Below are 54413 nucleotides of genomic sequence, written 5' to 3' on the forward strand. Positions count from 1 at the left end.
CAGCGCGTCCTCGTCGGCGTGCAGCTTGTCTTCGTTGTAGACGTCCTTGCGGGTCAGGAACGAGAGGAAGTTGGAACGCTTGGTCTGGATGACGGCGGCGAGGCGGCCGGCGCTGTAGGCATTGTTGCCGACGAAATTGATGGCAGCGATCTTGGTGCGGTCGCCTTCATTGATGACGAAAGCGAGGTTGACGCGGCCTTCACCGAGCGGAACGACCTGCGTCGTCACTTCGACTTCGCTGCGGCCGGTCGCGGCATAGGCTTCCTTGATCGCGGCGATATCGGCCTGGATCTGCGCATCGCTGTAGGGACCAGCGGCGTGCGTCTTGACGACGGCTGCCAGCTTGTCGTCCTTGACCTTGCGGTTGCCGTTGAAGACGACCTGGTTGACGAGCTGCGCTTCCTGAACATTGACGACGAGGGTGCTGCCGGAAACCGAAATCTTGACGTCGGAGAAATAACCGGTGCCGTAAAGCTGCTTTACGGAGTCGTCGATATCGGTGTTGGAGAAGCTCTTGCCGGGGGTAATGGTGAGGTTCGACCGAACAGCCTCAGCACCGACGCGGCTCGCGCCGCGCACATCGATCCGCTGAATGACGGCAGCTTCCGCAGCCGTAGCCGAAACGAAAGTCAAAGCACCTGCGCCAGAAGCAACAACACCAGCAGACAGCGCAATCGCCGATACTGCGTTCAAAAACCTTGAACCAGCCTTCATTTCACCCATTACCTTTTTTCCCTCGTCTCCGGCCCCGGGAAAGCCTCCCGATTCCGGCCACGTGTGTCGTTTTACCCGCTTTTGACATACAAGCAAGGGAGCTCGTTAATTTCTGTTTACTTCATTTCGAAGCGTGACCCATTCGCCACTACAGCTTTGAAACATCGTAAATAAACAGTAATTTTCCTTTACTCATACGCGCTATCCGATGAGCGCACTAATGTCATTCCAGGTCGCAAAAACCATTAATGTAAGCACCATGGCCAGGCCAATGCGAAACGCAATTTCCTGAGCCGAAGAACCCAGCGGCCTTCCCCTAACCGCTTCCACCGCATAGAACATCAAGTGGCCGCCATCAAGTACCGGAACCGGCATCAAATTCAGCAATCCAATCGAAACTGACAAAACAGCAGCAAGCTGCAGCAGCGCGCCTATTCCAAGCGTAGCCATCTGGCCCGAAGCTTGCGCCACGCGGATCGGACCGCCCAGCTGGTCGGCTTTCATCGCTCCGGTGAGCAGATTGCCGATATATTTGAAGGTCCCGGTCACGATATGCCAGGTCTGGAGCACGCCTTCATGCAGCGCTTCCAGCGGCGTGAACGTCTGCAGACGGAAATGGCCGACCTCTTCGTTCGTAACGATTCCGATCAGGCCGACCTCGATCTTGTTGCCGAACTGGTCGGTAATATCGGTGCGCTGCGGCACCATCGGCAGATCCATCTTTTCGCCGTTCCGCTCGATTGTGACGACGATGTTCTGGTTCGGGCGGATGCTGACATAGCGGCGCACGTCGTCGAAGGTCTGCACCTTGGTGCCGTCGATGGAAACGAGCAGGTCGCCCGGCAGGACGCCGGCTGCGGCAGCCGCGCTATCCGGCTTGACTTCGGCGACGACGGGATCGGACACCGTGCGGCCGTAGATCGAAAACAGGACCGTGAAGATGGCAATGGCGAGGATGAAATTGGCGATCGGGCCGGCTGCGACGGTTGCCGCACGCTTCCACAGCTTTGCGCCGGCGAAGGAACGCTCGCGCTCCTCGTCCGTCATCGACGCCAGTTTGTCCGTATCCGGCTTGCTGGAGGCATCCTCGTCGCCGAAGAAACGGACATAGCCGCCGAGCGGGATTGCCGAGATCTTCCAGCGCGTTCCGTGACGATCGGTGAAACCGGCAATCTCCGGGCCGAAGCCCACGGAAAAGGCGAGGATACGGATCCCGCTCCAGCGCCCGACCAGATAGTGGCCCATCTCATGCACGAAGACGAGCAGCGACAGCACGATGACGAAGGGGACGATATAGCCCGTCAAAAAACCGAATATTCCGGTCACCGCTTCCATGAGTTCCTTCTTCTATCTGGCTTCTATCTGGCCGCAACGATCAAAGGCCGAACAATGCCGCGCCGAGCGACGTCGTTCCACCGCCCTTTATCAGCGAAAAAAGGCCAGCAAGCAAGAACGCCGAAAAACAGGCAAAAATCAGTCCGTCGACACGGTCCATGACGCCGCCATGGCCCGGAATGAGACGGCTGGAGTCCTTCACGCCGAATTTTCGCTTGATGAAGCTCTCGAAAAGATCGCCCGACTGGCTGAAGACGGACAGGACGAGCGCGATCACCGCGGCGCGATCCTGCGCTTCCGGCAGGAAAAAATGGACGATGACGGCCCCGGCGATGACGGCGGAAATGGCGCCGCCGACCGCCCCCGACCATGTCTTGCCGGGCGATATGCGCGGGGCAAGCTTCGGACCGCCGATCGCGCGCCCGACGAAATAGGCGAGAATGTCGGTCGCCCAGACCACGGCGAAAATGAACAGCATCGCATAGAGCCCGAGCGTTCCGTCGCCACGGATGGCGGCAAGCGCCAGTCCCGTGCCGCCGGCATATAAAAGCCCCGGCGCGAACCAGCGGCTGGCGCGATGCAGGAAGACCATGGCGATGCCGAGAGCGGTCAGGGCGATCAGCATTCCGAGCGCATATTCGAACGAACCGGCCAGCACGAGCAGGGCAACCAGCCCCTGCCCCACCCAGCCGAGCACATTCGTGACCGGGTCGCGGGCGATACCCGTGATGGCAGACCATTCGTAATAGATCAGCAGCGCGATGGCCGCGGCCAGGATGCGAAAGACAAAGCCGCCAGACAATGTGGCGGCAAGAACGACGATCGCGAGAAACAGACCTGAAACGATGCGGAGCTTCAGTTCCTGCTTCATCAGGTGTTCACTGCCGCGGCCTGCGCGGAAAGACCGCCGAAGCGGCGATCGCGCGAGGCAAATTTCTCAAGTGCCGACAGAAAGAGCTCGCGGCTGAAATCCGGCCAATATTCCGGCAGGAAGACGAATTCCGAATAGGCGGCCTGCCAGAGCAGGAAGTTGGACAGGCGCTCTTCGCCGCTGGTGCGGATGATGAGATCCGGGTCCGGGATGCCGGCCGTATCGAGCCGGGCGTTGATGAGGGCCGGCGTGATATCCTGCGACCTCAGGCGCCCCTCCTCCACGTCCTTGGCAAGGCTCATCATGGCGCGGGCGATCTCATCGCGCGAGCCGTAGTTGAAGGCGATGACAAGCGTCAGCGCCGTATTGGCCCTGGTGGTCTCCTCGGCTTCCAGCAGAAGCTTGAGGATGTCGCTGCGCAGGTTGACGCGGTCGCCGATCACCCGGATGCGCACGTTCTGCCGGTGCAACTCGGCGAGGTCGCTGCGGATGAAGGCCTTCAGCAGGCCGAGGAGATCAGTGACCTCGGCCTCCGGGCGACGCCAGTTTTCCGACGAGAAGGCAAAAAGCGTCAGATATTTGATGCCAAGATCGCCGGCAGTGCGCACGGTCTGGCGAACGGTCTCGACCGCCCTGCGGTGTCCCATCGTCCGTGGCAGGCCGCGCTGCTTTGCCCAACGGCCGTTGCCATCCATAATGATGGCAACATGTTCTGGCACAGTCAAAAATGAGGTCTCCGACATTTTTCGTCCGGTCTTTCTTGGCGAGGACGCAAGTATACTAGACTTGCATGATTTCCTTTTCTTTCTCGCCAAGCAAGCGGTCGATTTCCAAAATCGTCTCGTCCGTCATTTTCTGGACGCGGTCCGACTGTGCCCGGCTTTCGTCCTGGCCGATTACGCCATCCTTTTCGGCTTTCTTAAGGCCGTCCATGCCGTCGCGGCGAACATGGCGAATCGCAACCTTGCTCTTTTCGGCATAGTCGTGCGCCACTTTGACGAGAGACTTGCGGCGCTCTTCGTTGAGTTCCGGCAGCGGGATGCGGAGGTTCTGGCCGTCGACGATCGGGTTCAGGCCGAGATTCGATTCGCGAATCGAACGGTCCACGGCGCCGACCATGCTCTTGTCCCAGACGGAGACCGTCAGCATGCGCGGCTCGGGCACGGTAATGTTGGCGACCTGGTTCAGCGGCATGCGCGAACCGTAGGCTTCGACCGTCACCGGATCGAGAATGTTGGCCGAAGCACGCCCCGTGCGCAGCGATGCAATATCGCTCTTGAATGCGGAAACGGCGCCATCCATGCGGCGCTTCAGTTCCTTGATGTCGACACCTTCACTCATACCTATTCTCCCGTCTCAGAGGATTTGCACCGGCGGCGGCGCAGCTCCCTATCAGTTGTCGGATACGATGGTCTTGAGACCACCACCCGTCAAGATTTCAGCGAAACGTCCTTTCTCGTGGATCGAGAAAACAACGATCGGAATGGAATTTTCGCGCGCCAGAGCAACAGCAGCAACGTCCATGACCGCGAGGCCCCGGTCGAGAACCTCCTTGTGGGTCAGATGGTCGAAACGGGTCGCGTCCGGATCCTTCTTCGGATCGGCCGTGTAGATGCCGTCCACCTGCGTGCCCTTGAAGATCGCCTCGGCGCCCATTTCGGCGGCGCGAAGGGCTGCGGCAGAATCGGTGGTGAAGAAGGGGTTGCCGGTGCCGCCGGCGAAGATCACCACCCGGCCGAGAGACAGGTGATAGAGTGTCGCGCGCTGCGAGAAGCTCTCGCAGATTTCCGGCATGGAGATTGCCGAGAGAACCACCGTATCGATGTTCAGCTTGCGCAGCGAAGTGGCGAGTGCCAGCGCGTTGATGACCGTACCGAGCATGCCCATGTGGTCGCCGGTGACGCGGTCTCCGCCCTTGGACGCAACCGCCACGCCGCGGAAGATGTTGCCGCCGCCGATGACGACGCCGACTTCAACGCCCATCTGCCTTGCATCGGCGATGTCGGAGGCGATGCGGTCTGCCACCGCAACGTCGATCCCGAAGCCCTGGGCACCCATCATGGCTTCCCCGGAAGCCTTGAGTAGAACACGTTTATAGATTGGTTCCGACGTCATGTTGGCTCCTCGTATATTGCCGCAATTGCCCGATACACGAAGGGCACCGCGTTGTCACGCGATGCCCTTCGGTTTTCCCAAATATGGCTGAAGGATCAACCCTTGGCGACAGCAGCGACTTCGGCCGCGAAGTCGGTTTCTTCCTTCTCGACGCCTTCGCCGAGGAGGAGGCGTGCCATGCCGGTGATTTCGATCGCAGCGCCGGCTTCCTTTTCGGCTGCCTTGATCGCGGCGCCGACCGTCAGGTCCGGATTGATGACGAAAGACTGCGAGAGAAGAGCGACTTCTTCGAAGAACTTGCGCATGCGGCCTTCAACCATCTTTTCGATGATGGCTTCCGGCTTGCCGGATTCGCGCGACTGCTCGATGAAGACGTTGCGCTCGCGCTCGGCGACGGCGGCATCGACTTCTTCGGCACGGATCGCCAGCGGGTTGGTGGCAGCGATGTGCATGGCGATCTGGCGGCCGATCGAGGTCAGGACGGCCTTGTCGCCGACCGACTTCAGCGCGACGAGAACGCCGAGCTTGCCGATGCCGTCGCCGGCAGCGTTGTGGATGTAGGTCGCCACGACGCCGTGCTCGACTTCCAGCTTGGCCGCACGACGAAGCGTCATGTTCTCGCCGATGGTCGCGATCGCTTCCTTGATGGTGTCGGCGACCGGCTTGCCGGATGCCGGATAGGTCGCAGCCGAAATGGCTTCGACCGTGCCGTCGGTGGAGAGCGCAACTTCGGCAATGCCGCGTGCGAGGTCCTGGAAGGCGTCGTTACGGGCGACGAAGTCGGTTTCGGAGTTGAGCTCGACGACGACAGCCTTGTGACCTGCGCCGGCGATGGCAACCAGGCCTTCAGCGGCGGCACGGCCGGACTTCTTGTCGGCCTTGGAAATGCCCTTGGCGCGCAGCCAGTCGATCGCGGCTTCGATGTCGCCGTTGGTTTCGGTCAGCGCCTTCTTGCAGTCCATCATGCCTGCGCCAGACTTTTCGCGCAGTTCCTTCACCAGTGCAGCCGTAATCTCGGTCATAAGCTTCCTCTTGTCGGTTCATACGGTGGCCCGCGGAAGGCGGTGCGGCACCGGATTGAGGCACGAAATGTACCTGTATGTATGACAGCGTTATGAAGACGCGCCATACAGAATTCGTGGAGGCGAAAGCAGTCGCGGCTTCCGCCTGAAACGGGCAAGGCCGCCGAACTTCCGAGAGTCGCGAGCGGCCTTTCCCAATCTTTGCAAGCTTGGGCAGAGCTTTTGCTCCACCCGCTTTTATCAGGCTTCGCTCGCCTCATCGAGCGCCGGCTCGAACGGAACTTCGGTCGAAGCGCCGAGGTCGCGGCCCGATCCGCTCTGCTGACGGGCGATACCGTCGATGGCCGCGCGGGCGATCAGGTCGCAGTAGAGAGCGATGGCGCGCGAGGCGTCGTCGTTACCCGGGATCGGATAGTCGATCAGGTCCGGATCGCAGTTCGAGTCGATGATGGCGACGACCGGGATGCCGAGGCGCTTGGCTTCGTCGATCGCGATCTTTTCCTTGTTGGTATCGATGATGAACATCAGGTCCGGCGTGCCGCCCATGTCCTTGATACCGCCGAGGGCCTTGTCGAGCTTTTCGCGCTCGCGCTCGAGGTTCAGGCGCTCCTTCTTGGAGTAGCCGGACTGCTCGGCGGCGAGGATTTCGTCGAGCTTGCGCAGGCGCTGGATCGAGTTGGAGATCGTCTTCCAGTTCGTCATCATGCCGCCGAGCCAACGCGAGTTGACATAGTACTGGGCGGAACGCTTGGCCGAGTCGGCGATCAGTTCGGAAGCCTGACGCTTGGTGCCGACGAAGAGAACACGGCCGCCGCGAGCGACGGTGTCGGACACGACCTGCAGGGCGCGCGACAGCATCGGAACGGTCTGGGCCAGGTCGATGATGTGGATATTGTTACGATCGCCGAAAATATACGGCTTCATCTTCGGGTTCCAGCGATGCGTCTGGTGGCCGAAGTGGACGCCTGCTTCGAGAAGCTGACGCATGGAAAAATCAGGCAATGCCATGCCTTGTTACTCCTTTTCCGGTTGAACCTCCGCAAGGCGAACAGCATCCTCTTTAAGGACGCCACCGGGCGGAAAAGCCGGATTTCTCCCGGACGATCCCATGCCTTACGTGTGGAATGCGGGTGCCCTTACATTCGATTCTCCGTAAAAGCAAGGCTTTCGCTGAAAAATCTGCCTGCGGTCGCGTGGCAATGACATGGATGCGGGCTGCGCAACCCGCCGGCAACAGGCCAGCCTCTAACCATGCCGCCTTACTGGCAGGTCGGCGCGGCCTTCTTGTCCAGCAGTTCGAGCTTGGTGAGCTTGCCGGTCAGAACGAAATCGCCGTAGTCCATCGTCAGGTCGCGGGTAATGCCGTTCTCATAGAGCTTGAACGACATGCGGTAGACCGGCAGCGTGTCGGATTTGGCATTCTCGTTGAAATAGGAGATCGTCACCGGCCAGAAAGCGGCCCTGGCGAACTGGCCGGCATTGCCGGCATCGGCCTCGTCCGTGACCGGGGTCTCCTGCTTGCCGACGATGGTCGTCGTCACCAGGGACTTGTCGCCGTCGTCGGAACCGTCGAAGACGCGGGCCTCGAAGAAGCGCTTGCCGTCCTTGGCGTTCCGGATGACGTCGAGCATGTGCTCGGTGGGGAAGCGGCTTTCTTCAAGCTGCAACTCGCGGCTTGCCGGCTGGGTGAGGTCGACCTTCACGCCTTCCGGCTTGTCTTCCGCCGCGCCGTTGACTTCCTTATCAAGCTGGTCATCGGTGAAGGACTTAGTGTCGAAGGTGAACTTGCCGTCCTTCAGGCTTTCGTAGGTCCTGGTCTGCTGGTCGCTGACACGCACGTTGTCGCCCGTGTCGATCTGGGTGACGAAGCGGAAATTGGTGGTGAACCCTTCGCAATAATTGCCGTCGAACTCATAGACCATGCGGCCGTACATGGAGGCGATGCCGGAACGTTCCGAAGCGTCCTTCAGTTCCAGATCGTAAACGGCGCGGTGAGCGACGAGCCCGGTCGCGATCGCAGCGCTCGTCGCCGGCGCAGCCGCCACAGCACTGGCGGAAACGCTCGCGAGGAGAAGAGCGGCAAGTAACGATCGGAACATTCATTAACTCCTGTTGGACTCGTCCGCGATGTTATAAGAACGCTTTCGGCCAAATCGAGGCGGCCAAATCGAGGCTCGAAACTGTCACATTAAAGATTCTAGTCTTGATGCATAATTTTTGAAGAATTGACAACAAAAGCGGAGACGAAAATGTCCGATCAAATCGCCGCGCGTCTGTCGGAAATGGGGATAACCCTGCCCGAAGCTGCCGCACCTGCCGCCAACTATGTCCCGTATGTCATCAGCGGCAATCTGCTCACCATCTCCGGCCAGCTGCCGCTCGAAAGCGGCAAGGTCGCGGTGTCGGGCCATCTCGGCAGGAACGTCGATGTCGCCGCTGGCCAGCGCGCGGCAGAGCTTTGCGCCATCAACATTCTCGCGCAGGCGAAGGCCGCACTCGGCGGCGATCTCGGCCGCATCCGCCGCGTCATCAAGCTCAACGGCTTCGTTGCCTCGACACCGGAATTCGTCGAGCAGCACCTTGTCATCAACGGCGCCTCGAACCTGATCGCCAACGTGCTCGGCGAAGCCGGCAAACATGCCCGCGCCGCCGTCGGCATGGCGGCCCTGCCGCTCGGTGCCGCCGTCGAAATCGATGCTATCATGGAAATCGCCTAATGACGAATGCCGCCTGGATCAAAGAGCTGCCGGTTGCGCATCGCGGCTATCACGACCTCAACAAAGCCATCTGGGAAAACACGCTTTCGGCCTTCTCCCGCGCCGTCGAAGCGGGCTTCGCCATCGAATGCGACCTGCATTACGCATCCGACGGCGTCCCGGTCATCTTCCATGACGAAGATATGGAACGTCTCTGCAACCTCAAAGGCGACGTGCGGGAACGGACCTCCAGGGAGCTCGGGCTGATCGCCGTCGGCGGCACCGCGGACAAGGTGCCGACGCTGAAGCAGCTTCTCGACCTCGTGCAGGGCAAAGTGCCGCTGGTGCTGGAACTCAAGGGCCGCGAAGCTGACGACGAAGGCTTTGCGGAAGCGGTTCTGGACGTGCTGGAAGGCTATGCGGGCAAGGTCGCACTGATGAGCTTCGACCACTGGCTGCTGAAAGATCTCAAGGACCTGAACGCGCCCTATCCGGTCGGCCTGACAGCCAACGGCAATACGCCGGAAGACTATGCCACGCATGAGAAGGCGATGGCCTTCGGCCCCGACTTCATCTCCTACTACTATGCCGACCTGCCTAACTCCTTTATCAGCGGCCAGCGCGGCAAGGGCATTCCTGTCATCACCTGGACGGTGCGCGACGAAGAGGCCCGCAAGCATACTTTCGAGAATGCCGATCAGATGACTTTCGAAGGCTTCGATCCGCGCGCGGCGGTTTGACGCTCGCTTTTTGAACAAGATCGTGCGCAGACTGGGAGGGAGCCCGCTCCCTCCCCCCAACGGCTTCGCATTTGCTTCATGACAGACCAATCGTCAGACGAACTTTCCATTCGCATCGAGCGATCATTCACCGCCATTTCCCCCGAGCGCTGGTCCAGGCTTTCGGGGGCGTCGAAGGATTGCGGCACCGTCGCCTACAATCCTTTCGTCTCGCATGCCTTTCTCTCGTCGCTGGAAGAATCCGGCTCGGCCACGGCACAGACCGGCTGGCTTGGCCATCACATGCTACTGGAGACCGACAAGGGCGAACTGGTCGGCGCCCTGCCCGGCTATCTCAAGAACCACAGCCAGGGCGAATATGTCTTCGACCATGGCTGGGCCGACGCTTTCGAGCGGGCCGGCGGCAGCTACTATCCGAAGCTGCAATGTTCGATCCCCTTCACGCCAGCCACCGGGCCTCGCCTGCTCGTCGCCGAGGGTTTCGAACGGCATCCGATCCAGAATGCGATGGCGGAAAGCTTGAAAGAGGTCGTGCGCCGCCTCGATGTTTCCTCGGCCCATATTACCTTCGTGCCGGAGGACGAAATGTCGGTCTTCGAGACCGACGGCTATCTGCACCGCACCGACAAGCAGTTCCATTTCATCAACGAAGGTTATGCCAATCACGATGAATTCCTGGAGACGCTCGCCTCCCGCAAGCGCAAGGCATTGCGCAAGGAGCGGCGGACGGCGGTCGAGAACGGCATTACCATCGACTGGCTGACCGGACGGGACCTGACCGAAAGCATCTGGGACCAGTTCTTCGCCTTCTATATGGATACGGGCGGCCGTAAATGGGGCCGGCCCTATCTGACGCGCAAGTTCTATTCGCTGATCGGCGAGCGCATGGCCGACGACATCCTGCTCGTCATGGCAAAACGCGACGGCCGGTATGTTGCGGGCGCCATCAACTTCATCGGCGGCGATACGCTCTACGGACGGCACTGGGGTTGCATCGAGGACCATCCCTTCCTGCATTTCGAGGTCTGCTACCACCAGGCCATCGACTTCGCGCTGGAAAAGGGCCTGAAGAAGGTGGAGGCCGGTGCGCAGGGCGAACACAAGCTCGCCCGCGGCTATCTGCCGGTGACAACGCATTCCGCCCATTATATCGCCCATGCGGGATTGCGGCGCGCGGTCGCCAACTATCTCGAGCGCGAACGGGAGGATGTCGAATATATGAATGAGATGCTTGCCGAACACACGCCCTTCCGCAAGGGCGAACGGCTGCAGGAGGATTGACGCACTTGGCCCCGCCGCGCTACGCGATCCAAGAAAACATGAGGAGATTTCGCCATGACCAGCGCCGCCTATGACGACAACAATATCTTCGCCAAGATCCTGCGCGGCGAAATCCCGTCACATCGCGTCTACGAAGACGACATGACCGTCGTGCTGATGGATGTGATGCCGCAGGCGCCCGGCCATGTGCTGGTCTTGCCGAAAGCGCCTTCCCGCAATATTTTCGATGCCGATCCGGCCTCGCTTTCCCATACGATCACGGTCGTGCAGAAAATGGCCAATGCGGTCAAGGAAGCGTTCGACGCAGATGGCGTGTTCATCGCCCAGTTCAACGAACCGGCCGCCGGCCAGACCGTTTTCCACCTGCATTTCCACGTCATCCCGCGGCATGCCGGCGTGGCACTCAAGCCGCATTCCGGCAAGATGGAGGATGGCGCGGTGCTCGCCGCCCACGCAGAGAAGATCAAGGCGGAACTCGCGTAAGGGCAGGCCGCCCCGCTTTAAAATATACTGAATTACTTCATCGATTTAGGAGGAAATCATGATCCGCCACACAGTTGCGTTCCGCCTGAAGCATGCCGCGGGCTCTGCCGAGGAGAAGGCTTTCCTTGACGAGGCTTTGACGCTCAAGCAGATCCCAAGCGTGCGAAATTTCGAGCAACTCCGCCAGACGAGCCCGAAGAACGATTTCACCTTCGGCTTCTCGATGGAATTCGAGGATCAGGCCGGTTACGACGCCTACAACATCCACCCGCTGCATGTGGCCTTCGTGCGCGACCGCTGGGTGCCCGAAGTCGCGGACCTCCTGGAGATCGACTACGCCAGGCTCTGACGTTCCGGAGCGTGCCGGGCCGCGCTTCAAGCCGTTTCCTGCGCAAATAAAAAGGCCGCCTCGCAGTGGCCTTTCGCATTCGTCTTATTCAAAGCCTACTTCTTGCGCGGCACCTTCGGAACCGTCGAGCCCTTCTTGGGGGCGTCGCGGACCTCGGGCTCCGGCTGCGGCACGGTCTTGGCCCTGGTCTTCTTGACCGGCTTGGTCTTCAGCTCGCCATCATCCTCGTCGATCGCTTCCTGATGAACCAGCTCGGCCTCCGGCTTCGGCTTGATGGGCGCCGTTTCCGGAATGGCTTCCAGAATAAGGCCGGACTTGCCGTCCTCCTTCGGGCCGACGGTGACGTTGACGACGCCGCCCTTCTTCAGCTTGCCAAACAGGATTTCGTTCGCCAGCGGCTTCTTGATGTTTTCCTGGATCACGCGGGCCAGCGGGCGGGCGCCCATCTTCTCGTCGTAACCCTTTTCGGACAGCCAGGCGATCGCATCCTCGTGCAGGTCGAAGGTGACGTTGCGTTCGGAAAGCTGGGCTTCCAGCTGCATGATGAACTTCTGCACGACCTTGTGGATGACGGCCGTCGGCAGCGGCGCGAACGGGATGATCGCGTCGAGACGGTTGCGGAATTCCGGCGTGAACAGGCGGGTCAGGGCCTCTTCGTCCTCGCCGGTACGCTTGGACGAACCGAAGCCGATGGCGGCCTTGGCCATTTCCGAAGCGCCCGCATTGGTCGTCATGATCAGAACGACGTTGCGGAAGTCGATCTTCTTGCCGTTATGATCGGTCAGCGTGCCATGGTCCATGACCTGCAGCAGGATATTGTAGATATCCGGATGCGCCTTCTCGATTTCGTCGAGCAGAACCACGCAATGCGGATGCTGGTCGACGCCATCGGTCAGGAGACCGCCCTGATCGAAGCCGACATAGCCGGGAGGGGCACCGAGCAGACGGGAAACCGTATGCCGCTCCATGTATTCCGACATGTCGAAGCGCAGCATCTCGACACCGAGCGAGGCGGCAAGCTGCTTGGCGACTTCCGTCTTGCCCACGCCCGTGGGGCCGGAGAAGACATAGGCGCCGATCGGCTTGTTCGGCTCGCGCAGGCCGGCACGCGCCAGCTTGATCGAGGTGGACAGGGCTTCGATCGCCGTATCCTGGCCGTAGACCACCGAGCGCAATTCCTGCTCGAGATTGGCAAGAACGGCTTCGTCGTCCTTCGAGACGGTCTTGGCCGGAATGCGGGCCATCGTCGCAATCGTCGCTTCGATCTCCTTTTCGGTGATCAGCTTGCGGCGCCTGGAGGGCGGCAGCAGCATCTGGGCCGCACCGGTCTCGTCGATGACGTCGATCGCCTTGTCCGGCAGCTTGCGGTCCGAAATGTAGCGGGCCGAGAGCTCGACGGCGGTCTTGATCGCCTCGTTGGAGTAACGCAGGTGGTGATACTCTTCGAAATAGGGCTTCAGGCCCTTCATGATCTCGATCGCATCGTCGATCGACGGTTCGTTGACGTCGATCTTCTGGAAGCGGCGGACCAGAGCCCGATCCTTTTCGAAGAACTGGCGATATTCCTTGTAGGTGGTCGAACCGATGCAGCGGATCGCGCCCGAAGACAGAGCCGGCTTCAGGAGGTTCGAGGCATCCATGGCCCCGCCCGACGTCGCACCCGCACCGATGACGGTGTGGATTTCGTCGATGAAGAGCACGGCGCCCGGATATTCTTCCAGTTCCTTGACGACCTGCTTCAGGCGCTCTTCGAAATCGCCGCGATAGCGGGTGCCGGCCAGCAGCGTGCCCATGTCGAGCGAGAAGATCGTGGCGTCAGCCAAGGCTTCCGGCACCTTGCCTTCGACGATACGCTTTGCCAGACCTTCGGCAATCGCGGTCTTGCCGACGCCGGGATCGCCGACATAAAGCGGGTTGTTCTTGGAGCGACGGCACAGAATCTGGATGGTCCGGTTCACCTCGGCGTGACGGCCGATCAACGGGTCGATCTTGCCGCCCTTGGCCTTCTCGTTGAGGTTGACGCAGTAAGCCTTCAGCGCATCCTGCTGCTTCTTCGGGCCGCCCTCTTCCTCGTTGCCGCGTGCGGTCGGCTTGGATTCGGATTCTTCTTCGGCGCCGCGCGGGGGGCGGCTTTCCGACGAGCCCGGACGCTTGCCGATGCCGTGGGAGATGTAGTTGACGGCGTCGTAGCGGGTCATTTCCTGCTCCTGCAGGAAATAGGCAGCATGGCTCTCGCGCTCGGCGAAGATCGCGACAAGCACGTTGGCGCCGGTCACTTCCTCGCGGCCCGAAGACTGGACATGGATCACCGCGCGCTGGATGACACGCTGGAAGCCCGATGTGGGCTTGGAGTCCTCGTCATAGCCGGTGACCAGGTTGGAGAGTTCGTTATCGACATATTCCAGGAGCGTTTTACGGAGCGCGTCGAGGTCGACATTGCAGGCACCCATGACCGCTGCCGCATCGGCATCGTCGATCAGGGCGAGCAACAGATGCTCGAGCGTCGCATATTCATGGTGCCGCTCGTTGGCAAAGGTCAGTGCCTGATGGAGCGCCTTCTCAAGACTAGGCGAAAATGTTGGCACGTTCAGTTCCTCACTTCTTTTCCATGACGCATTGCAGCGGATGCTGGTGCTGCCGGGCAAAGTCCATCACCTGGCTCACCTTGGTTTCCGCCACCTCGTATGTGAATATTCCGCATTCGCCGACGCCGTGGTTATGGACATGCAGCATGATGCGGGTGGCACTTTCCCGATCCTTCTGAAAAAAACGCTCCAGGATATGGATGACGAATTCCATTGGGGTGTAGTCGTCATTCAAAAGCAGTACGCGATAGAGATTAGGTTTCTTGGTCTTCGGCTTGGTGCGCGTAATGACCGAGGTTCCGCGATTTCCGTTGTCCCCGTTCCTTTCGCTGTCATTCTGCATCCGGATCGGTCTGGCGATCATTGTCATTCATTCCTCAATCAATCCGGCAGGCAGCATGGGAGGGGTGCTTTCCCGTCGAATATCTGAAACACTAACGTAGTTCATAATAGAGCGATTTTAAGCCCCTTGTTTCCGACTGCAATCACAATTCCGCAGGACTTGACGCAAAGGCCAAAAAAGTCTGCGTAAAAACCGGGCGTGCTTCGGGAAACAAAAAAGACCGGCCGCAGATGCGGTGCCGGTCCTTGATTTTCAATAGGCGGCGCGCAGCGCGCCACAAGATTTATGCGGCTGCGGGGGCGACCGGAGCGGCTTTCGAAACCTTGGCGGCAGCCGCAGCCATCGGTGCTTCGTAGGGCTTATAAGCATTCTTGGCGATGTCGGCATACATTTCGCCGAGCTTGGTCGCCTCGGCGATGAAGGCCTCGTAGGAAGACTTCGCATAATTGGTCTGCAATTCGAAGGCCGCCTCGAAGCTCTTTACGCCCGACAGCGTTTCGAAATGGGTGACGGCATCCTGGAAGGACTTCTTGGAATATTCGGCCGCCTCAGAGGCGATCGCCTGGAAACCCTTGGCGGTATCGGAATAGCTCTTGAGCATCGAATCCACCGCTTCCTTGCTCTTCCGGTTTGCATCGTCGAAATTGAACATGACCATCCTCCAATTGGCTGTTGCAGGCAGAGGGTAGCTGCAACGCACAAAGAGTCAAGTAGTCTTGTGCATCGCAAAACATCCAAAGGTTGCGGCGACGACCGGCGCTAAAGGCCGGATTTCCGGGCACGTTCGTCTTTTATTGATTTTGCTAAAATATATCACGCCACTGCAACCAGAGGGTTATCGGAAATTTCGGCAGACCGGCGTATCCGGCGACGGGCGCAAACAAAAAGCCGTGCATCGGTTGGCGACGCACGGCTTTCGATCGAAGTGACGAACAATCAGAGATCGACGTCGAGAATTGCCATCGAGAAATTGTAGGAACGGTCGCCGTCCTCGTCATCGATGTAGATGACACCCAGAAATTCTTCGCCGATATAGACTTCCGCGGAATCGTTCTTACGCGGACGCGCCTTCACCACGATCTGCGGGTTCAGCGTGCGTTTGAAATAGGCGTCGAGCTTCTTGATTTCTTCGGGCTTCACTCTTTCATCTCCGTAATCGATCTCGGTTGGCCGCTTCTTGCACAGGTAAAGCGGCGCTGTAAAGGTCGCGAGATCGAGTTAGCAATGTCTGTCCCTGCCGGGATTTAGGCGCTTTCCCGCTTTTTTCCAATGAAAGTTCAGATATCGGCGCCGATGACCTGATCCATGATGCGCGCAGGCTCGGAACAGCCTGCCTCGCCGACGACCTTGGCCGGCACGCCCGCCACCGTCGTCTTCGGGGGCACGGGCTTCAGCACGACGGAACCGGCGGCGACGCGGGAGCAGAAGCCGATCTCGATATTGCCGAGGATCTTGGCGCCGGCGCCGATCAATACGCCCGTGCCGATCTTCGGATGGCGGTCCGCACCTTCCTTGCCGGTACCGCCGAGGGTTACGCCATGCAGGATGGAAACATTGTCGCCGATGACGGCGGTTTCGCCGACGACCAGGCCCGTCGCGTGGTCAAGGAAGATGCCCTTGCCGATCCGCGCGGCCGGGTTGATATCCGTCTGGAAGACGCTGGACGAGCGGCTCTGCAAGTAGAGCGCGAAGTCGCGGCGGCCGCGGTTCAGCAGCCAATGGGCCAGCCGGTGGGTCTGCAGGGCATGGAAGCCCTTGAAGTAGAGAACGGCTTCCATGAAGCGCAGGCAGGCGGGATCGCGATCATAGACCGCCTGGATATCAACGCGCAGGATCGAGCCCCATTCCGGCCAGTCCTCCAGCATTTCCTCGAAGGTCTGGCGCAGGAGGTTTGCCTGCATGTCCGGGTGGTCCAGGCGCTCGCAGATGCGGTGTATGACGCATTCTTCCAGCGAGCGATGATTGATAACCGTCGAATAGAGGAAAGCGGCCAGCACCGGATCGCCTTCGGCGGCAAGACGTGCCTCCTCGCGCAGGCTGTCCCAGATCGGGTCCATCACCTTCAGCGGATGGGCTGCGTCCAGCGTGCGGATATCCGTCTTAGCGACCATTACAGGTCTCCTCGTTTCCCGTTGGAATGCGATTATATAGAGGAAAACGCCGATAACATAAATGGGTGCCGGCGCCACGCATTTTCAGTACGTTTTTCGCGATATCACGCATATGTCACCCACCGGCGACATCAGCCGGCGGCAACCCTTTCGTAGAATTCCAGAACGGCCTTCTTGAAGACCCTGTCGCCCACGGCCAGCATGTGGTCGCGGCCTGGAATATCCAGCGCTTCGGCATTCTGCATCAGCGCCGCAAGCTCCTGGGGAGAGCCGGCAATATCGTCCTTCGTTCCAACCCCGATCAAGGTCGGCGCCTCGATCCTGCCCATATCGGCGCGGGCAACCAGATCGCGCGATCCCTTGATGCAGGCGGCAAGCGCCTCGCGGTCGCTCTTCGTCTGCTCGGCAAAGGCGCGGAACATCTGACCGCGCTGATGGGTGACATCGGCGAGCGACGGCGCCAGCAGCGCATCGGCGATCGGATCCCAGTCGCCGACGCCGTCGGTCATGCCGATGCCGAGGCCGCCGAGCACCAGCGAGCGGACCCGGTGCGGATGGGCAAGTGCCGCAAAGACGGAGATGCGGGCGCCCATCGAATAACCCATCAGGTTGGCTTCGGGAATGCCGAGATGATCGAGCAGCGCAATCGCATCGCCTGCCATGAACCAGGGCCTGTAAGCCTCGGCATCACGCGGCTTGTCGCTGGCGCCATGACCGCGGTTGTCGATGGCGATGACCCGGTAGCCGGCGTCACCCAGCGTCTTCAGCCACCCCGGATGAACCCAGTTGACATTGGCCGAGGAAGCAAAACCGTGGATCAGCAGCACCGGCGCGCCGGACGGATCGCCCTCGTCGAAATAGGCGAGTTTCAGTCCATCATGCGTGAAGCTTGAAAATGCAGGCGTATTCAGGTTCATCGGGTCGTCCTTGTTTGGCGCGACCATAATCGAGCGGTCTTTCAGCGTGAAGCCAAAAACTCGCAGGGGAGCCATGCTTTGGCACTACACTTTTCCTGCGAAGGCCTATAAGGTCCGCGCAGAATTTCAAAGCATTCGGAGACAGACATGGCCGGCCACAGCATTCCCCACTTCCAGAACGACGGCGGTCACCGCGTTATCGAAGTCGGTGTCAAGGAATTCATGTGCACCGGCGCGTCCGTTCCCTTCGACCATCCGCACATCTTCATCGATATGGGCGACGATAACGAGAAGGTCTGCTCCTACTGCTCGACGCTTTATCGCTTCAACGCATCGCTGAAGTCCAACCAGACCAACCCGCCCGGCTGCGTCTTCCACGTCAAGGCGGCGTAATTTCCCTCTTTAGATCGGATATCCCATGCCGGTCGAACATGCCGCCATTATCGGCGCCGGAATTGCAGGCCTGGCGGCCGCTCTGGCGCTGGCGCGACGCGGCATCAGTTCCGATATTTTCGAACAGGCGCCCGAGCTTGCAGAGGTCGGCGCCGGCCTGCAGATCTCTCCCAACGCATCGCGCGTGCTTGCCGAACTCGGTGTGCTCGACGGGCTTGCCAGTCTCTGGCTCGAGCCGCAATCCATCCGGCTGATCGCGGGCAGTTCGTTGCGCGAACTCGCCGCCGTTCCTGCCGGGAGTTTCGCCAGGAACCGCTGGGGCGCACCCTATGGCGTCCTGCACCGCAAGACGCTGCAAAAGGCCCTTCTGGATGCGGTCAGCGCCAATCCGCTCTGTGCGCTCCATCTGGGAACGCGCTTCGAATCGGGTCTGCCGCAGGCCTCGCGTCCTGCCGATGTCGTCATCGGCGCCGACGGCGTCTGGTCCAGGCTGCGCCAGGCAATACCGGGCGCCCCTGCCCCGCGCTTCTCCGGAAATATCGCCTTCCGCTTCACCATCGCAGAAGCGGAGGCGCCGGGCTTTCTCGATCGCAGCAGCGTTTCGGCCCTGCTCGGCTCGTCGGCGCATATGGTCTGCTATCCGCTGAAGGAAACCGGCGGCTTCAACATGGTGGCGATTACCGCCGGCAATATTGCGCCGCAGGCCTGGCATGGCGAACCGACCAAGGCGCAGCAGCAGCTTCTGCAGTCACGCTTCCGCCGCTGGCATCCTGCCGTTGCCGCCTTGCTCGCGCGGCACAGCGATATCACCTTCTGGCCGCTTTTCGAGGCAACGCCAGGCAGATGGCAGGACGGCGGCAGGACCGTGCTGATCGGCGATGCGGCGCATGCCATGATGCCCTTTGCCGCCCAGGGCGCAGCGATGGCGATCGAGGATGCGTTTGAGCTTGCCGCCTTCCTGGCCACCCGGCCGGTTGCGGAAGCCATTTCGCTCTTCGAACGGCATCGCACGCCGCGCATCGCCAGGCTGCGCCAGCGCGGCGCCTTCAACCGCTTCGCCTATCATGCAAGCGGACCGATCCGCCTCGGCCGGGATATCGTGCTGTCGCTGAAACCGCCGCAAAGCCTCGCGGCGGATCTCGACTGGATTTACGGCTACCGCCCGGTTGGCTGACCGGACAAGGGCCGCTCAGACGGCATTTGCCGCAGCAAAGCCGCGCTCGATATCGGCCTTGAGATCAACAATATCTTCAAGGCCGATCTGCAGGCGAATGACCGGACCTTCGGCCGGCGCCGTGGCGATCTTGCGGTCGGAAAGATTGACGAGCACGGCAAGGCTCTCATAGCCGCCCCAGGAATAACCCAGCCCGAAATAGGAAAGCGCATCGAGGAAGGCATGGGCCTTCTGTTTGGCTTTCTGCGGATCGTCGGCCCGCAGCACGAAGGAAAAGATGCCGCTCGCGCCCTTGAAGTCGCGCTTCCAGATGTGATGCGAGGGGAAGCTCGGCAGGGCCGGATGAAGCACGCGGGCAACCTCTTCCCGGTTTTCAAGCCATGAGGCAATCTTCAGCGCGCTTTCGTAGTGACGCTCGAGCCGGATGCCCATGGTGCGCAGGCCGCGCAGGATCTGGTAGGAATCATCCGGCGCGCCGCAGAGGCCAAGCGTGCCGTGCGTTTCGATCAGCCGCGGCCAGTGTGCGGCATTGGCGGAAATCGTTCCCATCAGTATGTCGGAGTGCCCGGAAGGATATTTGGTGGAAGCATGGATCGATACGTCGACGCCATGGTCCAGCGGGCGGAAATAGAGGGGCGTGGCCCAGGTATTGTCCATCAGCACGACGGCGCCGTGTTTGTGCGCGACGGCGGCGATGGCCGGAATATCCTGCATTTCGAACGTATTGGAACCGGGTGCCTCGGTCAGCACGACCGTGGTGTTCGGCTTGATCATCGTCTCGATGCCCGCACCGGCGGCCGGATCGAAATAATCGACCGCAATGCCCATCCGCTTCAGGATCGTATCGCAGAAATGGCGCGTCGGGCCGTAGACGGAATCGACGATCAGCGCATGATCGCCCGCTGCGACATAGGCCAGAATGGCGACGGTGACGGCAGCGAGCCCGGAAGGCACCAGCACGGTTCCGGCGGAGCCTTCAAGCGCGTTGATCGCTTCGGCGAGGGCGTCGGTGGTCGGCGTGCCGCGCGTGCCGTAGGTATATTTCTTGGTGCGCGTCTCCATCGATTTGGCATCGGGAAAAAGCACGGTCGATGCGCGCACGACCGGCGGATTGACGAAGCCGTGGTAGTCGCTGGGGTCGTAGCCGATATGGGAAAGACGGGTATTGACGCCGGCATCCGGCAGGAGACTGTCTAGATCTTTCATATGGAGAATGGCCTTCTGGCAAGCGTATGCGGAGGCGCAAACTTTTGAACCCCGTGCCCTTTCCGGTCAACCCCTACAACTTGACGTGATCGGCCAGGCCAACGGCGCCTGCGGCCTTTACATCGTGATTTCAGCGCTATTTTTCGTCAGTGCGACGCTCAATTTCTAACCAAGTGCCTATGGACGCGGCGCAATCTGCCAAAATGCTGAAATTTGCCGCAATTATCGGCCGCGACACTTGACCATGGTGACATTTGCGACTGTGATAGAACCACTCGCGCCGGGAGGGTTGCGGGAAACGGGGAGGCAAACGGGCAATTTCAAACCGGCCAGTCCCCGAATAGATAAAGATAAGACAACGGAAAAGGTTGGGAAAAATGAAGTACAAGCTCCTGTCCGCCGCAGCAGTCGGCGCAGCAGTTTTCGCTTTTGGCGCTTCGGCCGCTTCGGCCACCACACTTGAAGATGTAAAAGCAAAAGGTTTCGTGCAGTGCGGCGTCAATACCGGCCTTGCCGGCTTTGCCGCCCCTGACGCGTCCGGCAACTGGTCCGGCTTCGACGTCGATTTCTGCCGCGCAGTTTCTGCTGCGATCTTCGGCGACGCCAACAAGGTAAAGTTCACCCCCCTCAGCGCCGCCAACCGCTTCCCGGCCCTGCAGTCCGGCGAAGTCGACGTGCTGGCCCGCAACACGACCTGGACGATCAACCGCGATACGGCTCTCGGCCTGAACTTCCGCTTCATCAACTATTATGACGGCCAGGGCTTCATGGTTCGCAAGAGCCTGAACGTGAAGTCGGCGCTCGAGCTTTCCGGCGCATCCGTCTGCGTGCAGTCCGGCACCACGACCGAGCTCAACCTCGCCGACTATTTCAAGGCCAACAACCTCCAGTACAATCCGGTGGTCTTCGAGAAGCTGGATGAAGTCAACGCCGCCTACGATTCCGGCCGTTGCGACGTCTACACGACCGACCAATCCGGCCTCTACTCGCTGCGCCTGACGCTGAAGAACCCCGACGAACACATGATCCTTCCGGAAATCATCTCCAAGGAGCCGCTGGCTCCGGCCGTGCGCCAGGGTGACGACCAGTGGTTCGATATCGTCAGCTGGGTCGGCTATGCGATGATCAACGCCGAAGAATTCGGCATCACGCAGGCCAATGTCGACGAGATGAAGAACTCGCCGAACCCGGATATCAAACGCTTCCTCGGCGTTGAGGCCGATACGAAGATCGGTACCGACCTCGGCCTGACCAACGACTGGGCCTACAACGTCGTCAAGAACGTCGGCAATTATGGCGAAGTCTTCGAAAAGAACATCGGCCAGGGCAGCCCGCTGAAGATCGCACGCGGCCTTAACGCGCTCTGGAACAAGGGTGGCATTCAGTACGCTCCGCCGGTTCGCTGACCGGCATTACGCATGAAAAGCCGGAAAGGCGGGCGACCGCCTTTCCTCCTCCTATAAAAAAGCTCCGAAAAGGGGCGCATAACGTGGGGAATTGGCCAGGAATGACGCATCAGGTTGCGGAATCTACACCCATATCCAGGAGCGGATGGACCTTCCAGTCCGCCCTTTACGACCCCAAAATCCGGGGCATCTTCTTTCAAGCTCTTACCATCATACTGCTGGTCGCCTTCATCTGGTCGGTTGCTCACAACACGGCCGTGAATCTGGCCCGCGCCAACATCGCATCGGGTTTCGGCTTTTTGAACGGCCGCGCCGGCTTCGAAGTCGGCCAGTCGCTGATCGCCTATTCGAGCGATTCGACCTATGGCCGCGCCCTGCTCGTCGGCTTCCTCAACACGCTGCTGATCGCCGTGACCGGCATCATCACCGCAACGATCATCGGCTTTGTCATCGGCATTGGCCGCCTTTCACGCAACTGGCTGATCGCCAAGCTCTGCACGGTCTATGTGGAAGTCTTCCGCAACATTCCGCCGCTGCTCGTCATCTTCTTCTGGTATTCCGGCGTGCTTGCCGTTCTGCCAAACGCGCGTGAATCGCTGCACCTGCCCTTCGGCTCCTATCTCAACAATCGCGGCCTTTCTTTCCCGAAGCCGATCTTCGGAGAAGGCTTCTGGTTCGTCGGCGTCGCGTTGCTGGTTGCGGTGGTCGCGGTGATCGTGACCGCCCGCTGGGCACATAACCGGCAGGCGAGAACCGGTCAGCCGTTCCACACGATCTGGGTTTCCATCGGCCTGATCGTCGGCCTGCCGCTGATCGCCTTCCTGCTTGCGGGCGCACCGCTTTCCTTCGACTTTCCGGTCGCGGGCAAGTTCAACCTGAGCGGCGGTTCCGTGATCGGCCCGGAATTCATGTCGCTTTTCCTGGCGCTTTCCTTCTACACGGCGGCATTCATCGCCGAGATCGTCCGTTCGGGCATCCGCGGCGTGCCGAAGGGACAGACGGAGGCGGCAGCCGCACTTGGCCTGCATCCGTCGTCGATCACCCGTCTGGTGGTCATTCCCCAGGCGTTCCGCATCATCATTCCGCCGCTCAGCAGCCAATATCTGAACCTCACCAAGAACTCGTCGCTGGCGATCGCCATCGGCTTTGCCGATCTCGTGGCCGTCGGCAGCACGACGCTCAACCAGACTGGCCAGTCCGTCGAGGTGATTCTCATCTGGATGGTCATCTATCTCGCCATCAGCATCGTGACCTCGCTGCTGATGAACTGGTTCAACGCCAAGATGGCATTGGTGGAGAGATAAGATGAGCGACAGTTTCGTCAGAACCAACATGCTGGCGCAGGAACCGCCGCCGCCCGGGGAAAAGGGCGCCGGAGCCTGGATTCGCCGCAACTTGCTTGCAACGCCCAAGGATATCGTCTTCACCGTGCTGGCCCTGGCCTTTCTCGGCTGGGCGCTGCCGCAGGCCATCAACTGGCTGTTCGTGCAGGCGGTCTGGACGGGTCCGGACCGCACGTTCTGCGCCACGACTGTTCAGGGCGGCATCCAGCCCGACGGCTGGAGCGGAGCCTGCTGGGCCTTCGTCAACGCCAAGTTCGACCAGTTCATCTATGGACGCTATCCGCTCGACGAGCGCTGGCGGCCGACCCTCGTCGGCATTCTCTTCGTGCTCCTGCTCGTGCCGATGCTCATTCCTTCGGTGCCGCGCAAGGGCCTGAACGCGATCCTTCTTTTCATCGTGCTGCCGATCATCTCCTTCGTCCTGCTCTATGGCGGCTTCGGTCTCGAGACGGTCGAAACGCCGCTCTGGGGCGGGTTGATGGTGACGCTGGTTCTCTCCTTCGTCGGCATCGCGGTTTCCTTCCCGGTCGGCATTATCCTGGCGCTCGGAAGACGCTCGCATATGCCTGTCATCCGCATGGTCTGCATCGTCTTCATCGAAGTGGTCCGCGGCGTTCCGCTGATCACGGTGCTGTTCATGGCAAGCGTCGTGCTGCCGCTTTTCCTGCCGGCGGGCTGGACGGTGGACAAGCTGCTGCGCGCGATCGTCGGCGTATCGATCTTCGCCTCCGCCTATATGGCCGAGGTCATTCGCGGCGGTTTGCAGGCTATCCCGAAGGGTCAGTTCGAAGGGGCGGATTCGCTCGGCCTCGGCTATTGGCAGAAGATGCGGCTGATCATCCTGCCGCAGGCGATCAAGCTGGTGATCCCCGGCATCGTCAACACCTTCATCGGCATGTTCAAGGATACGTCGCTGGTGTCGATCATCAGCATGTTCGACCTGCTCGGCATCGTCCGCCTGAACTTCACCGACGCCAATTGGGCAACTGCCGTGACGCCGTTGTCCGGGCTGATTTTCGCCGGCTTTACCTTCTGGCTTTTCTGCTTCGGCATGTCGCGCTATTCAGCATTCATGGAACGTCATCTCGATACCGGCCACAAACGATAAAAAGAGGAACAAGCAATGGCAGAAGCCCAAACGAAAAAGATGACCGTGTCGGCAACCGACGTTGCCGTCGAGATCATCAACATGAACAAGTGGTACGGTGACTTCCACGTGCTCCGCGACATCAACCTGAAGGTCATGCGCGGCGAGCGCATCGTCATCGCCGGCCCGTCCGGTTCCGGCAAGTCGACGATGATCCGCTGCATCAACCGTCTGGAGGAGCATCAGAAGGGCAAGATCATCGTCGATGGCACGGAACTGACCAACGACCTCAAGAAGATCGATGAAGTGCGCCGCGAAGTCGGCATGGTGTTCCAGCACTTCAACCTCTTCCCGCATCTGACCATCCTGGAAAACTGCACGCTGGCGCCGATCTGGGTGCGCAAGATGCCGAAGAAGCAGGCGGAAGAAATCGCCATGCATTTCCTCAAGCGCGTTAAGATCCCCGAGCAGGCCAACAAATATCCGGGTCAGCTGTCGGGCGGCCAGCAGCAGCGCGTGGCGATTGCCCGCTCGCTCTGCATGAACCCGAAAATCATGCTGTTCGATGAGCCGACCTCGGCTCTCGACCCGGAAATGATCAAGGAAGTTCTGGACACGATGGTGGGCCTTGCCGAAGAAGGCATGACCATGCTGTGCGTCACGCACGAAATGGGCTTTGCCCGGCAGGTGGCGAACCGCGTGATCTTCATGGACCAGGGCCAGATCGTCGAGCAGAATTCGCCGGCCGAATTCTTCGACAATCCGCAGCATGAGCGCACCAAGCTGTTCCTCAGCCAGATCCTGCACTGATCGGCAATCTCCGCTTCAAAACCCGCCGGCGGGCTGCCGGCGGGTTTTTCGTGTGCTTCAGCGCGATGCCGTCGAACGCAGCAGGCCGCACAGTCCGGCAAGGCCGGAATCGTAGCCGCCGCCGGCGGTGATATCCCGGCCGAAAATTATCAGTGCCTGCCTCGGAATGAGCGCTTAATCCCAAGAATGAGAACAGCCGGCCTCGTATTTTACAGCAACCCGCTTCAGATCAGTTGCGGCCGTCGTTCGGCCGCGACATTCGCGCCTCCGCGCTGCTGGAAGAGGCGGTCTTGCCGTCGGGCCGGCCGAAACAGGTTGCGCCGAGATGTCCGCCGGCACTGGTCTTCTCTACCTGCCGCTCTGCTTTCCCGCGGATCTCGTCTGAATCGGTCTTGCCCGTTCAGATCTCCCTCGTTGGAACAATGGACGATCGCACAACCTGTGCAGCCCGATAGGGTTCCTTAAACGGCGGCCGCGGCAGGTTGGCACAGGCAACGGCCGGAACCAAAATGAGAGCAAAGACTTTCCTGCCTTGGTTATGACAAAGCCGACGCTATATCCTTCCTGCGATATCCAAAGGAGATTGAAATGAAAAAGATACTCGCAACCACAATCGCCGCAGCCTCGCTGCTTCAGGCCTTCGTCATGGGTGCCAGCGCTGCTGACATGGTACGGGCGGCGCCGCCGGCTGCTCCCGACGTCAGCGGGGGCGTGAAGATCGGCTACCTTAGCTGCGATATCGGCGGCGGCGTCGGCTATGTGCTTGGCTCCTCCAAGCAGATCGATTGCGTCTTCCAGCCGACGAGCAATGCAGAAGCGCCCGAACATTACAGCGGCGCGCTGCGCAAGTTCGGCGTCGATCTTGGCTTCACCACGCGCGGTCGCCTCCTTTGGGCCGTCTTCGCACCGACTGCCGGCTATCATCGCGGCTCCCTGGCCGGCCTCTATCAGGGTGCAACCGCTGAAGCGACGCTGGTCGGCGGCATCGGCACGAACGTGCTCTTTGGCGGCACGTCCGGCTCGATCCATCTGCAGACGATCAGCGTGACCGGCCAGCTTGGCCTCAACCTGGCCGCCACCGGCACGTCGATGACGCTGACGCCCGAGGGCTAAACGGGCAAGGGCCGGCGGCGCCTCGTCATACCGGGTGCGCCGCCGGCCGAACTTTTGCTGCCGATGCAAAGCAGCATTTGACCGCGAACAGCGGCTCACGGTCAGTCACGGCCTCCAGAAAAGTCTGAAAAGATGGCGACCCCTGCAGGACTCGAACCTGCGACCTGCTGCTTAGAAGGCAGCTGCTCTATCCAGTTGAGCTAAGGGGCCGTCTCAATGCCGCGATGGCGCGACACCAGGCATTTCGGCATGCGAGCCGCAAACGGATCAATGCGTCCAGGGCTGCGTGCGGGTATAGCGGAAATTGTCCGGATAAGCGACGACCTGGCGGGCCGGGTCCTTCGGAGCGATGACGCGGTATTCGATGCCGTTGCGCTTGGCATAGGCTTCGGCAAGTTCCTGCGTTTCGAAAGTCAGCTTCAGCTGCTGGCGCATATCGCCAGACGACGTGTAGCCCATGATCGGATCGATCTTGCGCGGCTGCTCCTGATCGAACTCCAGCACCCAGAGATGGGTCTTGGCCTTGCCCGACTGCATTGCGGTCTTGGCCGGACGATAGATCTTAGCAGACATGACTGCGACGCCTCCGATATGCGGGCAAGGCCCGCCTTTCATGACTTAGCCCGTGACAGGGCGCTTCCACACCCAGCATGGCAGGAAGAAGTGAATTTTGCTTATCCGCGAATCCCCGTTTTTTCAAGGGAAAAGCGCCGTTGCCACGGGACCGGCGAATCGGTGAAACCGAATGGCTCGCAGCGCGTTATTGTTGCAGAGCGCACAAGCGCAGCCCTCATTCGCAGCCGGGTGTGGATAAGCGGGCAATCCTGTCAGCCGATCCGAAATGTTTCGGATTGTTGCATGTTTTGATCGCTTTCTAATTGTTATGGCCGGGATAGGCGACTAGGGTGTCTACCAACCGTTGTGACACGGGTGCGAGCTATGAGAACCTCAGCGGAATTTCATGCCATCATGATTGGAGCAAGCATCACTGCGTTTTTCTATGCGGCGATCAGCTATGCCCAATATGTCGGCCTGCTTGCTCAAGGCTGATTGACGGCACGCCTCAGCAGGCGTGCCCTGCCATTTGAACGGCATCGTCACCATCTTGCAGATCGGGGAAACCATTCTGGCCGAGGGATTTCCTGAACGCGAACCGGCCCAGCGGCCCGCATGTCGACGGACCGCGAAACCAGCTTAAATCACGGAAAATATTGGGAAAACAATGGTCGGAGTGGAGAGATTCGAACTCCCGACCCTCTGGTCCCAAACCAGATGCGCTACCAGACTGCGCTACACTCCGAGCCTTTGATGGCAGCGGAAATACACGCTTCCCCCTGCCCTCGCAACCCCATAAATCGGCCTTTGCCGCCAGATTTAACAGGCTTACTTTGCCTTTCTCGTCGTCGTGGCGCTGACGAGACGATCGCCGGGGCGGATGTTGAGCTTGCGGGCGATGCCGGCATTCAACTCGACCACATAGCGGACCTCACCCATCGAATCGATTATGTCGCGGGAAAAAGGTGTGGCGTCTTCCTTGATATGGGTGATGATGCCCCTGTCGTCCGCAAAGAGCATGTCGAGCGGCAGCACGGTATTTTCCATCCACATGGTGACGCGCCGCGATACGCCGAAATCGAAGATCATGCCGGCATCCTCGGCCATCGCCTTGCGGAACATCAGCCCGTAAGCGCGCTGGTCGCCGGTGGCGGCGATCTCGACGGTGAAATGCAGCATCTTGCCGGCAGCCGTCTGGATGATCAGCGGCTCCTTGTCGAAGTGCATGTCCTGCTGCGCAAATGCCGGCAGGGCGATCATGAAAAAAAGCGCCATGAAGGCGCTTCTCATCATCTCCACAGAGAACAGGCTGCGCATCAGTGAGACCGGCCGACCGGGCTCGGAACGTCAGGATGGATTTCCGCGGCCATCAGGCCCTTCTCGCCGTCGCCGAAGCGCACCAGCACCACCTGGCCGGGCCGCAGTTCCGTGAGGCCGAAGCGGCGCAGCGTTTCCATATGCACGAAAATGTCTTCCGTGCCTTCGCCGCGCGTCAGGAACCCGAAGCCCTTGGTGCGGTTGAACCACTTTACAAGCGCGCGTTCGAGGCCGCTCGTTGCCGTGACCTGCACGTGGGTGCGAACCGGCGGCATCTGCGAGGGGTGGACCGCAGTCGACTGATCCATGGAAAGGATCTTGAAGGCCTGGAAGCCGCGCTCGCGGCGCTGGATTAGAGCGACGATGCGTGTGCCCTCGAGGATGGTCTGGTAGCCGTCGCGGCGAAGGCAGGTCACGTGCAGCAGCACATCCTGCATGCCATTATCGGGAACGATGAAGCCAAAGCCCTTGGCCACGTCGAACCATTTCACCACGCCGGTGATTTCAACGAGGTCAACCGGTTCCCCCGACAACTCTTCAAGGTCGGTAAAGCCATTCGGTGAAATCCTGTCAGCCATGTCGCCAGCCCCTCAATACGCGTCACACTGTTACGGTTAACTGATTCTTGAAATCAAGATTAACATCTTGGTAACGGATAAGCGCAAGTCCTAGTTTTCGGTTATTCCCAACTGTACATTTTATCGCGATGACTTGCCCGAAACTGGCGTCTGTTACTCCAGATGGGCTAGCCTAAATAGAGAGAGGAAACACAATGCGTTATCTCCACACCATGGTTCGCGTCAAAGACCTCGACGCTTCCCTCCATTTCTACACCACACTCTTCGGACTCGAGGAAATCCGCCGCCATGAGAACGAGAAGGGCCGCTTTACGCTCGTTTTCCTGGCTGCTCGCGATGATCTCGACCGCGCCCGCAGCGAAAAAGCCCCCTGCCTGGAGCTCACTTATAACTGGGACACGGAAGATTATACCGGAGGACGCAATTTCGGTCACCTCGCCTATGAGGTGGATGATATCTACGCGATCTGCCAGAAGCTGATGGATAACGGCATAATCATCAATCGCCCGCCGCGTGACGGCAATATGGCCTTCGTCCGTTCGCCCGACGGCATCTCGATCGAGATCCTGCAGAAGGGCGAAAGACTGGCCCCGGCCGAGCCGTGGCTGTCCATGGGCAATACCGGCACCTGGTAAGCCAAGCTGCAGGCAAGCTTCACGAGGCATTCTCCGGCTCCATCGTAACGGAAGCGCGCTTTCGGGCGCCTTCCGCATTCACCGGAGACTTCTCGGTTGACCAGAAACAACAAGCGCATTGCCCCTCCGAGCCGGCAGGCCGTCGGTGCTTTGCTGATCGCCAGCTCCATCCTGGCGCTTTCCGGCTGCGTCTCCGACAAGAAGGCGCTTGATTCGGCCGCCGTCTCCACACCGGCTGCGGAAGGGCAGCCGGCACCGCGGCTGGCGGCGGCAATGCCCGCCGCATCGTCGAGCGCGCCGAAACAGCCCTATCGCGATCCGATGCTGACCAATGTCTCCGGCGTCGATCCGCAGGTGGCGGCGCAGGATGCAAATGCGGCAGCGGTCGCTCCGCCCGCCGATCCGGCGATGCAACAGCAGCAGCCGGCCAATATTGGCGGCCTCGTCATGCAGTCGACGCGAATCAATGCGCAGGCGATGAGCATCTTTTCCGATCATCAGCCGCAGGCGCAGAACAATTCGACCTCGACGATCATCCAGCCGCAGGGCGCGAACGCCTACGCGCCGCAGAATGCCGGCCCGCGATCGAGCGTGTTCAGCGCGCCGCCCGAGCCGCAGCAGGGCGAGATGCTGCCGCAGCAATCGTCGCAGAATACCAGCACGAAGCTCGCGCCCGTGCAGACCGCCTCGCTTACCGGCAGCAGCATTCCGGGATCGACGATGAATGCCCTCTACAGCGCGCCGAAGCAGAACCTGCTCGGCAGCCTTTCCGGGCTCCTGCAGAAAGCGTCGCTGCCTGGCATGACGCGCATCGCGCCGAACGGCCTGCATGTGCAGAACGATGGCGTCCAGGTCGGCTGCTTCAAGCCCGATCTCATGCGGGTCATCAAGACGGTGGAGACGCATTTCGGCAAGCCGGTCGTCGTCACCTCGGGCTACCGCGATCCACAGCACAACCGCGAAGTGGGCGGGGCCGAGGAATCGATGCACAAGAGCTGCGAAGCCGCCGATATCCAGATCGACGGCGTCAGCAAATGGGATGTCGCCGAATATATCCGGTCGCTCCCGAACCGCGGCGGCGTCGGCACCTATTGCCACACAGACTCGGTCCATCTGGACACGGGCAATGCCCGCGACTGGAACTGGGGCTGCGGCCGCAAGCGCGCGCCGATTGCTTCGGCGAGAGCGATCTGACCTCGAAGGCATGCAAACCTGACGCTGCGCAAGCGGTCTGCGCCCGGTTTTCGGCGGCCGCCGCAGCCCTTTGATTCGGCTGCAATAATCCTCATTTTCCACAGACGGAAACCGTCTGTCATTTTTTTGAAAAATTTCGATTTTGCCGCTTGCGGGATCGGAAGTGCCTGACTATAAGGGCGCCACCACAGCACGCGCCCTTCGTCTATCGGTTAGGACGACAGATTTTCATTCTGTAAAGAGGGGTTCGACTCCCCTAGGGCGTGCCACTTCCTTCTTTCAATTTCGCATCTCCTTACCGCTTGCCGAACGCGTTGTGCTTTCCTATTTGAGCTGAAAGCCTGCGCCCTTCGTCTATCGGTTAGGACGACAGATTCTCATTCTGTAAAGAGGGGTTCGACTCCCCTAGGGCGTACCAGCATCAGCCGACATTTTCCCTAGAGCAAGATTGTCCGGCTCACGGTCGGCGAGCAGTGAACGGATCCGTGACGGCACCGAATACGGGCAATGAAGCCGCCATTTCCGGCTTTTCCACAAGCCCAGAAAAAAACTGCATAATCCTATAAAATTTTCTCATTTTGCCGCTTGCGGTGTACAAAAGTGCTGACTATAAGGGCGCCACCACAGAGCACGCGCCCTTCGTCTATCGGTTAGGACGACAGATTTTCATTCTGTAAAGAGGGGTTCGACTCCCCTAGGGCGTGCCACTCTCCTTCATTATCCTCATGTTTTTCATAGAGTTGCGTTTGCAGATCCCGACGGGCAAAAATCGTCGGCAAGAGAAGCGCGCGCCCGTTTCCTCTGCCGCCGGCCATCGGCACGATCGCGGGCGGCGTATCGCCAGCCCCTGCCTGCCTTCACGGAAAATCAGCGCTTTCCCGACCGCAGCCTCGCCTTCGGCCGGTCACTTGGCCGGCGCGGCATCGCTGATGCGTAGCTGGATCCTGCGCGAGCCCTGATAATGCTCTGCGCCGAGCGAGCCTGCGACATGCAGGTTGGCGCCGCGGGAATTGAGCAGCAGGTTGCCGAGCGGGGTCTCGGCAGCCCTGAAGGCGATGCCGTCGAGGCGCGCGCCGTCCATGGCCTCCAAGGTCACTTTCACATGGCGCTCGCCGACCAGGCGCGAATCGCGCACCCGGTGCGCCGGGACGGCAAAGACCGGCTGGGAATGTCCCGAACCATACGGTCCTGCCGTTTCCAGACGGTCGATGAGATCGATCGTCGCGCCGCTTGCCGCAATCGCGCCATCGATCTTCAGCGTTTCATTGGCGACAAGGGCCGACACCGTCTTCTGCGCCTTCTCGGTGAAGAAAGCTCTGAGAAGGCCGAGCTTGCCGCGCTCGACGGTCAGACCGGCTGCCATGGCGTGGCCGCCGCCTTTCACCAGCAGCCCTTCGTCGACCGCCGCGCGCACCATCCGGCCCATGTCGAAGCCGTTGATCGACCGGCCCGAGCCGGTCCCCCGGCCCGACGGGTCGAAGGCGATGGCGAAGGCGGGCCGCTTGAACCTCTCCTTCAGGCGCGCGGCAATAAGGCCGACAATACCGGGGTGCCATTTCTCATGCGCGGTGACGATGACGGAAGCCCCCTCGCCGTCTCCATACTCCGCGAACGCTTCGGCCTCGGCCTCCTGCAGCATGGCCGCTTCCATGGCCTGCCGCTCGCGGTTGAGTTCGTCCAGCCTTTGGGCGATGGCTTCGGCCTCTACGGGATCATCCAGCGTCAGCAGGCGGCTTCCGAGCGCCGCGTCGCCGATCCGCCCGCCGGCATTGATGCGCGGGCCGATCAGGAAACCGAAATGGTAGGGCGTCACCGGCCCTGCCAGGCCCGCCTTGCGGAACAGCGCCGCAAGGCCGGCATTGCTCTGGTGGCGCGCGGCAACCAGTCCCTTGACCACGTAGGCGCGGTTGAGCCCCTTGAGGGGCACCACGTCGCAGACGGTCGCGAGCGCCACGATGTCCAGCCACTGCAGGAGGTCGATCGCGAGAATGCGCTTGTCTCCCGCCTCGCGCAGCAGGCGCAGCGTTGCCACCAGCACCATGAAGACGACGCCGGCCGCACAGAGATGCCCCAGCCCGGACAGGTCGTCCTCACGATTCGGATTGACAAGAGAATGGCAGGGCGGCAGCTCGTGCGTTACCTGATGGTGGTCGATGACCACGACATCGATGTTGCGGTCGGCGGCGGCCGCCAGCGCCTCATGACTGGTGGAGCCGCAATCGACGGTTACGATCAGGCGCGCGCCGTTGTCGATCAGCTGATTGATGGCGGTCGGATTGGGGCCGTAACCTTCGAAGATGCGATCGGGAATATAGATATGCGCCTTGACACCGAAATGGGTCAGGAAGCGATACATCAGCGCGGAAGAGGCCGCACCATCGACGTCGTAATCGCCGAAGATCGCGACCGGCTCACCCTTGCGGATCGCTTCCGCCAGGCGCCTGGCGGCCTTCTCGCAGTCGGTCAGCCTGTAGGGATCAGGCATGAGGCTGCGGATCGTCGGATCGAGAAATTCGACAGCTTCATCCACCGTCACCCCGCGTCCGGCAAGCACGCGGGCGATGAGATCCGGCAGGCCGTGCATCTGCGACATGGCAAGGGCGCGGTTCTGCCCCGCCTGATCGAGGCGCGAAACCCAGCGATTGTCGAGAACGGATCTTTCGACGCCCAGAAAGGCGCGCGGTACCGGATCGACCTGATCTGCCATGCCAAACTCCGCTTTCATCATCTGCCCTTTTTACAGATGCGGAACGGATAGCAAAGCGCTTGATTTCAGGCCTGTGGATTACCAGAAAATTGCCCAGATAACCAAGCCGATAAGCAGCAGCTGGACGAAGAGGACCGAGAGCAGGATCAGCAGCGTGGCCCAATTTCGCCCCTGTCGCGGCTCGCATTCAAGGGCGGCTCCAGGCGCCGTCGGTTCAGATTTCGGCGAACTCGCCCGAGGGTTCTCGAGCTCGATCACTACGTCCTGCGTCTGCTCGATCTTCCTCAACCCGCGACTCCAACGGCTCCCGGATTGATTATATCGATATCCGCATATCTGTTAATATGAATTTTGGTGAAGTGCTTTGATTAATAACAGAAAACCCGCCCGAGAGGCCCCGGGCGGGCTGATCTGTTCCAATCTGGAACAAATGTCAGGATTCTTCCTTGGGACGCTCGATGCGGATCACCTGCGGTTCACCAACCAGATAGCCCTCTTCCTTGATCGCGGCGACGGCCTTGCGCACTGAGTCTTCCATCGTCGCGTGGGTAACGAGGATGATCGTCTGGTGATGCGAGGGCGCCAGATGCTGCTTGGAGCGCTGGACGATCGATTCGAGAGAAATGTGGTTTTCGGCCATGCGGGTTGCGACGCTGGCGAAGACGCCGGTGCGGTCGAGAACGGTCAGGCGGATGAAATAGCCGCCCTCATGGCTCTGGATCTGCGCCTTGCGATAGGGTTCCAGCGATTTTGCCGGATGGCCGAGAACCGGAACGCGCTGGGCGCCCGGCTGGCTCTTGGCAATGTCGGCGATATCGCCAAGCACCGAAGAGGCCGTAGCGTTGCCGCCGGCACCGGGGCCGACCATCAGGAGTTCGCCGAGAATATCGGATTCGATCGCGACCGCGTTGGTGACGCCATCGACCTGGGCGATGACGGAATCGACCGGCACCATGGTCGGATGCACGCGCTGTTCGATGCCCGTATCCGTGCGCTGGGCAACGCCGAGCAGCTTGATGCGGTAGCCGAGATCGGCGGCAGCGCGGATATCCTCGATCGAGATATTGGTGATGCCTTCGAGATAGATATCGTCGGCAGCGATCCTGTTGCCGAAGGCAAGCGTCGTCAGGATCGACAGCTTGTGGGCCGTGTCGTTGCCTTCGATGTCGAAAGCCGGATCGGCTTCGGCATAACCGAGGCGCTGGGCTTCCTTCAGGCAATCGGCAAAGGACAGGCCTTCCTTCTCCATCTTGGTCAAGATGTAGTTGCAGGTGCCGTTCATGATGCCGTAGACGCGCGAGATCGTGTTGCCCGTCAGGGATTCGCGCAGCGCCTTGATGACCGGGATGCCGCCGGCAACGGCCGCTTCGAAGTTGAGCAGCGAGCCTTTTTCCTCGGCGATCGCCGCAAGCTCGACACCGTGATAGGCAAGCAGCGCCTTGTTGGCTGTCACCACATGGAGACCGCGCGAAAGAGCGGCGCGAACGGCCTTGTTGGCGGCTCCCTCGGCGCCGCCGATCAGCTCGACGAAGACGTCGATATCGGCCTTTTCGGCCAGTTCGTCCGGGCGTTCGTACCAGGCGATGCCGGCCAGATCGATGCCGCGGTCCTTCGTTCGGTCGCGGGCCGAAACTGCCGTAATCGTAATCGGGCGTCCGCAGGTGACTGCAAGTTCGTTGCTCTTCTGCCTGATGATGCGAACAAGCGAGGCACCGACGGTACCCAAGCCCGCAATGCCGATTTTAAGGGCATCTGCCATGGATCGATCCTGAAATGTCTGGTGAAAGACAGCCGCAGATCTTGCGGCTGTCTTCGCGGTTGGAATTAACGGTGGGCGTTGAGCGAGATGACGTTGTGCATCGTCTCGTCTGCCGTCGACATGAACTTCTTGATGTTGCGCGCAGCCTGGCGGATGCGGTGTTCGTTCTCGACCAGCGCCAGACGAACGTAGTCATCGCCCTGTTCTCCGAAGCCGATGCCCGGGGCAACGGCAACGTCTGCCTTCTCGACCAGGAGCTTGGAAAATTCCAGCGAACCGAGATGACGGAACTTTTCCGGGATCTTCGCCCAGGCAAACATGGTTGCGGCCGGCGGCGGCACTTCGAAGCCGGCCTTGCCGAAGCTTTCGACCATGACGTCGCGGCGGCGCTTGTAGACGTTGCGGACTTCCGCGATGTCGGAACCATCGCCATTCAGCGCATGGGTCGCCGCGACCTGGATCGGCGTGAAGGCACCATAATCCAGGTAGGACTTCACACGCGTCAGGGCCGCAATCAGCCGTTCGTTGCCGACTGCAAAGCCCATGCGCCAGCCCGGCATGGAGAAGGTCTTGGACATGGAGGTGAATTCGACCGTCACATCCATTGCGCCCGGAACCTGCAGGACCGACGGTGGCGGCTCGCCATCGAAATAGATTTCCGAATAGGCAAGGTCGGAAAGCACGATGATGTCGTGCTTCTTCGCAAAGGCCACGACCTCCTTATAGAAGTCGAGGGTTGCCACGAAGGCCGTCGGGTTCGACGGATAGTTCAGGATCAGCGCCAGCGGCTTCGGGATCGAATGGCGCACGGCGCGCTCGAGCGGCGGGAAGAAGCTGTCGTCCGGCTCGACCGACATGGAGCGGATCACGCCGCCGGCCATCAGGAAGCCGAAGGCATGGATCGGGTAGGTCGGGTTCGGGCAGAGGATGACGTCGCCCGGCGCGGTGATGGCCTGCGCCATATTGGCGAAGCCTTCCTTGGAGCCGAGGGTGGCGACCACCTGCGTGTCGGGGTTCAGCTTCACGCCGAATCGGCGGGCGTAATAGGCAGCCTGGGCGCGGCGCAGGCCGGGAATGCCCTTGGAGGACGAGTAGCGGTGGGTGCGCGGGTCCTGGACGACTTCGCAAAGCTTGTCGACGATCGCCTGGGGGGTCGGAAGGTCAGGGTTTCCCATGCCGAGATCGATGATGTCGGCCCCGCCCGCTCGCGCGCTCGCTTTCAAACGGTTGACCTGTTCGAAAACGTAGGGCGGCAAACGCCGGACTTTGTGAAACTCTTCCATCTCTTTCCCCATGGAAATGCGGCCAACCTGACCGCTGTCGAAGCTCGTTCCGTCTCCCGGCATCTGCGATACGAGCTTCAGACTCGCAGCGCCGTATTCCTCTTGAACTCAAGCTGCGCGGCAAATCTTTGACGGAGAGGCCGCGCATGAAGCGCATTATCGGGAAAATTGCATCTTCCGATCCATCCGGAAGGCTTTGCGTCCAAATCGCCTGAAAGGCAAGGCTTATTTGGAGATTTCGGAGAGCGTTTCGGCCCCGTGTTCGGCGGCCAGTTTCCGCATCTCGGCAACGCGGCGCTGATACTCCGCCTCCGTGATCGCGCCGGCCTGGCGCTTGGCGGTCAGGGCCGTCAGCTGATGCTGCAGTTCGGCCGCCTGTTCGTCGCTCATCTGCACGTTGGCGGCCGTCAGCGGCGCGCCGAAGGACGGGTAGCCGTCCTTGCTCTTGGCCAGGCCGCCTTCGACGGGCTCGCCCTTGGAGGCCGGCATTACAACGGCTGTCGGCGCGGCCATGCGCCGGGCGAAGGCCTGCTTCTCCTCGGCGGTCTTGTTGCATCCGGCAAGGGCGATGGCCATGGCCGCAGCCGCCGCGCAGAGTGCTGCCGTGCGGGTGAAGGTCGCGATATGCCCAATGCCTGTCGTCGTCATGCCTGATGATCCAATCCTGCCTGCTTCGACTGTTAAATTCGTCGCAGCGACAAAGCAATAGCATGAGAGCGAACGTGCGGAACTTGTTTTCTTCATCGACGCAGATGTACAACGAACAAACAATGGATGCTGCCGCCGGAGGAAATGCGTGACCGACAGCAAACAGGAGAATGGTGCCAAGCTGGGTTTCGACGCCAAGGATCTCGATCCCTATCTCCTGAAGGATCCCGAGGCCATGGCGATGAACTTCGCGCGTGCGCTCGAAAATCTCGGCAAGGCGGCGTCTGCATGGCTTGGCCCGCGCGAGCGCGGCGAAATCTCCGATACGGTCGTCGAACCCGTCACCGACATGGTGAAGACGCTTTCCAGGGTCACGGAATACTGGATTTCCGATCCGCGCCGGACGTTTGAGGCGCAAACCCAGCTGATGACCTCCTTCTTCGGCATCTGGATGCGCTCGATGCAGCGTATGCAGGGCGAGACGATCGAGCAGGAGGCCGAGCGCAAGGACAAGCGCTTCGCAGACGCGGACTGGCAGAGGAACCCCTTCTTCGAATTTCTAAAGCAGGTCTATTTCGTGACCGCCGACTGGGCCGAAAAGCTCGTGGCCGAGACCGAGGGACTGGACGAGCACACGAAACACAAGGCCGGCTTCTATGTGAAGCAGATCACGGCCGCGCTTTCGCCCACCAATTTCGTCGTCACCAATCCGCAGATCTACCGCGAGACGATCGCGACCAGCGGCGAAAACCTCGTGCGCGGCATGAAAATGCTCGCCGAGGACATCATCGCCGGGCGCGGCGAACTCAGGCTGCGCCAGACCGACATGACCAAATTCGCAGTCGGCCGCGACATGGCGCTGACGCTGGGCAAGGTGATCGCCCAGAACGAGATCTGCCAGATCATCCAGTACGAAGCTTCCACGGAAACCGTGCTGAAACGGCCGCTGCTGATCTGCCCGCCCTGGATCAACAAATTCTACATTCTCGACCTCAACCCGCAGAAATCCTTCATCAAATGGTGCGTGGACCAGGGGCACACGGTTTTCGTCATTTCCTGGGTCAACCCGGACAGCCGCCACGCATCGAAGGACTGGACGGCTTACGCAAGGGAAGGCGTTGATTTCGCGCTGGAAACCGTCGAGAAGGCGACCGGCGAGAAGGAGGTCAACGCCATCGGCTATTGCGTGGGCGGCACGCTGCTGGCGGCAACCCTTGCCCTGCACGCCAAGGAGAAGAACAAGCGCATCAAGAGCGCGACGCTCTTCACTACCCAGGTGGATTTCACTCATGCCGGCGACCTGAAGGTCTTTGTCGACGAGGAGCAGCTGCAGGCGCTGGAAGCGCATATGCAGGAGCTTGGCTATCTCGACGGTTCGCGCATGTCGACGGCCTTCAACATGCTGCGGGCGAGCGAGCTCATCTGGCCCTATTTCGTCAACAACTACCTGAAGGGCCAGGAGCCCCTGCCCTTCGACCTGTTGTTCTGGAACGCCGATTCGACCCGCATGGCGGCGGCCAACCATGCCTTCTACCTGCGCAACTGCTATCTCAGGAACGCCCTGACCAAGGATGAGATGATCCTCGACGGCAAGACCCTGTCGCTGAAGGACATCAAGATCCCGATCTATAATCTTGCAACCCGCGAGGATCACATCGCGCCGGCGAAATCCGTTTTCCTCGGCAGCCGGTTTTTCGGCGGCAAGGTACAGTTCGTCGTTGCCGGCTCCGGCCATATTGCCGGGGTCGTCAATCCGCCCGACAAGCACAAGTACCAGTTCTGGACCGGCGGACCGGCCAAGGGCGACTATGATGCATGGCTTGCCAAGGCAAAGGAGACGGCCGGCTCCTGGTGGCCGCACTGGCACGCCTGGATCGAGGCGCAGAACGGCGAGCGCGTGGCTGCCCGCAAGGTGGGCGGGGCAGCCCTCAACGCGATCGAAGAAGCTCCCGGCAGTTACGTCATGGCCCGCAGCTGACGGCAGGAAACCCTGCCGGCAAGCCATGTCGCACCGGACGGCGACACGCAGACGAGGCGAGCCTTCGAAAAACAGCTGCCCCTAAAATATTGCGTCTCTTTTCGCGACAATCGAAGCAGAGCCCCGCATCCGTAAACCAATTGGAAACCATAGTTCGTCATCCTTAAGAAACGGTCGCATGTCGCGGACAGGCCAAAATTCGGCCTTTTTGGGCAGTTAGCGGCTCCGGCAAAGATCAAGTAGCCAGTGCTGCCGGCCTGCGTAGCGTGTTTGGAAGACGAGTAGAGTATGGCGTTTGCGGTAGGGACGTTCAATAACGTCGCCCCTTTTGGCGGATCCCCTGTTCGTTCGGGAAGATCTCGCGGTTTTCTTGCCGGCATCGCAATCGCCGGGCTCCTGACCTCCACCTGGCTGATCGGTACTGTCGCGACGATGCAATCCGTGTCGATGCCGTTTTCCTCGCAGAAGGAAATGGCCGAAGTCACGGCAGCGCCAAGGCCAGCACCTGTTGCCGCCACGCGTGAGCGTCTCATCCATGTGAACAAGGCTTCACGCCTTGCGGCATTCGATGCCAAGCCGGTTGTGCCTTTGACGGCGCAGTTGATCCAGTCGCATGCAGAGAAGACATCGGCGGCCTCGAATGCGGTCCTGGCGCTTGCGAAGACCAATCGTCTTGCCGTTGCCGTCGCACAGGTTCAGCCGGTTGCCGTCTCCGACAATCCGCGCTTCAGCAAGGAAGATGCCATCAAGGCGACACCGCCGGCCGTCGAAACCGCTTCCGCCGTCTCCGACGAGGACGATGCCGACCGGATCATCATTCCGTCGAAGGAGGTTGTCGCTGCCGCCGAGATGCCGGCGATGCTCGCCCTGGCCGATGCCGGGGCACGCGTGACACCTGCTCCGATCGAACCGGCGCCGGTCAACCGCGCCACCGCTCCTGTCGCCGATCAGCCCGTCGACGTTGCCGAGGTGGACGATGGCTCCCAGCCTTTCGATCTGGTTCTCGCGCCCGATGAGGATTCCATACCGCTGCCGATGGCGCGGCCCGACGGGCTCGTCGGCAAACCTGCCCCGGCCTCCAAGGGGGCGCCTCGCGCTGCCGAGCCGGTGCTTGCCTATGCCAAGCCGAACTCGCCGATCGAGGATGACGACGACGATGCCGTGCCGCGCTATGACAAGCCGGTCTTTACGCCGCGCCTGCGGGCCGGCGTCGCCATCTACGATATCGAAAACAGCACGGTCTATCTGCCGAATGGCGAACGCCTGGAGGCCCATTCCGGCCTCGGCAAGATGCGTGACAATCCGCGTTTCGTGAACCAGAAGATGCGCGGACCGACGCCGCCGCACACCTATAACCTGACGATGCGCGAGGCGCTGTTCCACGGCGTGGAAGCCATTCGCCTGACGCCGGTACAAGGCTCGGAAGCGATCTTCAACCGTGTCGGCCTGCTGGCGCATACCTATATGCTCGGCCGGAACGGCGATTCCAACGGTTGCGTTTCCTTCAAGGATTACAAGCGCTTCCTCGCCGCCTACAAACGCGGCGATATCAGGCAGCTCGTCGTCGTGCCGCGGCTGAACAACAAGCCGTCATCGACGCTCGCCTCGCTCTTCTCCTCACGCACCTAAAGATTGGCCGCAAGGAAATCGGCAAGCGAGCGGCTCTCCGCCGAGAGCCGCGGCCTTCCCCCGACAAGGGCAAGTTCGGAGGCTGGCTGCGGATCGAAGCCGTCCGCCGCTCCAAGCCGGCGATGTTCAGGCAGGACGGCATCCGACGGAAGCAGGCTGATGCCGAGGCCTGACGCGACCGCCGCCTGGACACCCATCAGGCCTTGGCTCGTATAGGCGATGCGCCAGCGCCATCCGCTGCGTTCGACAAAGCGGATGGCCCTCTCCCTGTAGATGCAGCCGACGGGAAAAACCGCGAGCGGGACAGGCTCGCCCCGAACCGGCCGGCTCATGCTCTCGACCCAGACCAGTTCCTCCTTCCAGCTCGCCAGACAGCCGCCGTCGCCCGGCTCGCGCTTGATCAGCGCAAGGTCGATCTCGCCGGCGTCCAGAAGGCGGCGAAGCTCGACGCTCCAGCCGCTGACCGTATCGAGCCTTATATGCGGAGAGGCGGCCGCAAAGCCCGACAGCAGATCGATAAGCCTGCGGCCGGCAAAATCCTCGGGAACACCGAGCCTGACGGTCTTGGGTGCAGCCGGCTTGCGCATGATTTCCATCGCCTCTTCGGCCGTTGCCAACAGGCGCCGCGCATAGCTGAGCAGAACCTCGCCCTCCTCCGTCGTCTGGACGCTGCCCGTCGATTTCTCCCGCAGAAGCAGGCTGTGGCCGATATTGGCTTCGAGTTTTTTGATCTGCTGGCTGACGGTGGACTGGGTGAGATGAATGCGCTCGGCCGCGCGCGTGAAACCGCCGGTGTCGATGACGGCCGCGAAAGTCCGGAGAAGATCGAGATCGAAGGCGAAGCTCATTCGATTTTCCAATGCTGATGATTTCGACATTTAATTTTTCAATGGCCCGTTTCTTTGTCAACATGCGGCAAATCATGGAGACGAGAGATGACGCTTCCCGGAAACCGGCCGACCTGGCTGACCTTCGATTGTTACGGCACGCTGATCCAATGGGACGAAGGCCTGCTGGCCGCCATGGATGCGATCCTGTCGGCCAAGGGCGGCGACATCGACCAGCCCGCCTTCATTGCCGTTTACGACCGATACGAACATCAGCTGGAAGGACAGCGGCCGCACCGTTCCTTCAAGCAGGTGACGGCGCTCGCGCTGGAACTGGCGATGAAGGAATTCGGCCTGAATTTCGACAGCGCCGATGGCGACCTCCTGACCTCCTCGATCGGCCGGATGCCGCCCTTCCCGGAAGTCGTCGAAACGCTCGGCAGGCTCAAGGCCGCCGGCTTCAAGCTGGCCGTCATCTCCAATACTGACGATGCGATCATCGCCGGCAATATCGCGCAGCTTGGCGGTTTCGTCGACCGGGTGATAACCGCCGAGCAGGCACAAGCCTACAAGCCGTCCGCACAGATCTTCCGGCATGCCTGGAAAACGCTCGGCATCGGCATGGATGATCTCATGCATATCTGCGCCAGCCCGCATCTCGACCTTGCCGCCGCCCGCGAACTCGGTTTTCGTGCGATCTGGGTGGATCGCGGCACCGGGCGCAAACCGCTCAGCGACTACCGCCCAAACGAGATCGTGCCGACGCTGGACAGGGTCCCCGGCCTGTTTGCGGCGAAGGGCTGGATATAATTCATTGGAGGCGAGACATGGCTCATGAACTGAACCTGGCGAAGGGACAGCCGGCGATATTGCGCAATCTGCCGCTCGATACGGACGAGATCCGGCAGGCCCGCGTCGATCTGGCCGCATGCCTGAGAATGGCGGCACGGCTCGGCCTCGAAGAAGGCATCTGCAACCATTTTTCCGCGGTCGTGCCCGGCCATCCCGATCTCTTTCTCGTCAACAGGCTTGGCTGGGCATTTCAGGAAGCCACGGCCTCATCGCTGCTGATCTGCGATTTCGAGGGAAATGTCGTGGCCGGCGATGGCGTGCCCGAGGCCACCGCCTTCTTCATCCATGCCCGTCTGCACAGGATGTCGCCGCGCGTCGGAGCCGCCTTTCACACCCATATGCCGAACGCGACGGCGCTCAGCATGATCGAAGGCGATCCTTTCGTCTGGGCCGGGCAGACGGCCCTGAAATTCTACGGGCGCGTCGCCGTCGACGAGAATTATAACGGTCTGGCGCTCGATGAGCGCGAGGGCGACAGGATTGCCGCCGTGCTCGGCGACAAGGACATCCTGTTCATGAAGAACCACGGCGTCATGGTCTGCGCGCCCAATATCGCGGAAGCCTGGGACGATCTCTATTACCTGGAACGTGCGGCAGAGGTTCAGCTGAAGGCGATGAGCAGCGGACGTCCGCTGATCCCCGTTCCCGCCGACATCGCCGCACAAGCGGCCAGACAGATGCGCGAAGGCGATCCGGAAAGCGCACGGCTGCATCTGGAAAGCGTCCGGCGTGTCCTCGACCGGCAGGCGCCGGAATACAAGAACTAGGAACCTCTATTTCAGCCAGGCGCCGATGCGCTCCAGCGCTTCGGTGATTTCGGCTTCCGAACCGGCATAGGACATGCGCAGGGTGCGCGGTCCCTCCACCGGATCGAAATCGAGGCCGGGAGTTGCCGCGACATTGATCTGCGCCAGCATGCGGCGGGCAAAATCCATGCTGTCGTTGGTGAAGCGCGAGACATCGACATAGGCGTAGAAGGCGCCATCCATGGGCGACGCCGGCTCAAGGCCGATCTTCGGCAGCCGGTCGAGCAGCAGCTCGCGATTGGCGGCATAACTTGCCTTGACGCGATCCAGCTCCTCGCTCGCGCCGAGCGCTGCGGTCGCTGCGATCTGGGAAAGTTCCGGCGGAGAGATGTAGAGGCTCTGGGCAACACGCTCGATCGGGCGCACCAGCCGTTCGGGCAGCACCATCCAGCCGATCCGCCAGCCGGTCATGCAGTAATATTTGGAGAAGGAGTTGATGACGATCGCCTCGTCCGTCAGTTCCAGTGCGCTGGTCTCTTCGCCCGCGAAGGTCAGGCCGTGATAGATCTCGTCGGAAATGAAGGCGATGTCGTTGGCGTCGCAATAGGCAGCCAGCGCTTTCAGGCCCTCGCGGCCGGTTACGGTACCGGTCGGATTTGCCGGACTTGCAAGCAGCACGCCCTTCAGCTTCACGCGTTTTTCCTGCTGGATTGCTTCAAGGCTTTCGGGCGTCAGAGTGAAATGGGTCTCGGCCGTAACCGGCACTTCGACGACATTGAGGCCAAGCGCGCCGAGGATGTTGCGGTAGGCGGGATAGCCCGGCCGGGCAATGGCAACCGCATCGCCGGCATCGAAGAGCGACAGGAAGGCGAGATTGAAGGCGGCCGACGAGCCCGTGGTGATGGCGATGCGGGCGGGATCGATCTCCAGACCGTGGCGGTCGCGATAATGCCAGGCAAGCGCATGTTTCAGCCGCGCCGTGCCCAAGGCATCGGTATAGCCGATGCGCCCTTCGGCGAGCGCCGTGCGGGCGGCTTCGAGAGCCGCCTGCGGCGCGGGGTGCGAGGGCTGGCCGACAGCCATGGAGATGACGGGGTGGCCGCCCGCACGCCGTTTCGTCGCTTCAGCCAGAACGTCCATGGCGTGGAACGGCTCGACTTCGCTGCGTTTGGAGATGGAAAACACGATCACTTCCTGCCTGACTTCAACTGACGGCCAGACAATTGCCGCAATAATCCGCTCATCACAATCCCGCGAGGGCCTGGATCGGGGGAAATTTCCTGTTTGATGGCGGCCCGAGGCGCCGTAATTTGATACGACGCTCCAAGCCCATTTACCCGGCGATGCTATTTTCCGCTTCGAAAATCCATCAGCCGACGACGAGGATATCATGGCCTTCTTCCCCAAAACGCTTACTGCGCTGGCGCTTGCAGCCTCCATCACCCTTCCGGTTCAGGCATTTGCGCTCGACGACCAGCAGAAGAAGGAACTGGGTGAGTTCATCAAACAGTATCTGATCGAAAATCCGGAGATCATGCTCGACGTGCAGGACGCGCTGCAGAAGAAGCAGCAGATGGCCCAGCAGGTGAAGGCCACCATGGCCATCGAAAACAACAATGGCGGCATCTTCGATTCCAAGGATGACGTGACCCTCGGCAACCCCAAGGGCGACGTCACCGTCGTCGAGTTCTTCGACTACAACTGCACCTATTGCCGCCACGCCCTGCCCGACATGCAGGCGCTCCTGAAAAAGGACCGGAACGTCCGCTTCGTGCTGAAGGAATTCCCGATCCTTGGGCCGGATTCGGTTGCGGCGCACCGCGTTGCCGATGCCTTCCGGCGGCTTGCGCCTGAAAAATATGGCGATTTCCACGTCGCGATGCTGAGCAGCGATGGCCGCGCCTCGGAGGACACGGCAATGCAGGTCGCCGCCGCCCTCGGCGTCAGCGAAGACAAGATCCGGGCGGAGATGAAAAAGAGCCCGAACGACGATATCGTGCAGGCGACCTATCAGCTCGCCGCCAATCTCGGCATCAGCGGTACGCCGTCCTATGTGATCGGCAACGAAATGGTGCCCGGCGCCGTCGGCATCGACGATCTCGAAGCCAAGGTGAAGAATATGCGGGCCTGCGGCAAGACAAGCTGCTGAATACACGCTCATCAAATAGCCTGAATCAAAGCGTTTCAGCCATGTGGACAAACATGGCGCGACGTCCCCTGCCGATTCTGTAAGGGCTTTCAATAAGCCCGCGTGGAGTCTATAGGTGGCGCTCGCGCATTCCCGTGCCTTGTGGCCAAAAGGCTGGCGCAGGACGTGATGAATACAATGAACCGCGTAACGGTTGCCCGGTCCAGAGAGGATCGGGAGCCGAAGCGCCAAACGGAACATTCGATGACGCAAACGATTTTTGTCCTGAACGGACCCAACCTGAATATGCTGGGCAAGCGAGAGCCTGGCATCTATGGCGGCAAGACGCTCAAGGACATAGAGGCGGACTGCAAGGCTGCAGGCCGCGAACTCGGGTTCGACATCGATTTCCGCCAAAGCAATCACGAAGGCACGCTGGTGGACTGGTTCCACGAAGCGGATGAAAAGGCCGCCGGCGTTGCCATCAATGCAGGCGCCTATACGCATACGTCGGTCGCTCTGCATGATGCGATCCGCGCCATTTCCATTCCCGTCATCGAACTCCACATATCCAACGTGCATGCACGGGAAGAATTCCGCCACAAGTCGATGATCGCGCCGGCATGCAAGGGCGTGATCTGCGGCTTCGGGCCTCACAGCTACATCCTGGCGCTGCAAGCGCTGAAGAACATCACAGCATAAGAAGAAGACAGGGTAACACTCATGGCTGAAAAGAAATCCGGTATCGATCAGGCTCTGATCCGCGATCTCGCCAACATTCTCAAGGACACGGATCTGACCGAGATCGAGGTCGAACAGGAAGACCTGCGCATCCGCGTTTCGCGCGCCGGCACGACCCAGTACATCCAGGCGCCGATCGCAGCTCCTGCCTATGCGGCACCTGCCGCTGCAGCCGCAGCCCCGGTCGCGGCCGCCGCCGCCCCGGCTGCCGTTGCCGGCCGCAACCCGGCCAATACGGTCAACGCGCCGATGGTGGGCACCGCCTACATGGCGCCGGCACCGGGCGCGCGCGCCTTCATCGAAATCGGCGCGACCGTCAAGGAAGGCCAGACGCTGCTCATCATCGAAGCGATGAAGACGATGAACCAGATTCCTTCGCCGAAGTCCGGCAAGGTCACGGAAATCCTCGTCGAAGACGGCATGCCCGTCGAATACGGTCAGGCGCTCGTCGTCATCGAATAAGGCTTCAGCCATGATCTCGAAGATCCTCATAGCCAATCGCGGCGAGATCGCCCTTCGCGTGCTGCGCGCCTGCAAGGAACTCGGCATCGCCAGCGTTGCCGTGCATTCGACGGCCGACGCCGACGCCATGCATGTGCGCCTTGCCGACGAGAGCGTGTGCATCGGTCCGCCGCCGTCGCGCGAAAGCTATCTCAACATCCACCAGATCGTCGCGGCCTGCGAGATCACCGGCGCCGACGCGGTGCATCCGGGTTACGGCTTCCTGTCGGAGAACGCCAAGTTCGCCGATATTCTCGAAGCGCACGGCATTACCTTCATCGGCCCGACGGCGGAACATATCCGCATCATGGGCGACAAGATCACCGCCAAGACGACGGCGCAGGAACTCGGCATTCCCGTCGTTCCCGGTTCCGACGGCGAAGTGAAGACCGAAGAGGACGCGCTGAAGACGGCGGCCTATATCGGCTATCCGGTGCTCATCAAGGCAACGGCCGGCGGCGGCGGACGCGGCATGAAGGTCGCCAAGACCGAAGCCGATCTGATCGAAGCCTGGTCGACGGCCCGCACCGAGGCGGCCGCGGCCTTCGGCAACGATGCCGTCTACATGGAAAAATACCTCGAAAAGCCGCGCCACATCGAAATCCAGGTGTTTGGCGATGGCGAGGGCAATGCGATCCATCTCGGCGAACGCGACTGCTCGCTGCAGCGCCGTCACCAGAAGGTCTGGGAAGAGGCCAATTCGCCTGCCCTCAATGTCGAACAGCGCATGAAGATCGGCCAGATCTGCGCCGACGCCATGAAGAAGCTGAAATATCGCGGCGCCGGCACGATCGAGTTCCTCTACGAAAACGGCGAGTTCTATTTCATCGAAATGAACACCCGCCTGCAGGTGGAGCATCCGGTCACCGAAGCGATCACCGGCATCGACCTCGTGCATGAGCAGATCCGCGTCGCCTCCGGCGGCGGCCTCTCGGTCACGCAGGACGAGGTGCATTTCCAGGGCCATGCCATCGAATGCCGCATCAATGCCGAGGACGCGCGCACCTTCGTGCCCTCGCCCGGCACGATCACGCATTTCCATGCGCCCGGCGGTCTTGGCGTGCGCATCGATTCCGGTGCCTATCAGGGCTACAAGATCCCGCCCTATTACGACAGCCTCATCGGCAAGCTGATCGTCCATGGCCGCACGCGTGTCGAATGCATGATGCGCCTGCGCCGTGCGCTCGATGAATTTGTCGTTGACGGGATCAAGACCACGCTGCCACTGTTCCAGGATCTCGTTTCCAACCAGGATATCGCCAATGGCGACTATGATATCCACTGGCTGGAAAAGTATCTCGCCAACAGCAAATCGGCAGCATAGGACGGGAATGGCAGGAGCGCGCAGGAAATCACCGGGCATTACCCCTGAGATCCTCCTGCGCGCCTATTCGATCGGCCTCTTTCCCATGGCCGAATCCGCCGACGACCCGGAAATATTCTGGGTCGAACCTGACGTTCGCGGCGTCTTGCCGCTCGACAATCGCTTCCACGTTTCCAAAAGCCTCCGAAAGACGATCAAGCGGAAGCCTTTCGACATTCGCTTCAACAGCAATTTCGCCGGCGTTATTGCCGCCTGCGCGCAGGAAACATCCGACCGCCCGAGCACCTGGATCAACGAAACGATCAAATCGCTCTACACGGCCCTGCACCATATGGGCCATGCCCATTCCGTCGAGGCCTGGGATGGCGACGAACTCGTCGGCGGCCTTTACGGTGTATCGCTCGGTTCCGCCTTCTTCGGGGAGAGCATGTTCTCGCGGCGTACCGACGCTTCCAAAATCTGCCTCGTGCATCTGGTGGCGCGTTTGCGGCAGCAGCATTTCACGCTGCTCGACACGCAATTCACGACGGAGCACCTGAAGACCTTCGGGGCGATCGACGTGCCCAAGGCGGACTATGCGCTGCTGCTCGCCGCAGCAATGGAATCGCCACACCTGAAGTTTTAAGGTTGAATTTTTCATCTTCACGTTGATTTTCCAGCCAGCCGGTTTAAGGTCGGAGCGCAACGGAGGGTGAAATCTTGAAGCGATATTTTGCGGCAGCGATCCTGCTCGCCATGGCTGCCGGCGCAGCCGATGCCCGTCCTTACCAGGACATGTTTCCAAACAGAACGGATTTCTCCGATCAAGAGAAGCCGCTCCTGGAGAAGCTCGACTTCCAGCAGGGGGCGATCAGGCTGCCGGCTGCGAAGGCGACGCTGAACGTGCCGGAGGGGTTCTATTATCTCAGCCCCGAGGATACGAAGACCGTGCTCGTCGACATATGGGGGAACCCTCCGACGTCGGCGACTGATGCGCTCGGCATGTTGTTTCCCGCACAATATTCCCCGACCGATGTCGGATCATGGGGGTCGGTCGTCGAATTCAGCGCCGACGGCTATGTCTCCGATGCCGACGCGGCGACGATCGACTACGATGAGCTGTTGCAGTCCATCAAGGACTCGATTGCGGAGAGCAATGCCGAGCGACAGAAGCAGGGCTTTCCGACGGTGACGCTCGTTGGCTGGGCCTCTTCCCCGCATTACGACCAAGCCGCACATGCCTTGCACTGGGCGCGCGATCTGGTGTTCAACGAAAACGGAAACACGCAGCATACCCTGAACTATTCCGTGCGCACGCTGGGCCGCGAGGGCGTCTTGCAGTTCGACTTCGTTGCCGGCCTCGAGCAGCTGAAGGAAATCGAAACCGCAGTCCCGACGGTGACCAAGCTCGTGCAATTCGACAAGGGAATGGCCTACAGCGATTACGTGGATGGCGACAAGGTTGCGGCCTACGGGATGGCGGGCATGATCGCTGCCGGTGCCGGCGCCAAGGTGGCCGCGAAGGTCGGCCTGCTGGCTATCGCCGCCGCTTTCCTGAAGAAGGCCTGGATTCTTGTCTTCGTGGTATTTGGCGGAGCGGTCAGCCTTGTAAAGAAGCTCTTCACCGGCAACAAGACGCCCAGCGCATAGTTCTTACATGCGGGCAGTGTCGCGTCGGAAGTCTTTCGCACGACATTGCCCGGCGTCCTCGCGGCAACAGCTGATATCGCGAACGCGGCGAATACGCCATGCGCCTTTACTTCGCGCCGGCGCTATCGGGCGGCGGCACGTCGGAATTCTGTTTGCAGTCCTTCAGCCAGACGTCATAAATCGGGTGTTCGACGGCGTTGAGACCGGGGCTGTCGGCAAACATCCAGCCGGTGAAGATGCGGCGGATCTTGCGGTCCAGCGTGATCTCGTCAACTTCGACGAAACCGTCGATCTTCTGGGCTTCCGACTGGTCGCGCGAATAACAGGCCTTCGGTGTGACCTGCAGGGCGCCGAACTGGACCGTTTCGTTGACATATACGTCAAAGGTCGTGATACGCCCGGTGATCTTGTCGAGGCCGGAGAAGACGGCAACCGGATTGTCGATGCGGGCAGCCTGTGCCGGATTGGAAAGAAGCCCGGCGGACAGCGCCAATAGCGATACAGCTCCCGCCGCCGGCAGAACCGTGTTTCGCAGGGAAAGCTTCATATCTACCCGTCTCCAGCACATATCAGGTTCACGGCCGCAGCGATTGCGGCCAACCTGCGGGTAAAGGTCAATTGTGGCCAAAGCGCGGGGCAGAACCCGCCATCGGGCGCCCGATGCTCAGTTGCCCGGTGTCCATGCGTCGTAGTCGCCGGTCACGCGCGGACGTTCGCCGGCTACCGAAAGCGAGCCCGGCGGGCGGTATGCCTGCGGCGAGCCCGTGGGGTTGGCGCGATGCGGCTTCTGCCATTCCTTGGCAACGTAATTTTCCTTGGACGGCGGAACGTCGGTGCGGTGATGCATCCAGCCGTGCCAGCCCGGAGGAATAGCCGAAGCTTCGGCATAACCCTTGTAAATCACCCAGCGCTTCGGCAGGCCGTAGGAGGAAAGACCGCCTTCGTAATAGACATTGCCAAACTCGTCTTCACCAACGCGCTTGAAGCCGCGAAGGGCAAACAGCGTGCCGAAAGTGTAATTGTTCCACCAGGTGAAGGTGTGAAGCAGGAACTTGATCATGTCTTTTCCTCGTGGCCGCAGGACGCGGACGAAAGCAGATAGGATTTTTCGCTTATGCCGCCGCCAAGCCGAATTGTCCAGTGATTCCCGCCGAAACCGCGGTCATTTCAGCGCCATCTTGAAACCGAGATGCGACGGCTTGAAACCCAGTCTCTCATAGAAACGATGGGCATCCTTGCGCACCGCATTCGATGTCAGCTGGACAAGCCGCACGCCGCGACTTTTCGCCTCGGCAACGGCAAATTCGATCATCCGGGCGCCGATGCCCTGCCCGCGCAGGTCGGCACGCGTCTGCACCGCCTCAATGATCATGGCGGATGAGCCGCGGGCGTTCAGCGAGGTGGTAATCATCGTCTGGAAGGTACCGACAACGTCAGCGTCCCGCTCCGCGACATAAAGCGTCTGGCCGGACGAAGCCGCAATCGTCGCAAAGGCGCTGAGATAATCCGGATAGGCTTCAGGATCGACAGTATCCCCGTGGCCGCCGAGCGGATCGGCGGCAAACATCGCGATCAGGGCCGGCAGGTCGGCTTCACGCGCCTCGCGGATGATGATGTTGCCCGATTTCATGTCAGTGAAGCTCGAGCGCCTTTTCGAAAACCAGCGTCGGGACGCCGGACTGGCCCGGGCCGCTGTTTTCATTGCGGCCGGCTTCGAGAAAGCCGAGCCGCTCATAGAAACGGATGGCTTCCCGGTTCTGAACCTCGACTTCCAGCCGCATGATCTCGGCATCCGGAAAACAGGTCTCGAGCTCGGCGAAAATATCGCGGCCGATACCCTGCCGCTGCAGATCCGGCTTCACGTAGAGGAGATGCAGCATGACGGTTTTCGTCATCTCGGACGACATTGCCGCATAACCCATGCCGCCGATATGCCGGCCGTCGTCGGCGACGAGGAATTCGGCATTCTTCTTCGCCAGCCGCGCTTTCAGCGCAGCCGGCGAAAACAGATGGGCGATCAGTTCGTTGACCTTCGCAGTGCCGTGGCTTGCGTCATAGGCCGCATGAAAGCTCTCGACCAGCAGGGTGCGGACCTTCTCCAGATCGCGTTCGCTCGCCGTTCGGACGAAATAAACCAAGACCTTCTCCTTGCGGCATCGGCCCCCGAAAACCGCTTCGCGCTGTTGGCCGAGACCGCTGGCTTATTCTTCCTCGATGCCGAGCTTGGCCTTGACGAGGGCCTGAACGGCCTGCGGGTTGGCCTTGCCGCCGGTTGCCTTCATGACCTGGCCGACGAACCAGCCGGCCAACGTCGGCTTGGCCTTGACCTTGGCGACCTGATCCGGGTTGGCGGCGATGATCTCGTCAACGGCCTTTTCGATGGCGCCGGTATCCGTCACCTGCTTCAGGCCGCGGCTCTCGACGATCTCGGCCGGATCGCCGCCTTCGTTGAGGATGATCTCGAAGACGTCCTTGGCGATCTTGCCGGAGATGGTTTCGGCCTTGATGAGGTCGATGATGCCGCCGAGCTGGGCCGGGGAAACCGGTGTTTCCTCGATACCCTTGCCGGTGCGGTTCAGGGCACCGAGCAGATCGTTGATAACCCAGTTGGCGGCCATCTTGCCGTCACGGCCTTCGGCGACGGCTTCAAAATAGTCGGCAATCGCCTTTTCCGAGACGAGCACGGAAGCGTCGTAAATCGACAGGCCCAGCTCTCGAACGAAACGCTCCTTCTTGTCGTCGGGCAGTTCCGGCAGATGGTCGGCCAGTTCCTTGACGAAAGCGTCGTCGAATTCGAGCGGCAGCAGGTCCGGATCGGGGAAATAGCGATAGTCATGCGCATCTTCCTTGGTGCGCATGGACCGCGTCTCGCCCTTGTTCGGATCGAACAGGCGGGTCTCCTGATCGATAGTGCCGCCGTCCTCCAGAATGCCGATCTGGCGCCGAGCTTCGTATTCGATCGCCTGGCCGATGAAACGGATGGAGTTGACGTTCTTGATTTCGCAGCGCGTGCCGAAGGGCTCGCCCGGGCGACGCACGGAAACGTTGACGTCGGCGCGCATCGAGCCTTCGTCCATGTTGCCGTCGCAGGTGCCGAGGTAGCGCACGATCGAGCGCAGCTTCGTCATGTAGGCCTTGGCCTCATCGGCGGAGCGCATGTCGGGCTTGGAGACGATTTCCATCAGCGCCACGCCGGAGCGGTTGAGATCCACGTAGGACATGGTCGGATGCTGGTCGTGCATCGACTTGCCGGCGTCCTGTTCCAGGTGCAGGCGCTCGATGCCGATCTCGATATCCTCGAACTGGCCCTGGCGATCCGGGCCGAGGGAGATGACGATCTTGCCCTCGCCGACGATCGGGTCCTTGTACTGGGAGATCTGATAGCCCTGCGGCAGGTCCGGATAGAAGTAGTTCTTGCGGTCGAAGAGCGAGCGCTTGTTGATCTGAGCCTTCAGGCCGAGACCGGTGCGCACCGCCTGCTTGACGCATTCCTCGTTGATGACGGGCAGCATGCCGGGCATGGCGGCATCGACGAGCGAGACGTTCGAATTCTGCGGCTTGCCGAATTCCGTCGACGCGCCGGAGAACAGCTTGGAATTGGAGAGCACCTGGGCATGGACTTCCATGCCGATGATGACTTCCCAATCGCCGGTGGCGCCGGGGATATAACGTTTCGGATCAGGCGTGCGAACGTCGACAATGGTCATGAGATGCTCTTCGAAGGCTGTTCTTTTCAACTGGTGAGGTAAAGGAAATGGCCTGCCGGTGCAAGGCTTTCGGCAGCCTAGAAACCCGGACCGTAGCCTTCCGGCTCCTGCGGGCCGAGATGCTTGCTGAGGCCGACGGACGGCAGGTCGCGATCGAGCTTCGGATTATAGGCGACCGAAAGCCAGTGGATCGCATAACCGTGCTTCTGGAAGAAGGAGATCGCCTCCGTATTTCCGGAATGGGTCTGCATCGCCGCCTCCTCGAATCCCTGCTCGAAAATATCGGCCTCGATATGTTCCAGCAGCGCGCTGCCCAGCCCCTGGCGGTTGAAGCTCGGATCGATCCAGAAGTCGGAAATGGTCTCGTCCAGCCCCTCGCGCGCAGCCCAGCCGGCAACCTGTCCGTTCTGTTCGATGATGGTGATGGTCAGCCAGTTATTGTCCACGAAGGTTCGGAAAGCGTTGCGGGCTGCATCCGTCATGGCATCCGATTCGCCGATCAACGCCATCGCCCGTTGCCAGGCGCGCAAGCCGATTTCGCCCAAGAGCTCCGTTTCGCCTTCGCGGGCATTGCGAATGTGGATCAATGGCACCTCCGCGTTACAGCCAAGAGTAGACCATTGAGTCGGGCTTTTTTCCAGTCCCTCCAATAAGATAAACGACCAAAGCGCAACTTCTTCGGCGTTTTCCCTGTCTCTGCACCGGCTTGACCGGATTGCGGTTGCTGATAAAAAGCCCGATAGGGCCGTTCCGTTTTCTTCGAACTATGGGACGACCCTATCTCTTTGTTTACACGCAGTTCCCAAAGCAAAGCCGCTGCATGCTTTTGCTGGAATTGCTCAAGAGGTGTTTATGTCTAACCTGTCTGAGTCCCGGTAAAGGCCCCTGCCCGCAAGCACTGCCTCGCGCGCATGGGCCAGAAAAACGAAGCCGCGGCGTATCGGATAAGCCCGATCGCCAGATCGTTTTCGTGCGCCTTCATGAAGGCGCGTTTCCGGATCAACAGCAATGGACATCTCACGCGCAGAACAGCGCATCCTGCACCTTATGGCCCAGGGCGGCCGCATCGAAATTACCCGTGACGACAACAGGAAAATCGAGGCCGTCAGCTGCTTCACCCGCGACGGCTGGGTCTATCCCGGTTTCGGTCTCGAACTTTTCCGCAAGCTGAAACGGCTGAAGGCCATCAAGTCTTCCGCCGGCCAGCCCTACCGGATCACCGAACGCGGGCTGCGCCTCGTCCGCTCGCAACTCGACAACAGATAGGGTGTGACAAGAACCCGGCCGCGCGGCGACATCGCCGTGCGGCCGGAACGCTCAGAGCTTTTCAGAAAGCGCCGGGCGCATTGCCGCCCACTCCTCGGCGATCGTGCCGGCGCCGACCGTCTTGCCGGCACGGCGATACCAGTAGCCTGCGTTCCAGTCGTCGCCTTCGACCCGGTGGCAGAGGGCATGGCCCCAGTCGAACAGCTGTTCGCCCTCGTGGTTCTGGCAGATTTCGTGAACCGTTTCCCACTCCGAACCGATTTTGAAGCCGGCGGAGGCGAGGCGATCAAAGGCCTCGATCAATCGTGCAAGATC

The 54413-nt window shown here is 60.7% G+C and carries 60 protein-coding genes and 5 tRNA genes (2 of these 65 cut by a window edge); 29 read left to right on the forward strand and 36 right to left on the reverse strand.

Going from position 1 to position 54413, the window contains the following annotated elements:
• The 9 genes from bamA to ACFPWW_RS01870 form a co-directional block, all read right to left on the reverse strand.
• A protein-coding gene (gene bamA / locus ACFPWW_RS01830) for an outer membrane protein assembly factor BamA (RefSeq protein ID WP_112704960.1) crosses the window boundary here: on the reverse strand, positions 1–714 show its start. 1620 nt of this gene lie to the left of the window's left edge; only the first 714 of its 2334 coding nucleotides appear in the window; its start codon is at positions 712–714; its stop codon lies beyond the left edge, outside the window.
• Between the two features lie 201 nt (positions 715–915).
• On the reverse strand, positions 916–2049 hold the full coding sequence (gene rseP / locus ACFPWW_RS01835; protein WP_112568060.1) for an RIP metalloprotease RseP: 1134 nt from the start codon (positions 2047–2049) through the stop codon (positions 916–918).
• A 40-nt stretch (positions 2050–2089) separates the two neighbouring features.
• Positions 2090–2920, reverse strand: coding sequence for a phosphatidate cytidylyltransferase (locus ACFPWW_RS01840; RefSeq protein ID WP_377310074.1), 831 nt, complete (start codon positions 2918–2920; stop codon positions 2090–2092).
• Positions 2920–3663 (reverse strand): isoprenyl transferase, encoded by a 744-nt coding sequence (locus ACFPWW_RS01845; protein ID WP_112568064.1) that lies wholly within the window; start codon positions 3661–3663, stop codon positions 2920–2922. The genes ACFPWW_RS01840 and ACFPWW_RS01845 overlap by 1 nt, the downstream gene beginning before the upstream one ends.
• A gap of 37 nt (positions 3664–3700) precedes the next feature.
• Positions 3701–4261, reverse strand: coding sequence for a ribosome recycling factor (gene frr / locus ACFPWW_RS01850; RefSeq protein ID WP_112568066.1), 561 nt, complete (start codon positions 4259–4261; stop codon positions 3701–3703).
• Between the two features lie 51 nt (positions 4262–4312).
• Positions 4313–5035 (reverse strand): UMP kinase, encoded by a 723-nt coding sequence (gene pyrH / locus ACFPWW_RS01855; protein ID WP_112568068.1) that lies wholly within the window; start codon positions 5033–5035, stop codon positions 4313–4315.
• Positions 5036–5130: 95 nt separating this feature from the next.
• Complete coding sequence (gene tsf / locus ACFPWW_RS01860) at positions 5131–6057, reverse strand: translation elongation factor Ts (RefSeq protein WP_112704857.1); 927 nt, start codon at positions 6055–6057, stop codon at positions 5131–5133.
• Positions 6058–6297: 240 nt separating this feature from the next.
• Positions 6298–7065, reverse strand: a complete 768-nt coding sequence (gene rpsB / locus ACFPWW_RS01865; protein ID WP_112568072.1) for a 30S ribosomal protein S2 — start codon at positions 7063–7065, stop codon at positions 6298–6300.
• 251 nt (positions 7066–7316) lie between these two features.
• Positions 7317–8156 (reverse strand): cell envelope integrity EipB family protein, encoded by an 840-nt coding sequence (locus ACFPWW_RS01870; RefSeq protein ID WP_112568074.1) that lies wholly within the window; start codon positions 8154–8156, stop codon positions 7317–7319.
• A 150-nt stretch (positions 8157–8306) separates the two neighbouring features.
• Here ACFPWW_RS01870 and ACFPWW_RS01875 point away from each other — a divergent pair, with 150 nt between their 5' ends.
• From ACFPWW_RS01875 to ACFPWW_RS01895, 5 genes are all read left to right on the forward strand, one after another.
• Positions 8307–8774, forward strand: a complete 468-nt coding sequence (locus tag ACFPWW_RS01875) for a RidA family protein (RefSeq protein WP_112568076.1) — start codon at positions 8307–8309, stop codon at positions 8772–8774.
• Positions 8774–9493 (forward strand): glycerophosphodiester phosphodiesterase, encoded by a 720-nt coding sequence (locus tag ACFPWW_RS01880; protein WP_377310078.1) that lies wholly within the window; start codon positions 8774–8776, stop codon positions 9491–9493. Before ACFPWW_RS01875 ends, ACFPWW_RS01880 begins: the two co-directional genes overlap by 1 nt.
• 78 nt (positions 9494–9571) lie before the next feature.
• Positions 9572–10774 (forward strand): GNAT family N-acetyltransferase, encoded by a 1203-nt coding sequence (locus ACFPWW_RS01885; protein ID WP_377310079.1) that lies wholly within the window; start codon positions 9572–9574, stop codon positions 10772–10774.
• Between the two features lie 54 nt (positions 10775–10828).
• A complete protein-coding gene (locus ACFPWW_RS01890) occupies positions 10829–11257 on the forward strand; it encodes an HIT family protein (protein ID WP_377310080.1) in 429 nt (142 codons plus the stop codon).
• Positions 11258–11315: 58 nt separating this feature from the next.
• Positions 11316–11606 (forward strand): Dabb family protein, encoded by a 291-nt coding sequence (locus ACFPWW_RS01895; protein ID WP_377310082.1) that lies wholly within the window; start codon positions 11316–11318, stop codon positions 11604–11606.
• Between the two features lie 95 nt (positions 11607–11701).
• On the opposite strand, the gene clpA is transcribed toward ACFPWW_RS01895, so the two are convergent.
• From clpA to ACFPWW_RS01925, 6 genes are all read right to left on the reverse strand, one after another.
• A complete protein-coding gene (gene clpA / locus ACFPWW_RS01900) occupies positions 11702–14191 on the reverse strand; it encodes an ATP-dependent Clp protease ATP-binding subunit ClpA (protein WP_112704860.1) in 2490 nt (829 codons plus the stop codon).
• Positions 14192–14201: 10 nt separating this feature from the next.
• The gene (gene clpS, locus ACFPWW_RS01905) at positions 14202–14555 is read right to left on the reverse strand and encodes an ATP-dependent Clp protease adapter ClpS (RefSeq protein ID WP_112568291.1); all 354 of its coding nucleotides are present in this window, start codon (positions 14553–14555) and stop codon (positions 14202–14204) included.
• 262 nt (positions 14556–14817) lie between these two features.
• Positions 14818–15186 (reverse strand): phasin family protein, encoded by a 369-nt coding sequence (locus tag ACFPWW_RS01910; protein ID WP_112704861.1) that lies wholly within the window; start codon positions 15184–15186, stop codon positions 14818–14820.
• Between the two features lie 284 nt (positions 15187–15470).
• Entirely contained in the window at positions 15471–15674 is a 204-nt protein-coding gene (locus ACFPWW_RS01915) for a DUF3126 family protein (RefSeq protein ID WP_007827403.1), read from the reverse strand.
• A 137-nt stretch (positions 15675–15811) separates the two neighbouring features.
• Positions 15812–16645 carry a serine O-acetyltransferase gene (gene cysE / locus ACFPWW_RS01920; RefSeq protein ID WP_112568090.1) on the reverse strand — a complete coding sequence of 278 codons (834 nt, stop codon included), beginning with the start codon at positions 16643–16645 and terminating at the stop codon, positions 15812–15814.
• 131 nt (positions 16646–16776) lie between these two features.
• Positions 16777–17562 carry an alpha/beta fold hydrolase gene (locus tag ACFPWW_RS01925; RefSeq protein ID WP_112754496.1) on the reverse strand — a complete coding sequence of 262 codons (786 nt, stop codon included), beginning with the start codon at positions 17560–17562 and terminating at the stop codon, positions 16777–16779.
• 147 nt (positions 17563–17709) lie between these two features.
• Here ACFPWW_RS01925 and ACFPWW_RS01930 point away from each other — a divergent pair, with 147 nt between their 5' ends.
• Together ACFPWW_RS01930 and ACFPWW_RS01935 are read left to right on the forward strand one after the other, a co-directional pair.
• Positions 17710–17955: a zinc-finger domain-containing protein gene (locus ACFPWW_RS01930; RefSeq protein WP_112568092.1), complete on the forward strand. Its 246-nt coding sequence runs from the start codon at positions 17710–17712 to the stop codon at positions 17953–17955.
• 25 nt (positions 17956–17980) lie between these two features.
• Positions 17981–19129: an FAD-dependent monooxygenase gene (locus tag ACFPWW_RS01935; protein WP_377310086.1), complete on the forward strand. Its 1149-nt coding sequence runs from the start codon at positions 17981–17983 to the stop codon at positions 19127–19129.
• Between the two features lie 15 nt (positions 19130–19144).
• Here ACFPWW_RS01935 and ACFPWW_RS01940 read toward each other — a convergent pair whose 3' ends face one another.
• Complete coding sequence (locus tag ACFPWW_RS01940) at positions 19145–20335, reverse strand: cystathionine beta-lyase (RefSeq protein ID WP_377310087.1); 1191 nt, start codon at positions 20333–20335, stop codon at positions 19145–19147.
• 7 nt (positions 20336–20342) lie between these two features.
• On the opposite strand from ACFPWW_RS01940, the gene ACFPWW_RS01945 reads away from it, so the two are divergent.
• From ACFPWW_RS01945 to ACFPWW_RS01970, 6 genes are all read left to right on the forward strand, one after another.
• Positions 20343–20504 carry a hypothetical protein gene (locus ACFPWW_RS01945; protein ID WP_377310089.1) on the forward strand — a complete coding sequence of 54 codons (162 nt, stop codon included), beginning with the start codon at positions 20343–20345 and terminating at the stop codon, positions 20502–20504.
• A gap of 208 nt (positions 20505–20712) precedes the next feature.
• Entirely contained in the window at positions 20713–21741 is a 1029-nt protein-coding gene (locus tag ACFPWW_RS01950) for an amino acid ABC transporter substrate-binding protein (RefSeq protein WP_112568098.1), read from the forward strand.
• A 101-nt stretch (positions 21742–21842) separates the two neighbouring features.
• Positions 21843–23045: an amino acid ABC transporter permease gene (locus tag ACFPWW_RS01955; RefSeq protein WP_112568100.1), complete on the forward strand. Its 1203-nt coding sequence runs from the start codon at positions 21843–21845 to the stop codon at positions 23043–23045.
• Between the two features lies 1 nt (position 23046).
• Positions 23047–24192, forward strand: a complete 1146-nt coding sequence (locus tag ACFPWW_RS01960; protein WP_112568102.1) for an amino acid ABC transporter permease — start codon at positions 23047–23049, stop codon at positions 24190–24192.
• Between the two features lie 15 nt (positions 24193–24207).
• Positions 24208–24981 carry an amino acid ABC transporter ATP-binding protein gene (locus tag ACFPWW_RS01965; protein ID WP_112568104.1) on the forward strand — a complete coding sequence of 258 codons (774 nt, stop codon included), beginning with the start codon at positions 24208–24210 and terminating at the stop codon, positions 24979–24981.
• 588 nt (positions 24982–25569) lie between these two features.
• Positions 25570–26094 carry a DUF992 domain-containing protein gene (locus ACFPWW_RS01970; protein ID WP_112568108.1) on the forward strand — a complete coding sequence of 175 codons (525 nt, stop codon included), beginning with the start codon at positions 25570–25572 and terminating at the stop codon, positions 26092–26094.
• Between the two features lie 133 nt (positions 26095–26227).
• Here the strand turns inward: ACFPWW_RS01970 and ACFPWW_RS01975 are convergent.
• The 6 genes from ACFPWW_RS01975 to ACFPWW_RS02000 form a co-directional block, all read right to left on the reverse strand.
• Positions 26228–26304 (reverse strand) — tRNA-Arg (locus tag ACFPWW_RS01975).
• Positions 26305–26361: 57 nt separating this feature from the next.
• A complete protein-coding gene (locus tag ACFPWW_RS01980) occupies positions 26362–26667 on the reverse strand; it encodes an ETC complex I subunit (RefSeq protein ID WP_112568114.1) in 306 nt (101 codons plus the stop codon).
• Positions 26668–27042: 375 nt separating this feature from the next.
• Positions 27043–27219: a hypothetical protein gene (locus ACFPWW_RS01985; protein WP_162702961.1), complete on the reverse strand. Its 177-nt coding sequence runs from the start codon at positions 27217–27219 to the stop codon at positions 27043–27045.
• Positions 27220–27317: 98 nt separating this feature from the next.
• Positions 27318–27394 (reverse strand) — tRNA-Pro (locus tag ACFPWW_RS01990).
• Between the two features lie 83 nt (positions 27395–27477).
• Entirely contained in the window at positions 27478–27966 is a 489-nt protein-coding gene (locus tag ACFPWW_RS01995) for a DUF192 domain-containing protein (RefSeq protein ID WP_377310092.1), read from the reverse strand.
• Complete coding sequence (locus ACFPWW_RS02000) at positions 27966–28544, reverse strand: cold-shock protein (protein WP_112568118.1); 579 nt, start codon at positions 28542–28544, stop codon at positions 27966–27968. Before ACFPWW_RS02000 ends, ACFPWW_RS01995 begins: the two co-directional genes overlap by 1 nt.
• A gap of 194 nt (positions 28545–28738) precedes the next feature.
• On the opposite strand from ACFPWW_RS02000, the gene gloA reads away from it, so the two are divergent.
• From gloA to ACFPWW_RS02025, 5 genes are all read left to right on the forward strand, one after another.
• Positions 28739–29179: a lactoylglutathione lyase gene (gloA, locus tag ACFPWW_RS02005; protein WP_112568120.1), complete on the forward strand. Its 441-nt coding sequence runs from the start codon at positions 28739–28741 to the stop codon at positions 29177–29179.
• A 96-nt stretch (positions 29180–29275) separates the two neighbouring features.
• Positions 29276–30373, forward strand: a complete 1098-nt coding sequence (locus ACFPWW_RS02010) for a YcbK family protein (RefSeq protein ID WP_377310094.1) — start codon at positions 29276–29278, stop codon at positions 30371–30373.
• Between the two features lie 194 nt (positions 30374–30567).
• Positions 30568–30642: transfer RNA gene (locus tag ACFPWW_RS02015), tRNA-Glu, on the forward strand.
• 74 nt (positions 30643–30716) lie between these two features.
• A tRNA-Glu gene (locus ACFPWW_RS02020) sits at positions 30717–30791 on the forward strand.
• Positions 30792–31005: 214 nt separating this feature from the next.
• Positions 31006–31080, forward strand: a tRNA-Glu gene (locus ACFPWW_RS02025).
• Between the two features lie 197 nt (positions 31081–31277).
• Here the strand turns inward: ACFPWW_RS02025 and recJ are convergent.
• The 5 genes from recJ to ACFPWW_RS02050 all read right to left on the reverse strand — a co-directional run bounded on the left by recJ (position 31278) and on the right by ACFPWW_RS02050 (position 36770).
• A complete protein-coding gene (gene recJ / locus ACFPWW_RS02030) occupies positions 31278–33080 on the reverse strand; it encodes a single-stranded-DNA-specific exonuclease RecJ (RefSeq protein ID WP_112704962.1) in 1803 nt (600 codons plus the stop codon).
• 78 nt (positions 33081–33158) lie between these two features.
• On the reverse strand, positions 33159–33368 hold the full coding sequence (locus ACFPWW_RS02035) for a hypothetical protein (protein ID WP_112754351.1): 210 nt from the start codon (positions 33366–33368) through the stop codon (positions 33159–33161).
• Positions 33369–33513: 145 nt separating this feature from the next.
• The gene (locus ACFPWW_RS02040; protein ID WP_112568126.1) at positions 33514–34839 is read right to left on the reverse strand and encodes a homoserine dehydrogenase; all 1326 of its coding nucleotides are present in this window, start codon (positions 34837–34839) and stop codon (positions 33514–33516) included.
• Between the two features lie 65 nt (positions 34840–34904).
• Positions 34905–36122 carry an LL-diaminopimelate aminotransferase gene (locus ACFPWW_RS02045; protein WP_112568128.1) on the reverse strand — a complete coding sequence of 406 codons (1218 nt, stop codon included), beginning with the start codon at positions 36120–36122 and terminating at the stop codon, positions 34905–34907.
• Between the two features lie 225 nt (positions 36123–36347).
• Positions 36348–36770, reverse strand: coding sequence for a hypothetical protein (locus ACFPWW_RS02050; protein WP_112568130.1), 423 nt, complete (start codon positions 36768–36770; stop codon positions 36348–36350).
• A gap of 148 nt (positions 36771–36918) precedes the next feature.
• On the opposite strand from ACFPWW_RS02050, the gene phaC reads away from it, so the two are divergent.
• Together phaC and ACFPWW_RS02060 are read left to right on the forward strand one after the other, a co-directional pair.
• Complete coding sequence (gene phaC / locus ACFPWW_RS02055) at positions 36919–38748, forward strand: class I poly(R)-hydroxyalkanoic acid synthase (RefSeq protein WP_377310098.1); 1830 nt, start codon at positions 36919–36921, stop codon at positions 38746–38748.
• A gap of 288 nt (positions 38749–39036) precedes the next feature.
• Positions 39037–40377 (forward strand): tlde1 domain-containing protein, encoded by a 1341-nt coding sequence (locus ACFPWW_RS02060; RefSeq protein ID WP_377310099.1) that lies wholly within the window; start codon positions 39037–39039, stop codon positions 40375–40377.
• On the opposite strand, the gene ACFPWW_RS02065 is transcribed toward ACFPWW_RS02060, so the two are convergent.
• Positions 40374–41225: a LysR substrate-binding domain-containing protein gene (locus tag ACFPWW_RS02065; protein ID WP_377310100.1), complete on the reverse strand. Its 852-nt coding sequence runs from the start codon at positions 41223–41225 to the stop codon at positions 40374–40376. The genes ACFPWW_RS02060 and ACFPWW_RS02065 overlap by 4 nt on opposite strands.
• An 87-nt stretch (positions 41226–41312) precedes the next feature.
• On the opposite strand from ACFPWW_RS02065, the gene ACFPWW_RS02070 reads away from it, so the two are divergent.
• Both ACFPWW_RS02070 and ACFPWW_RS02075 read left to right on the forward strand, forming a co-directional pair.
• The gene (locus tag ACFPWW_RS02070; RefSeq protein WP_377310101.1) at positions 41313–42014 is read left to right on the forward strand and encodes a haloacid dehalogenase type II; all 702 of its coding nucleotides are present in this window, start codon (positions 41313–41315) and stop codon (positions 42012–42014) included.
• 17 nt (positions 42015–42031) lie between these two features.
• The gene (locus tag ACFPWW_RS02075; RefSeq protein ID WP_112704873.1) at positions 42032–42823 is read left to right on the forward strand and encodes an aldolase; all 792 of its coding nucleotides are present in this window, start codon (positions 42032–42034) and stop codon (positions 42821–42823) included.
• A gap of 6 nt (positions 42824–42829) precedes the next feature.
• Here ACFPWW_RS02075 and ACFPWW_RS02080 read toward each other — a convergent pair whose 3' ends face one another.
• On the reverse strand, positions 42830–43987 hold the full coding sequence (locus tag ACFPWW_RS02080; RefSeq protein WP_377310102.1) for a pyridoxal phosphate-dependent aminotransferase: 1158 nt from the start codon (positions 43985–43987) through the stop codon (positions 42830–42832).
• A gap of 205 nt (positions 43988–44192) precedes the next feature.
• On the opposite strand from ACFPWW_RS02080, the gene ACFPWW_RS02085 reads away from it, so the two are divergent.
• The 6 genes from ACFPWW_RS02085 (at position 44193) to ACFPWW_RS02110 (ending at position 49125) form a co-directional block, all read left to right on the forward strand.
• Positions 44193–44951, forward strand: coding sequence for a DsbA family protein (locus ACFPWW_RS02085; RefSeq protein WP_112568142.1), 759 nt, complete (start codon positions 44193–44195; stop codon positions 44949–44951).
• Positions 44952–45194: 243 nt separating this feature from the next.
• Positions 45195–45632: a type II 3-dehydroquinate dehydratase gene (gene aroQ, locus ACFPWW_RS02090; RefSeq protein ID WP_003578965.1), complete on the forward strand. Its 438-nt coding sequence runs from the start codon at positions 45195–45197 to the stop codon at positions 45630–45632.
• Positions 45633–45653: 21 nt separating this feature from the next.
• Positions 45654–46133, forward strand: coding sequence for an acetyl-CoA carboxylase biotin carboxyl carrier protein (accB, locus tag ACFPWW_RS02095; protein WP_112568144.1), 480 nt, complete (start codon positions 45654–45656; stop codon positions 46131–46133).
• A 10-nt stretch (positions 46134–46143) separates the two neighbouring features.
• Positions 46144–47496: an acetyl-CoA carboxylase biotin carboxylase subunit gene (gene accC, locus ACFPWW_RS02100; RefSeq protein WP_377310105.1), complete on the forward strand. Its 1353-nt coding sequence runs from the start codon at positions 46144–46146 to the stop codon at positions 47494–47496.
• Between the two features lie 7 nt (positions 47497–47503).
• Positions 47504–48121 carry a leucyl/phenylalanyl-tRNA--protein transferase gene (gene aat / locus ACFPWW_RS02105; protein WP_377310107.1) on the forward strand — a complete coding sequence of 206 codons (618 nt, stop codon included), beginning with the start codon at positions 47504–47506 and terminating at the stop codon, positions 48119–48121.
• 74 nt (positions 48122–48195) lie between these two features.
• Positions 48196–49125 (forward strand): DUF2167 domain-containing protein, encoded by a 930-nt coding sequence (locus ACFPWW_RS02110; RefSeq protein WP_112704877.1) that lies wholly within the window; start codon positions 48196–48198, stop codon positions 49123–49125.
• Between the two features lie 106 nt (positions 49126–49231).
• Here ACFPWW_RS02110 and ACFPWW_RS02115 read toward each other — a convergent pair whose 3' ends face one another.
• The 6 genes from ACFPWW_RS02115 to ACFPWW_RS02140 form a co-directional block, all read right to left on the reverse strand.
• A complete protein-coding gene (locus ACFPWW_RS02115) occupies positions 49232–49672 on the reverse strand; it encodes a DUF2155 domain-containing protein (RefSeq protein ID WP_112704878.1) in 441 nt (146 codons plus the stop codon).
• Between the two features lie 117 nt (positions 49673–49789).
• Positions 49790–50185, reverse strand: a complete 396-nt coding sequence (locus ACFPWW_RS02120; protein WP_112568154.1) for an NADH:ubiquinone oxidoreductase subunit NDUFA12 — start codon at positions 50183–50185, stop codon at positions 49790–49792.
• A gap of 102 nt (positions 50186–50287) precedes the next feature.
• The gene (locus ACFPWW_RS02125) at positions 50288–50755 is read right to left on the reverse strand and encodes a GNAT family N-acetyltransferase (RefSeq protein ID WP_112568156.1); all 468 of its coding nucleotides are present in this window, start codon (positions 50753–50755) and stop codon (positions 50288–50290) included.
• 1 nt (position 50756) lies between these two features.
• Positions 50757–51263 carry a GNAT family N-acetyltransferase gene (locus tag ACFPWW_RS02130; protein ID WP_377310109.1) on the reverse strand — a complete coding sequence of 169 codons (507 nt, stop codon included), beginning with the start codon at positions 51261–51263 and terminating at the stop codon, positions 50757–50759.
• A gap of 63 nt (positions 51264–51326) precedes the next feature.
• Complete coding sequence (gene gatB, locus ACFPWW_RS02135) at positions 51327–52832, reverse strand: Asp-tRNA(Asn)/Glu-tRNA(Gln) amidotransferase subunit GatB (RefSeq protein ID WP_113413908.1); 1506 nt, start codon at positions 52830–52832, stop codon at positions 51327–51329.
• A 77-nt stretch (positions 52833–52909) separates the two neighbouring features.
• Positions 52910–53419 carry a GNAT family N-acetyltransferase gene (locus ACFPWW_RS02140; protein WP_377310110.1) on the reverse strand — a complete coding sequence of 170 codons (510 nt, stop codon included), beginning with the start codon at positions 53417–53419 and terminating at the stop codon, positions 52910–52912.
• 421 nt (positions 53420–53840) lie between these two features.
• Between ACFPWW_RS02140 and ACFPWW_RS02145 the strand changes: the two genes are divergently transcribed.
• Positions 53841–54098 (forward strand): YjhX family toxin, encoded by a 258-nt coding sequence (locus tag ACFPWW_RS02145; RefSeq protein ID WP_112704879.1) that lies wholly within the window; start codon positions 53841–53843, stop codon positions 54096–54098.
• 51 nt (positions 54099–54149) lie between these two features.
• Here ACFPWW_RS02145 and ACFPWW_RS02150 read toward each other — a convergent pair whose 3' ends face one another.
• On the reverse strand, positions 54150–54413 hold the 3' portion of the coding sequence (locus ACFPWW_RS02150) for a hypothetical protein (RefSeq protein WP_112704880.1). It continues 12 nt past the right edge of the window; 264 of the gene's 276 nt are visible here — the last part of the coding sequence; its start codon lies beyond the right edge, outside the window — the gene reads right to left on this strand; its stop codon occupies positions 54150–54152.

Origin of the sequence: Rhizobium sp. GCM10022189, assembly GCF_042656325.1 — a bacterium.
GTDB lineage: Bacteria > Pseudomonadota > Alphaproteobacteria > Rhizobiales > Rhizobiaceae > Rhizobium.

Bases quoted from the DNA above. Each gene is read 5' to 3' on its own strand.
- ACFPWW_RS01875 (WP_112568076.1), top strand. From the start codon at position 8,307: ATGTCCGATCAAATCGCCGCGCGTCTGTCGGAAATGGGGATAACCCTG.
- ACFPWW_RS01870 (WP_112568074.1), bottom strand. From the start codon at position 8,156: ATGTTCCGATCGTTACTTGCCGCTCTTCTCCTCGCGAGCGTTTCCGCC.
- pyrH (WP_112568068.1), bottom strand. From the start codon at position 5,035: ATGACGTCGGAACCAATCTATAAACGTGTTCTACTCAAGGCTTCCGGG.
- tsf (WP_112704857.1), bottom strand. From the start codon at position 6,057: ATGACCGAGATTACGGCTGCACTGGTGAAGGAACTGCGCGAAAAGTCT.
- ACFPWW_RS01955 (WP_112568100.1), top strand. From the start codon at position 21,843: ATGACGCATCAGGTTGCGGAATCTACACCCATATCCAGGAGCGGATGG.
- recJ (WP_112704962.1), bottom strand. From the start codon at position 33,080: ATGGCAGATCAGGTCGATCCGGTACCGCGCGCCTTTCTGGGCGTCGAA.
- aat (WP_377310107.1), top strand. From the start codon at position 47,504: ATGGCAGGAGCGCGCAGGAAATCACCGGGCATTACCCCTGAGATCCTC.
- ACFPWW_RS01985 (WP_162702961.1), bottom strand. From the start codon at position 27,219: ATGGTTTCCCCGATCTGCAAGATGGTGACGATGCCGTTCAAATGGCAG.
- ACFPWW_RS02115 (WP_112704878.1), bottom strand. From the start codon at position 49,672: ATGAAGCTTTCCCTGCGAAACACGGTTCTGCCGGCGGCGGGAGCTGTA.
- ACFPWW_RS01980 (WP_112568114.1), bottom strand. From the start codon at position 26,667: ATGTCTGCTAAGATCTATCGTCCGGCCAAGACCGCAATGCAGTCGGGC.
- ACFPWW_RS01890 (WP_377310080.1), top strand. From the start codon at position 10,829: ATGACCAGCGCCGCCTATGACGACAACAATATCTTCGCCAAGATCCTG.
- ACFPWW_RS01965 (WP_112568104.1), top strand. From the start codon at position 24,208: ATGGCAGAAGCCCAAACGAAAAAGATGACCGTGTCGGCAACCGACGTT.
- ACFPWW_RS01925 (WP_112754496.1), bottom strand. From the start codon at position 17,562: ATGAACCTGAATACGCCTGCATTTTCAAGCTTCACGCATGATGGACTG.
- gloA (WP_112568120.1), top strand. From the start codon at position 28,739: ATGCGTTATCTCCACACCATGGTTCGCGTCAAAGACCTCGACGCTTCC.
- ACFPWW_RS01940 (WP_377310087.1), bottom strand. From the start codon at position 20,335: ATGAAAGATCTAGACAGTCTCCTGCCGGATGCCGGCGTCAATACCCGT.
- ACFPWW_RS02070 (WP_377310101.1), top strand. From the start codon at position 41,313: ATGACGCTTCCCGGAAACCGGCCGACCTGGCTGACCTTCGATTGTTAC.
- ACFPWW_RS02125 (WP_112568156.1), bottom strand. From the start codon at position 50,755: ATGAAATCGGGCAACATCATCATCCGCGAGGCGCGTGAAGCCGACCTG.
- ACFPWW_RS01840 (WP_377310074.1), bottom strand. From the start codon at position 2,920: ATGAAGCAGGAACTGAAGCTCCGCATCGTTTCAGGTCTGTTTCTCGCG.
- ACFPWW_RS01880 (WP_377310078.1), top strand. From the start codon at position 8,774: ATGACGAATGCCGCCTGGATCAAAGAGCTGCCGGTTGCGCATCGCGGC.
- accC (WP_377310105.1), top strand. From the start codon at position 46,144: ATGATCTCGAAGATCCTCATAGCCAATCGCGGCGAGATCGCCCTTCGC.
- aroQ (WP_003578965.1), top strand. From the start codon at position 45,195: ATGACGCAAACGATTTTTGTCCTGAACGGACCCAACCTGAATATGCTG.
- rpsB (WP_112568072.1), bottom strand. From the start codon at position 7,065: ATGGCATTGCCTGATTTTTCCATGCGTCAGCTTCTCGAAGCAGGCGTC.
- ACFPWW_RS01845 (WP_112568064.1), bottom strand. From the start codon at position 3,663: ATGTCGGAGACCTCATTTTTGACTGTGCCAGAACATGTTGCCATCATT.
- ACFPWW_RS02120 (WP_112568154.1), bottom strand. From the start codon at position 50,185: ATGATCAAGTTCCTGCTTCACACCTTCACCTGGTGGAACAATTACACT.
- ACFPWW_RS01945 (WP_377310089.1), top strand. From the start codon at position 20,343: ATGGCCTTCTGGCAAGCGTATGCGGAGGCGCAAACTTTTGAACCCCGT.
- ACFPWW_RS02065 (WP_377310100.1), bottom strand. From the start codon at position 41,225: ATGAGCTTCGCCTTCGATCTCGATCTTCTCCGGACTTTCGCGGCCGTC.
- ACFPWW_RS01930 (WP_112568092.1), top strand. From the start codon at position 17,710: ATGGCCGGCCACAGCATTCCCCACTTCCAGAACGACGGCGGTCACCGC.
- ACFPWW_RS02085 (WP_112568142.1), top strand. From the start codon at position 44,193: ATGGCCTTCTTCCCCAAAACGCTTACTGCGCTGGCGCTTGCAGCCTCC.
- ACFPWW_RS02075 (WP_112704873.1), top strand. From the start codon at position 42,032: ATGGCTCATGAACTGAACCTGGCGAAGGGACAGCCGGCGATATTGCGC.
- ACFPWW_RS01910 (WP_112704861.1), bottom strand. From the start codon at position 15,186: ATGTTCAATTTCGACGATGCAAACCGGAAGAGCAAGGAAGCGGTGGAT.
- gatB (WP_113413908.1), bottom strand. From the start codon at position 52,832: ATGACCATTGTCGACGTTCGCACGCCTGATCCGAAACGTTATATCCCC.
- frr (WP_112568066.1), bottom strand. From the start codon at position 4,261: ATGAGTGAAGGTGTCGACATCAAGGAACTGAAGCGCCGCATGGATGGC.
- ACFPWW_RS01935 (WP_377310086.1), top strand. From the start codon at position 17,981: ATGCCGGTCGAACATGCCGCCATTATCGGCGCCGGAATTGCAGGCCTG.
- ACFPWW_RS02000 (WP_112568118.1), bottom strand. From the start codon at position 28,544: ATGGCTGACAGGATTTCACCGAATGGCTTTACCGACCTTGAAGAGTTG.
- ACFPWW_RS02060 (WP_377310099.1), top strand. From the start codon at position 39,037: ATGGCGTTTGCGGTAGGGACGTTCAATAACGTCGCCCCTTTTGGCGGA.
- accB (WP_112568144.1), top strand. From the start codon at position 45,654: ATGGCTGAAAAGAAATCCGGTATCGATCAGGCTCTGATCCGCGATCTC.
- rseP (WP_112568060.1), bottom strand. From the start codon at position 2,049: ATGGAAGCGGTGACCGGAATATTCGGTTTTTTGACGGGCTATATCGTC.
- ACFPWW_RS02040 (WP_112568126.1), bottom strand. From the start codon at position 34,839: ATGGCAGATGCCCTTAAAATCGGCATTGCGGGCTTGGGTACCGTCGGT.
- clpS (WP_112568291.1), bottom strand. From the start codon at position 14,555: ATGATCGCCAGACCGATCCGGATGCAGAATGACAGCGAAAGGAACGGG.
- ACFPWW_RS01995 (WP_377310092.1), bottom strand. From the start codon at position 27,966: ATGCGCAGCCTGTTCTCTGTGGAGATGATGAGAAGCGCCTTCATGGCG.
- ACFPWW_RS02045 (WP_112568128.1), bottom strand. From the start codon at position 36,122: ATGGAAGAGTTTCACAAAGTCCGGCGTTTGCCGCCCTACGTTTTCGAA.
- ACFPWW_RS01885 (WP_377310079.1), top strand. From the start codon at position 9,572: ATGACAGACCAATCGTCAGACGAACTTTCCATTCGCATCGAGCGATCA.
- cysE (WP_112568090.1), bottom strand. From the start codon at position 16,645: ATGGTCGCTAAGACGGATATCCGCACGCTGGACGCAGCCCATCCGCTG.
- ACFPWW_RS01970 (WP_112568108.1), top strand. From the start codon at position 25,570: ATGAAAAAGATACTCGCAACCACAATCGCCGCAGCCTCGCTGCTTCAG.
- ACFPWW_RS01960 (WP_112568102.1), top strand. From the start codon at position 23,047: ATGAGCGACAGTTTCGTCAGAACCAACATGCTGGCGCAGGAACCGCCG.
- ACFPWW_RS01950 (WP_112568098.1), top strand. From the start codon at position 20,713: ATGAAGTACAAGCTCCTGTCCGCCGCAGCAGTCGGCGCAGCAGTTTTC.
- ACFPWW_RS02145 (WP_112704879.1), top strand. From the start codon at position 53,841: ATGGACATCTCACGCGCAGAACAGCGCATCCTGCACCTTATGGCCCAG.
- ACFPWW_RS01895 (WP_377310082.1), top strand. From the start codon at position 11,316: ATGATCCGCCACACAGTTGCGTTCCGCCTGAAGCATGCCGCGGGCTCT.
- ACFPWW_RS02050 (WP_112568130.1), bottom strand. From the start codon at position 36,770: ATGACGACGACAGGCATTGGGCATATCGCGACCTTCACCCGCACGGCA.